The sequence below is a fragment of the Paenibacillus spongiae genome (assembly GCF_024734895.1).
Lineage (GTDB): Bacteria > Bacillota > Bacilli > Paenibacillales > Paenibacillaceae > Paenibacillus_Z > Paenibacillus_Z spongiae.
This window is the reverse complement of record NZ_CP091430.1, coordinates 2,980,393-3,038,063: the sequence shown is the minus strand read 5'-3', so window position 1 is coordinate 3,038,063 and position 57,671 is coordinate 2,980,393. Positions and strand designations below refer to the sequence as shown.

The 57,671-nt window shown below is 47.5% G+C and carries 52 protein-coding genes and 1 pseudogene (1 of these 53 running past the window's edge); 12 read left to right on the top strand and 41 right to left on the bottom strand.

Translation table 11 applies throughout. The features are described 5' to 3' along the window. From L1F29_RS14060 to L1F29_RS14010, 11 genes are all read right to left on the bottom strand, one after another. Positions 1 to 529, bottom strand: partial view of an ABC transporter ATP-binding protein gene (locus L1F29_RS14060; RefSeq protein ID WP_258388925.1) — the 5' end (the start) only. 1,769 nt of this gene lie to the left of the window's left edge; the window shows 529 of its 2,298 coding nt (coding positions 1-529); it begins with the start codon at positions 527 to 529; its stop codon lies beyond the left edge, outside the window. 305 nt (positions 530 to 834) lie between these two features. Further along, a complete protein-coding gene (locus L1F29_RS14055; protein ID WP_258388924.1) occupies positions 835 to 1,431 on the bottom strand; it encodes an AAA family ATPase in 597 nt (198 codons plus the stop codon). 231 nt (positions 1,432 to 1,662) lie between these two features. Beyond that, a complete protein-coding gene (locus L1F29_RS14050; protein WP_258388923.1) occupies positions 1,663 to 1,851 on the bottom strand; it encodes a hypothetical protein in 189 nt (62 codons plus the stop codon). A gap of 179 nt (positions 1,852 to 2,030) precedes the next feature. Then, positions 2,031 to 2,168: a hypothetical protein gene (locus L1F29_RS14045; protein ID WP_258388922.1), complete on the bottom strand. Its 138-nt coding sequence runs from the start codon at positions 2,166 to 2,168 to the stop codon at positions 2,031 to 2,033. A gap of 8 nt (positions 2,169 to 2,176) precedes the next feature. Continuing rightward, positions 2,177 to 3,145 (bottom strand): 2-hydroxyacid dehydrogenase, encoded by a 969-nt coding sequence (locus L1F29_RS14040; protein WP_258388921.1) that lies wholly within the window; start codon positions 3,143 to 3,145, stop codon positions 2,177 to 2,179. Positions 3,146 to 3,234: 89 nt separating this feature from the next. Further along, positions 3,235 to 3,939 carry a hypothetical protein gene (locus tag L1F29_RS14035; RefSeq protein WP_258388920.1) on the bottom strand — a complete coding sequence of 235 codons (705 nt, stop codon included), beginning with the start codon at positions 3,937 to 3,939 and terminating at the stop codon, positions 3,235 to 3,237. A 299-nt stretch (positions 3,940 to 4,238) separates the two neighbouring features. Continuing rightward, on the bottom strand, positions 4,239 to 5,033 hold the full coding sequence (locus L1F29_RS14030) for an SDR family oxidoreductase (RefSeq protein WP_258388919.1): 795 nt from the start codon (positions 5,031 to 5,033) through the stop codon (positions 4,239 to 4,241). A 307-nt stretch (positions 5,034 to 5,340) separates the two neighbouring features. After that, positions 5,341 to 6,171: a sugar phosphate isomerase/epimerase family protein gene (locus tag L1F29_RS14025; protein WP_258388918.1), complete on the bottom strand. Its 831-nt coding sequence runs from the start codon at positions 6,169 to 6,171 to the stop codon at positions 5,341 to 5,343. A 97-nt stretch (positions 6,172 to 6,268) separates the two neighbouring features. After that, positions 6,269 to 7,255: a zinc-dependent alcohol dehydrogenase family protein gene (locus L1F29_RS14020; RefSeq protein WP_258388917.1), complete on the bottom strand. Its 987-nt coding sequence runs from the start codon at positions 7,253 to 7,255 to the stop codon at positions 6,269 to 6,271. A 22-nt stretch (positions 7,256 to 7,277) separates the two neighbouring features. Next, positions 7,278 to 7,730 (bottom strand): GNAT family N-acetyltransferase, encoded by a 453-nt coding sequence (locus tag L1F29_RS14015; RefSeq protein WP_258388916.1) that lies wholly within the window; start codon positions 7,728 to 7,730, stop codon positions 7,278 to 7,280. 248 nt (positions 7,731 to 7,978) lie between these two features. After that, positions 7,979 to 8,758 (bottom strand): squalene/phytoene synthase family protein, encoded by a 780-nt coding sequence (locus tag L1F29_RS14010; RefSeq protein WP_258388915.1) that lies wholly within the window; start codon positions 8,756 to 8,758, stop codon positions 7,979 to 7,981. A 243-nt stretch (positions 8,759 to 9,001) separates the two neighbouring features. Between L1F29_RS14010 and L1F29_RS14005 the strand changes: the two genes are divergently transcribed. After that, positions 9,002 to 10,075: a M42 family metallopeptidase gene (locus L1F29_RS14005; protein ID WP_258388914.1), complete on the top strand. Its 1,074-nt coding sequence runs from the start codon at positions 9,002 to 9,004 to the stop codon at positions 10,073 to 10,075. Between the two features lie 91 nt (positions 10,076 to 10,166). Here L1F29_RS14005 and L1F29_RS14000 read toward each other — a convergent pair whose 3' ends face one another. Beyond that, positions 10,167 to 11,537: a UDP-N-acetylmuramoyl-tripeptide--D-alanyl-D-alanine ligase gene (locus L1F29_RS14000; protein ID WP_258388913.1), complete on the bottom strand. Its 1,371-nt coding sequence runs from the start codon at positions 11,535 to 11,537 to the stop codon at positions 10,167 to 10,169. A 253-nt stretch (positions 11,538 to 11,790) separates the two neighbouring features. Between L1F29_RS14000 and wecB the strand changes: the two genes are divergently transcribed. Beyond that, positions 11,791 to 12,927 (top strand): non-hydrolyzing UDP-N-acetylglucosamine 2-epimerase, encoded by a 1,137-nt coding sequence (gene wecB, locus L1F29_RS13995; protein ID WP_258389687.1) that lies wholly within the window; start codon positions 11,791 to 11,793, stop codon positions 12,925 to 12,927. A gap of 96 nt (positions 12,928 to 13,023) precedes the next feature. Here wecB and L1F29_RS13990 read toward each other — a convergent pair whose 3' ends face one another. From L1F29_RS13990 to L1F29_RS13955, 8 genes are all read right to left on the bottom strand, one after another. Then, positions 13,024 to 14,088, bottom strand: a complete 1,065-nt coding sequence (locus L1F29_RS13990) for a Gfo/Idh/MocA family protein (RefSeq protein WP_258388912.1) — start codon at positions 14,086 to 14,088, stop codon at positions 13,024 to 13,026. A gap of 280 nt (positions 14,089 to 14,368) precedes the next feature. Continuing rightward, positions 14,369 to 16,696, bottom strand: a complete 2,328-nt coding sequence (locus tag L1F29_RS13985) for an ABC transporter permease (protein ID WP_258388911.1) — start codon at positions 16,694 to 16,696, stop codon at positions 14,369 to 14,371. Next, the gene (locus L1F29_RS13980) at positions 16,696 to 17,400 is read right to left on the bottom strand and encodes an ABC transporter ATP-binding protein (RefSeq protein ID WP_258388910.1); all 705 of its coding nucleotides are present in this window, start codon (positions 17,398 to 17,400) and stop codon (positions 16,696 to 16,698) included. Before L1F29_RS13980 ends, L1F29_RS13985 begins: the two co-directional genes overlap by 1 nt. Before the next feature lie 56 nt (positions 17,401 to 17,456). Then, on the bottom strand, positions 17,457 to 17,591 hold the full coding sequence (locus L1F29_RS13975; protein ID WP_258388909.1) for a hypothetical protein: 135 nt from the start codon (positions 17,589 to 17,591) through the stop codon (positions 17,457 to 17,459). A 322-nt stretch (positions 17,592 to 17,913) separates the two neighbouring features. Further along, complete coding sequence (locus L1F29_RS13970; RefSeq protein ID WP_258388908.1) at positions 17,914 to 19,344, bottom strand: ABC transporter substrate-binding protein; 1,431 nt, start codon at positions 19,342 to 19,344, stop codon at positions 17,914 to 17,916. A gap of 33 nt (positions 19,345 to 19,377) precedes the next feature. Next, positions 19,378 to 20,499, bottom strand: a complete 1,122-nt coding sequence (locus L1F29_RS13965; RefSeq protein WP_258388907.1) for an efflux RND transporter periplasmic adaptor subunit — start codon at positions 20,497 to 20,499, stop codon at positions 19,378 to 19,380. Positions 20,500 to 20,515: 16 nt separating this feature from the next. Continuing rightward, complete coding sequence (locus L1F29_RS13960; protein WP_258388906.1) at positions 20,516 to 21,364, bottom strand: carbohydrate ABC transporter permease; 849 nt, start codon at positions 21,362 to 21,364, stop codon at positions 20,516 to 20,518. 11 nt (positions 21,365 to 21,375) lie between these two features. Beyond that, the gene (locus L1F29_RS13955) at positions 21,376 to 22,254 is read right to left on the bottom strand and encodes a carbohydrate ABC transporter permease (protein WP_258388905.1); all 879 of its coding nucleotides are present in this window, start codon (positions 22,252 to 22,254) and stop codon (positions 21,376 to 21,378) included. Positions 22,255 to 22,417: 163 nt separating this feature from the next. On the opposite strand from L1F29_RS13955, the gene L1F29_RS13950 reads away from it, so the two are divergent. Together L1F29_RS13950 and L1F29_RS13945 are read left to right on the top strand one after the other, a co-directional pair. Next, on the top strand, positions 22,418 to 23,089 hold the full coding sequence (locus tag L1F29_RS13950; RefSeq protein WP_258388904.1) for a response regulator transcription factor: 672 nt from the start codon (positions 22,418 to 22,420) through the stop codon (positions 23,087 to 23,089). Then, positions 23,086 to 24,543 (top strand): sensor histidine kinase, encoded by a 1,458-nt coding sequence (locus L1F29_RS13945; RefSeq protein ID WP_258388903.1) that lies wholly within the window; start codon positions 23,086 to 23,088, stop codon positions 24,541 to 24,543. Before L1F29_RS13950 ends, L1F29_RS13945 begins: the two co-directional genes overlap by 4 nt. 130 nt (positions 24,544 to 24,673) lie before the next feature. Here L1F29_RS13945 and pdxR read toward each other — a convergent pair whose 3' ends face one another. Continuing rightward, entirely contained in the window at positions 24,674 to 26,104 is a 1,431-nt protein-coding gene (gene pdxR, locus L1F29_RS13940) for a MocR-like pyridoxine biosynthesis transcription factor PdxR (RefSeq protein WP_258388902.1), read from the bottom strand. A 222-nt stretch (positions 26,105 to 26,326) separates the two neighbouring features. On the opposite strand from pdxR, the gene L1F29_RS13935 reads away from it, so the two are divergent. Continuing rightward, positions 26,327 to 26,875 carry a pyridoxamine 5'-phosphate oxidase family protein gene (locus L1F29_RS13935; protein ID WP_258388901.1) on the top strand — a complete coding sequence of 183 codons (549 nt, stop codon included), beginning with the start codon at positions 26,327 to 26,329 and terminating at the stop codon, positions 26,873 to 26,875. A gap of 299 nt (positions 26,876 to 27,174) precedes the next feature. Here L1F29_RS13935 and L1F29_RS13930 read toward each other — a convergent pair whose 3' ends face one another. Next, entirely contained in the window at positions 27,175 to 28,221 is a 1,047-nt protein-coding gene (locus L1F29_RS13930; protein WP_258388900.1) for a LacI family DNA-binding transcriptional regulator, read from the bottom strand. Positions 28,222 to 28,574: 353 nt separating this feature from the next. Here L1F29_RS13930 and L1F29_RS13925 point away from each other — a divergent pair, with 353 nt between their 5' ends. The 3 genes from L1F29_RS13925 to L1F29_RS13915 all read left to right on the top strand — a co-directional run bounded on the left by L1F29_RS13925 (position 28,575) and on the right by L1F29_RS13915 (position 32,143). Further along, on the top strand, positions 28,575 to 30,194 hold the full coding sequence (locus L1F29_RS13925) for a type 2 periplasmic-binding domain-containing protein (protein ID WP_258388899.1): 1,620 nt from the start codon (positions 28,575 to 28,577) through the stop codon (positions 30,192 to 30,194). An 86-nt stretch (positions 30,195 to 30,280) separates the two neighbouring features. Beyond that, complete coding sequence (locus L1F29_RS13920; RefSeq protein ID WP_258388898.1) at positions 30,281 to 31,252, top strand: ABC transporter permease; 972 nt, start codon at positions 30,281 to 30,283, stop codon at positions 31,250 to 31,252. Between the two features lie 12 nt (positions 31,253 to 31,264). Continuing rightward, positions 31,265 to 32,143, top strand: coding sequence for a carbohydrate ABC transporter permease (locus L1F29_RS13915; protein ID WP_258388897.1), 879 nt, complete (start codon positions 31,265 to 31,267; stop codon positions 32,141 to 32,143). 171 nt (positions 32,144 to 32,314) lie between these two features. Here L1F29_RS13915 and L1F29_RS13910 read toward each other — a convergent pair whose 3' ends face one another. From L1F29_RS13910 to L1F29_RS13895, 4 genes are all read right to left on the bottom strand, one after another. Beyond that, a complete protein-coding gene (locus tag L1F29_RS13910) occupies positions 32,315 to 33,022 on the bottom strand; it encodes a DNA alkylation repair protein (RefSeq protein ID WP_258388896.1) in 708 nt (235 codons plus the stop codon). 394 nt (positions 33,023 to 33,416) lie between these two features. Next, the gene (locus L1F29_RS13905) at positions 33,417 to 34,955 is read right to left on the bottom strand and encodes an extracellular solute-binding protein (RefSeq protein WP_258388895.1); all 1,539 of its coding nucleotides are present in this window, start codon (positions 34,953 to 34,955) and stop codon (positions 33,417 to 33,419) included. A 55-nt stretch (positions 34,956 to 35,010) separates the two neighbouring features. Further along, complete coding sequence (locus L1F29_RS13900; protein WP_258388894.1) at positions 35,011 to 35,877, bottom strand: carbohydrate ABC transporter permease; 867 nt, start codon at positions 35,875 to 35,877, stop codon at positions 35,011 to 35,013. Between the two features lie 16 nt (positions 35,878 to 35,893). Then, complete coding sequence (locus L1F29_RS13895; RefSeq protein ID WP_258388893.1) at positions 35,894 to 36,868, bottom strand: ABC transporter permease; 975 nt, start codon at positions 36,866 to 36,868, stop codon at positions 35,894 to 35,896. Positions 36,869 to 37,254: 386 nt separating this feature from the next. On the opposite strand from L1F29_RS13895, the gene L1F29_RS13890 reads away from it, so the two are divergent. After that, positions 37,255 to 38,166 carry a TauD/TfdA dioxygenase family protein gene (locus L1F29_RS13890; protein ID WP_258389686.1) on the top strand — a complete coding sequence of 304 codons (912 nt, stop codon included), beginning with the start codon at positions 37,255 to 37,257 and terminating at the stop codon, positions 38,164 to 38,166. 69 nt (positions 38,167 to 38,235) lie between these two features. Beyond that, positions 38,236 to 39,171: a TauD/TfdA dioxygenase family protein gene (locus L1F29_RS13885; protein ID WP_258388892.1), complete on the top strand. Its 936-nt coding sequence runs from the start codon at positions 38,236 to 38,238 to the stop codon at positions 39,169 to 39,171. Positions 39,172 to 39,344: 173 nt separating this feature from the next. Here L1F29_RS13885 and L1F29_RS13880 read toward each other — a convergent pair whose 3' ends face one another. The 12 genes from L1F29_RS13880 to glxB form a co-directional block, all read right to left on the bottom strand. After that, positions 39,345 to 39,914, bottom strand: a complete 570-nt coding sequence (locus L1F29_RS13880; RefSeq protein ID WP_258388891.1) for an SF0329 family protein — start codon at positions 39,912 to 39,914, stop codon at positions 39,345 to 39,347. 90 nt (positions 39,915 to 40,004) lie between these two features. Next, the gene (locus tag L1F29_RS13875) at positions 40,005 to 40,331 is read right to left on the bottom strand and encodes a PadR family transcriptional regulator (protein ID WP_258388890.1); all 327 of its coding nucleotides are present in this window, start codon (positions 40,329 to 40,331) and stop codon (positions 40,005 to 40,007) included. Between the two features lie 233 nt (positions 40,332 to 40,564). Next, positions 40,565 to 41,365, bottom strand: a complete 801-nt coding sequence (locus L1F29_RS13870; protein WP_258388889.1) for a phosphotransferase family protein — start codon at positions 41,363 to 41,365, stop codon at positions 40,565 to 40,567. 192 nt (positions 41,366 to 41,557) lie between these two features. Beyond that, positions 41,558 to 42,793 (bottom strand): copper amine oxidase N-terminal domain-containing protein, encoded by a 1,236-nt coding sequence (locus tag L1F29_RS13865; RefSeq protein WP_258388888.1) that lies wholly within the window; start codon positions 42,791 to 42,793, stop codon positions 41,558 to 41,560. A 90-nt stretch (positions 42,794 to 42,883) separates the two neighbouring features. Then, positions 42,884 to 44,242, bottom strand: a complete 1,359-nt coding sequence (glmM, locus tag L1F29_RS13860) for a phosphoglucosamine mutase (RefSeq protein WP_258388887.1) — start codon at positions 44,240 to 44,242, stop codon at positions 42,884 to 42,886. A 67-nt stretch (positions 44,243 to 44,309) separates the two neighbouring features. Then, positions 44,310 to 45,224: a hypothetical protein gene (locus L1F29_RS13855; protein WP_258388886.1), complete on the bottom strand. Its 915-nt coding sequence runs from the start codon at positions 45,222 to 45,224 to the stop codon at positions 44,310 to 44,312. After that, entirely contained in the window at positions 45,211 to 46,563 is a 1,353-nt protein-coding gene (locus tag L1F29_RS13850) for a nucleotide sugar dehydrogenase (RefSeq protein ID WP_258388885.1), read from the bottom strand. Before L1F29_RS13850 ends, L1F29_RS13855 begins: the two co-directional genes overlap by 14 nt. A gap of 28 nt (positions 46,564 to 46,591) precedes the next feature. After that, positions 46,592 to 47,395 (bottom strand): response regulator transcription factor, encoded by an 804-nt coding sequence (locus L1F29_RS13845; protein WP_258388884.1) that lies wholly within the window; start codon positions 47,393 to 47,395, stop codon positions 46,592 to 46,594. Between the two features lie 34 nt (positions 47,396 to 47,429). Continuing rightward, entirely contained in the window at positions 47,430 to 48,872 is a 1,443-nt protein-coding gene (locus L1F29_RS13840) for a glycosyltransferase family 2 protein (protein WP_258388883.1), read from the bottom strand. 26 nt (positions 48,873 to 48,898) lie between these two features. After that, positions 48,899 to 50,068, bottom strand: a complete 1,170-nt coding sequence (locus tag L1F29_RS13835; RefSeq protein ID WP_258388882.1) for a HEAT repeat domain-containing protein — start codon at positions 50,066 to 50,068, stop codon at positions 48,899 to 48,901. A 25-nt stretch (positions 50,069 to 50,093) separates the two neighbouring features. Beyond that, on the bottom strand, positions 50,094 to 52,325 hold the full coding sequence (locus L1F29_RS13830) for a phospholipase B family protein (protein WP_258388881.1): 2,232 nt from the start codon (positions 52,323 to 52,325) through the stop codon (positions 50,094 to 50,096). Positions 52,326 to 53,185: 860 nt separating this feature from the next. Further along, positions 53,186 to 53,569: a methylglyoxalase gene (gene glxB, locus L1F29_RS13825; RefSeq protein ID WP_258388880.1), complete on the bottom strand. Its 384-nt coding sequence runs from the start codon at positions 53,567 to 53,569 to the stop codon at positions 53,186 to 53,188. Positions 53,570 to 53,767: 198 nt separating this feature from the next. Here glxB and L1F29_RS13820 point away from each other — a divergent pair, with 198 nt between their 5' ends. Then, positions 53,768 to 54,700 (top strand): DMT family transporter, encoded by a 933-nt coding sequence (locus L1F29_RS13820; protein WP_258388879.1) that lies wholly within the window; start codon positions 53,768 to 53,770, stop codon positions 54,698 to 54,700. 21 nt (positions 54,701 to 54,721) lie between these two features. Next, positions 54,722 to 55,618 carry a DMT family transporter gene (locus L1F29_RS13815; protein ID WP_258388878.1) on the top strand — a complete coding sequence of 299 codons (897 nt, stop codon included), beginning with the start codon at positions 54,722 to 54,724 and terminating at the stop codon, positions 55,616 to 55,618. 103 nt (positions 55,619 to 55,721) lie between these two features. Here L1F29_RS13815 and L1F29_RS34390 read toward each other — a convergent pair. From L1F29_RS34390 to L1F29_RS13800, 3 genes and pseudogenes are all read right to left on the bottom strand, one after another. Then, positions 55,722 to 55,878: pseudogene (locus tag L1F29_RS34390) on the bottom strand (23S rRNA (uracil(1939)-C(5))-methyltransferase RlmD); the annotation flags it as partial. A gap of 307 nt (positions 55,879 to 56,185) precedes the next feature. After that, positions 56,186 to 57,052 (bottom strand): SDR family oxidoreductase, encoded by an 867-nt coding sequence (locus tag L1F29_RS13805; RefSeq protein WP_258388877.1) that lies wholly within the window; start codon positions 57,050 to 57,052, stop codon positions 56,186 to 56,188. 94 nt (positions 57,053 to 57,146) lie between these two features. Continuing rightward, on the bottom strand, positions 57,147 to 57,563 hold the full coding sequence (locus L1F29_RS13800; RefSeq protein WP_258388876.1) for an Rrf2 family transcriptional regulator: 417 nt from the start codon (positions 57,561 to 57,563) through the stop codon (positions 57,147 to 57,149). Positions 57,564 to 57,671 lie beyond the last annotated feature (108 nt).

Genomic DNA, 57,671 nt, shown 5'->3' with positions numbered 1-57,671 from the left:
ACTTCGGGCAAATCTGCCTGCCTTCCTCGGGATAGATCATCCCGCACTTCGGACAGGAAGTATGCTCCTGCTCATCGTCCAGATCCTCGTTGTTCAATTCTTCATTCTTCTTCAGCTTCGAGAAAAGCGATACCAGCTTGGCTGCCCTTCCCATATGTCCGTTGGTGAAAGCAGCTGCAATTCGTTCCTCCGTCTCCTTGATGACGATAATCCCCGAAGCGACGAGATTAACAATGGAAACGGATTCAATCTGTTCAAGCGGGACGGACTCGAGCGTCCATTCCCCTGACTGGACAGGCTCCAATCGCTTCTTCATCTTCTGCGACATCGCATACCCTTTGTACACCTTTTCCGTGTGAGGCTTCATGCCGCTGCGGACTATGAGCAGCTTGTCGCGGCACAGGATCAGGTAGGTATCGACAAATCCGCCGTCCGGAGTCCGGTCGCAGACCATCCAGAACACAATGTCCTTCTCGGATACCTGTTCTTTCTGCAATAGGGTGGAAATTTCATTTGGAAGTATCTTCATCATCTCTCCAACCGTCAAATTGGTTTTTTTAAAAATCCGGCACAACCAATCATACACCTTCTGCGAGTACCATAAAAGAGAAATTTTGATAATTTTATCATCTTTTTTCCTCTTCGTTCGTTTCCTCGTTTGAAGCGAAGACCACCGTCCAGCTCGTTGACTTGTCCTCACAAATGGGCCTGCTCCAGATACGGTCCCCCTATCTCTTTTGGAAGCGCTATAATTTCGCCCATATTGTACAATACATTTTATTTAATAACAATCATTATAATTGTATTCTTTTGGAGAGCATTGTCAGTCAACGGTTAGTTGAAAAATCGGATGTGCCGAGCTTGCGTAGTCAACCGGTCCAGCGCCTTCTTGATAGGTCCTCTCTGATCCGGCTGTAATTCTATCCCGAGCATTCCGGCAATCTTCTCTGCCGTTTCGATCGTCGTCAAGCGGTCGGTGGGTATATGCTCCTTGAAGACATCTCCGGATAACCCTTCCATACAACGGTCGATCTGCTGCGATGCCCATGAGCGTTTGCCTTCTCCCCTGCTCCGCAGCCTTTGCTGTAGAATCTCCTTGGAAGCCCACAATGTATAATGATGAACGGTCACGCCGTCATTCCTAAGCTTGCCAATGAGCTCTTCGAAGATGTGCGGGCTGACAACCGTCATCGGTACGATGATCGTTCCTTCATATTCGCGATTCAAATAGGTCAGCATCGAATGATTGATCTCACGCCACATCGTATAGTTCTGAAAGTCGTCTTCTGCGATTGCTTTCGGTATGTTCTTTCGGATATAGTAGCCAGCATTCTCAGGATCGAATACGATCGATCCCGGGATGCGCCGATGCAGCTCGTAGGACGTTTGCGTCTTGCCCGATCCGAATGCCCCATTAATCCAAATAATCACCAACATTACCCCCCATGCGAATATATCATCATGACGAGCGTGGTTGGACGAAAGTTGCTTTCAGCCTTCATTGCTCCTCCCGGATGAGGCTTCTGCCCGTCCAGAGTTGTAGCATACACAACTCGTTGGAGGACCTGGGCGACATCTTCGACAAGCTCGGCTGTCCGAATGCATAAAGATAAATAGACACTCCCCCTGTGCAGGCGAGTGTCCTTCGTGCACCGATCTCACTTATCCCGATATGGCGTCTACTTTGAACTGCGTCGCATTTATACACCTCTTGCACACTTTGAGCTGTGTTCCGTCTGTCTTAGCACGCGGGTACAGCAGTTTGATGCGGGTTGCGCTGCAAATCGGACAAGTGCCCCGTCCGCGCGATGGGAGATTCCATAGTGCACGGCCTCGCTTTGTTTTTGCCATCAAAATTTCCTCTTTTCCGCTTTAGGTTTGCTGCTTGAACCTACGGCTTAAGTGTAATTCCTAATGCATGATGGCGGATAGGGAAAGAACTCTTGTAATCAAATTATCCTCGGACAGAAGAATAGAACCGGCCACTAAGACCGGTTCTGTTAAGTGCTGCTGTCAATGCCCTTAGTACGTTAGCTTGTATAGATTTGCGAAACCTTGCCGTTCGTGAAGGTTACATAGTTGAAGCTGCTGTAGCCCCAAGTTTCAATTGCGTATCCGTATCCGGATATCGAGCTTGTATTATCGCGCAGGGCGCGGTTATCAGTCAATTCCGTCTCTATTGAAATTCTTCTACCAAATTGGGCGGTGTTAAGCCGTTTAAGGCGGCAACCAGGTTCTGGGCTGCGAGCATCCCCATATCGAATCTCGTCTTAGCGGTAGCAGAGCCGATATGCGGCAGCGTGAGCACATTCGGCATGCTCAGGAAGGGATGGGCAGGATCGAGCGGTTCTTTCTCATAGACATCCAGTCCCGCCGCGGAGATCCAGCCTTCTTGCAGCGCCTCGATCAGCGCCTCCTCGTCGACGGTTTGGCCGCGGGAAGCATTGATGAAGATTGCGGACGGCTTCATGAGCTGAAATTGGGTGCGTCCGATCATTCGCTGCGTCGCCTCATTAAGAGGTGCCATCAATACGATGAAATCGGATTCTGCCAGCAGCTCGTTCAGCGGTGAATAACGGACTCCCAGCTGCTCTTCGACATTCGGCTTCCGGCTGCGATTGTAGTAGCTTACATCCATATCGAACCCGAACCTCGCCCGCTTGGCGATGCTCTCGCCAATCCGGCCCATTCCGATGATCCCCAGAGACGCGTGATGTACATCCGTACCAAACAACGTCGCGCCGTCTCCAGGCTTCCATCGTCCTTCTTTCACGTAACAGTCCAATTCGGCGACTCTTCTGGCGGTGCCCAGCATAAGGGCAAGTACCAGATCTGCCACGGTATCGTTTAACACATGAGGCGTATTCGTGCCTATTACGCCCCTCCGCTGCATAGCTGCGATATCAAAGTGGTTATATCCGACGCTGATGCTGCTCACGGCTTGGAGTTGAGGCGAATGCTCCAGCAGCTCGGCATCGATTCTGGCGTTTGAGGTAAGCAGCCCGTTTGCCTTCTCGAGTTTATTCAGCAGAACGTCACGGGGAATCGGGGCTTCGGAGGTCCATTTGTCGATCTCGCAATATTCGGCAATGTAGGCTTCAACCTCAGCAGGAACGATTTTATCAATAAAAACAACTGGCTTCACTACAATACTCCTCCTCACGTGTCATTGCCGCAGCTTATAAAGCGCAGTATAACCATTGATCGATAACATAGCAATCAAAAATAATGACATTATTCCAGGAATGTACGTATGGCTTGGTCGAAAAGTCTGGTTTGATCGTGTTCCAAGTAGACATGTGTCCCGTCATCAAAAAGATAGAACGCATAGCCCAAAGGTCCTTCCGTGTAGAAAACCATCGTATACGTTATGGGGTAACCTTCATTAAGCTCGGGCGTATACCTTGCTTGATCGGTTCCGCTCCCGAGCAGCTGTATGAATCGATCCATCTCGCTGCCGGTTAACGTCTTATTGGGCTTCAGACTATTCTGCCGATATAGCTCGACTTGATCAACCTTCTTCATATCCAACTCTCCGTAATGCAATCCCAAATTGGTTTCATAACTCTCGCCCGCATATAAACGGTATCCGCCGATGGACTTGTCATCCTCGGCAGCGATTAAGTGCTTTTCCTTAAATCCCTTCACACGATACAGCTTGTCGCCCTTCGTTAAGTAACTTGCATCGCCGTTCTTGGTTCGATAATTCTTATTCGAAACTTTCACTACATTAAACTTGACTTCTCCGATAATTGCTTCCACCATAACGTCATCCGGATTCCTCAGAACATTCTCGCGAAACCCGGTATACATCTTTCCATTGAGCTTAACGAAGTCGATCCAATCAATGGTCGTTTGCCCGGCAAACGGATTTTGTGCACAGCCGCTAAGCAGAACAATTGCAAGGGTCACCAGAAACAACCGCCTTATTCTCATCATAAGACCCCCCTCCCCCTTTAAACCTCAGACGTGATCTTAGAACTGAATGTTCCTCCTTCTCCCAATATTGTATTGACCGTCCTATAAAATCTGACATCATCGCCAACTAACGATATGAAGCCATGTATAACGAGTAATACAGGAAGGAAGTGTCCCAATAAGGCGTTCAAGTTAACCTAGAATGTCCCGCCTCCAGAACACGAAAGCTGCCGGGGCATTGCCGCGGCAGCTAAGGAAAGGCACATCGAATCAACTCGCATCGTCATGAATGGTCATGTGATCCTGCAGCTTATGTGCGACTACCCTCGTAACAACGATTCCGCGCCATCGATGTAGATTTCAGTGCCGCTTATGTGAGAAGAGGCATCGGAAGCGAGGAACAGTACAAGATCGCCGCACTGTTCGATACTGCCGGGATGTCCCGACAGCGGCTGATCGCCTTCCGGGAATTCGACCGGAATCTTCACCTCGTCGAGATTGGGTGAAATTTCCGTGTTCTCGCCAATGTTCGTCTCGATTGCGCCCGGACAAATGGCGTTAACGCGGATTTTATAAGGCGCCAGCTCCAAGGCCGTCATCTTCATCAAGGCGACTTGGCCTGCCTTGCTTGCACTGTATGCACTCGCGCCAGTATTCGAGAAGATGCGGTTACCGTTGACGGAGCTGGTAATAATGATGCTGCCGCCGTTCTTCTTCAGATACGGGGCTGCATATTTCAACGTCAGGAAAGTTCCCCTCAGATTGATCGTTAATGTCGTGTCCCAATCGTCAACGGTAAGCTCTTCCAATGGCGCCCATACGCCGTTAATGCCTGCGTTGGCGAATACAATATCCAGCCGGCCGAATTTCTCCACCGCCTGCTTGATCCCATTCTCGACCATTTCCGGTACGGAAACATCGGTCTTGAACACCCCGGCGCGCCCCCCGGAACGTTCAATCTGCTTCTTGACTTCTAACGCATTGTCGGGCGTACGGTCCAGAAAACAAATCGCGGCCCCCTGCTGCGCAAGACGGAGGGCAGCTCCCTTCCCGATACCGGAGCCGCCGCCGGTTACAACCGCCACCTTGCCATTCAAGCTTTGTTCATTTCCCATAACGAACTGTCACTCCTTCGTATATCGAATGATGATTATTGTTAACGCCAAAGTGAGCCGGTTGAACCAACCCGTCTATACTGGCCGTCTAATCATTCATTCCCCGGGAATGTCGGCTTGATTCAATGCAATCGAATGACATTCAAATGATCCAGCAATCCTTTCCACCCCGGCATTCGTAGTTGTACGATGCGATCGGCGACGAGGATTTGATGCGAATGATCCGACAGCGGTTCATCTTACCGCATAAACGAGCCAAAGGCGGGATCACAAGATCCCGCCTTCTTTCTCAGCATATGCGCTTTCCTCAAGCATACTTCTTAATGAGCTCTATCGCCTTGCGAGCGCCTTCAATCTCATCTCCATCAGCAGGTACGCTCTCCACGCCCCATATACCTTGGAAGCCATTCGCTTTCAGAAGCTTAATGAATGCGGGAATATTCTGCGTCAGCTCTTGACCTTCTTCGGTATAATGGAAGGTCTTGATATGCGTGGCTTCCGCATATTTCGCGCATTTGAGCCAGCCTTCAGCCTGCTTCCCCGGAGCCCAGTTCCATGAATCGAGAAGAAGCCCGAGCTTCGGCACGGCTTCCAGCAGCTTCACGACCTGATCCGGAAACCTCGTCGGTCCCCAATGATTCTCGACGATGATTTTGACTCCGGAATCATGAGCGCGCCGAATGACGTCCTCATATCCTTCGACAATGATCTCGAAAGCAGCGTCATCAGGCGCATCCGGACCGCCCGAATCGATACGGATATGCGATGCGCCCAGCCGCTCGGCAATCGAAATCCAGCGGTAAGCCTTCGCCCGGTTCGTTCTCCTCGCTTCTTCATCCTGCTCATAGATATGGGCACCGTCTACGGCTATGCATCCGAACGGCAATCCCGCCTCATCCGCAGCCGCCTTCACTTCATCCAGATATCCGTCGTCCATCGCTGTCAGATGGTGGGACTTGTCCGGATTCGATCCGGCATGGAGAACGTCTTGCCCCTGGTCGATCTTGGCCAGATGCGCGTTCCACGGCTCCAGATGGGTGCATCCCAGATTCTTGCTATCGATAATGTATTGAAAAATATCCTGCTTGCCTGCCGCCAATAACCGGTGAAAACTGAAGGAACAAACACTAATCTCCATGAAACTTGACCTCCTCCGATAGTAGAAGCTTATTATTGTACAATGGGGTCGTTCCGTCTGGCCGTCAGCCTGCATGATACGTTGACAACGCATTCAATCAGCTGGTCAAAACAATTTTACCGCCTGAACTTGATGATACAGCAGCATGCATGGCTTTAACCACATCATGAAGCGGATAACGTCCCCTAATATTCATAAGACGAAGCTGCTCGCGTTCGGTCAATTGAATGATGGCTCGAAATGCGCCCTGCCACTCTTCTGCCGATACGGTCTGCAGCCAATTTCTGAGATGAAACAGCTTGATATTCACTCCTGTACCAAGTGCCTGCCGGGCTAAATTCACCGGCTTACCCGATAAGAGGCCTATGCTGACCAGCATCCCTCCGGGCCGCACGCTTCGTAGCAATGCCACGCCTTCATCGCCGCCGATACAATCGACAGCAGCGCTTGCACCCCGTCCTCCCGTTAGCTCCATAATGGCTTGGTAAACTTTCGTATCGGAAGTATTCACCACCGAGAAAGCACCCAGCGATAATAAATCCTTCGTATGAACATCGCTTCGTGTCAATGCGATCAGCTTGAAACCAAAGTTGGAGGAAAGCTGCGCGAATATGCGTCCGAAGGAAGATCCGCCTGCATTGACGATTACAACATCCTTCGCCTGCAAGGCCATAACTTCTGCACATAATACCCAAGCGGTCAAAGGGTTTATGTACAATTGACACGCTGCGTCATCTTCAATCGAAGAAGGAACGGCAACCGCCCATTGTGCCGGAGCTGCAACCAACTCCTGCCACGTTCCCTCGCCGCGCAGCGGGAGGACGCGTTGTCCAAGCAGCGCGTGCGGAACAGCCGGTCCGATCTCTTCAACAACACCCACGCCCTCATAGCCCGGTATAGAAGGCAGAGGTGTCCGGTGCGGATATGCCCCTCGGATAGGGATCCAATCCGACGGATTAATCGAACGCGCATTCATGCGGACACGTATTTGGCCAGTAAGAAGCTTGGCGGGCTCTCTGTGCTCAATCTGCAGCACCTCGGCCGGTTCGCCGAACCGATCATACGTTACGACTCTCGGATGCAATACGGATGATCCCCTTCCTGCCTTACAAGTCTTGTGAAAGGCGCACCATATCGATCACCTGGATGCCGTTCTCGTAAATCTCCTCGTCATAGTGCCGGATGAAGAAATCCCGGTCGATACCGGTTATTCGAAACCCGCATTTCTGATACAGGGCAAGCTGTACGACGCCGGAATTTCCCGTTCCGATTTCAATGGTCTTATACCCCAGCGACCTGGCCTGCTGAACGGCATGGTTGACCAGCCGCTTGCCGAACCCTTGACCATGGCAGCTCTCATCGACGGCAACATTCACGATCTCGACGGTATCCGGCCTTGTAGGCAGCAGCACATATACCCCGATCAACGCATCTTCCTTCTCGGCGACGAAACATTGTCCTCGTTCAAGATAAGCCGTAACCAGCCGCTCCGATGGGTCGGCTAATAATAGTAGATCCATCGGAGGCTTCTCGCTTGCTTCCAATTGTCTGATTATCATGCTGTTCTCCTTTCCAACCGCCTGTCGAGCCGCTCGGGATTGTCTGTCTTATCTGCTCATGATAGCGTTCACAGCTCCGCTTTATCATAGCATAAATCCCCAGTGAACTTGAACTATCTAAACACAGCCCGCTGCGCAGGCAGTTTGCTGTAGTTGATTTCTGAATTCCGGAACCCTCTACAGCAGCCTGCATACAAAAAAAGACCTAAACTCCGGGAAGAGTCTCGGCCTTTTGCCTGCAGATCGGCTTAATTCAATTTGCTGACGATTTTCAACACTGCGTCTCTTGTCAATTTGTTGCCTCCTGCAGCGATCAGTTTCACTGTCGCATGTGCGAGCGCCAATGGGATTTTGCAGAAATCCATTGCCGGACCCTTCGGCAGCTCTTTCGTATACTCGTCAGCCAGCTTCAAATTACGGCGCGTATAAGCCAGCATGTCTTTAAATTCCCATCCGTCAGGGAAGAAATCCACGCCGCGCTTCAAATCTTCCGCCCGGTTACGAACAATATTGACCGCCTGCAGCCCTCTGCCGAATGCAACGGCCTTCACCATATCCGATTTGGTGCCGTCGAACCAATGCCACAGCTCGGATAACATCTCGCCTACCATCCCGGCAACGCTGTACGTATATTTGTCCAGATCCTCTTCGGTCTTGATGCTGAAGCCTTTGCTGACCCAATCGGCCATCTGTTCAGACATCTTCGCCGTGTAACGGATAACGGTTGGCCTAATCGAAGGCGGACAGAGAAGCACCCATTCCGGGAGCTGCACCGTAACGGCCGGCAAAACCGCCGCATGCGGCGACAGCAGCTTGTGTATCCCATTAACGGGATCCGGGGAATGAAGCTCATCGCGGATTCCCTTCAGCAGCTCCACCTTTAACGTATCGGGCAGCTCCTCATGATCCTCAATTTCATCTATAGCCCGCATGGCCAAATATGCGGCAGTTACCGCCTCCTTCAGACCTTCCGTCATGCGGCTGATCGGAATATAGAACGTTCGGCTCGTTTTCTGTAACATGGTCATTGCATCATTCAGGACGACGTTAGTAATGAGAATTCCCTCCAAAAAAGTATCTTGACGTTCATTATTTTTGCTTATTCATTTATGATAACATACGTGGACATGTTCAATCTACATTGCTCCTGCCGTAACATGGAAAGTTCTTTTTTAAAGATCGGGACAACGCGCTGCTTCATCGCATTGACAGGCGGATTAGGAATGATTAAGGTAGGAGCATATACAGTACCTATTTAAAGGAGGATACGAATGAGACAGGAAACGATGGAGATGTTTCGCATTCTGACCGAGCTGCCCGGGGCACCGGGCTACGAGGACGAGGTCAGACGTTACGTACGCGCGCAGCTGGAGCAGCACACGGAAGAAATCGTAACGGACCGGCTCGGTAGTATCTTCGGCGTCTTACGCGGCGATAATGCGGGTCCGAAGGTCATGGTCAACGGACATATGGATGAAGTCGGGTTTATGGTAAATAAGATTACCGACAATGGTATGCTTAAGTTTCAAGCGCTCGGAGGCTGGTGGAGCCAGGTTCTCCTCGCGCAGCGGGTCGATATCATCACCAAGAACGGGAAAATTCCGGGCGTAATCGGGTCAACGCCGCCTCATCTTCTCGATGAAGCTCAGCGCAGCAAGCCTGTCGATATCACCGCCATGTTCATCGATATCGGCGCCGACAGCCGCGAGCATGCTGTCCAGATGGGCGTTATGCCCGGCAACGCCGTAGTACCTGTCTGCCCCTTCACGCCGCTGGCTGAAGGCAAGAAGATTATGGCCAAGGCTTGGGACAACCGTTTCGGTGTTGGACTGGCTCTTGAGCTGATCAAGGAGCTGAAGAGAGAAGCTCTGCCTAATGTGCTCTATGCCGGCGCAACCGTTCAAGAGGAGGTCGGGCTTCGCGGAGCGCAGACAGCCGCCGCGCTTATCCAACCGGACATCTGCTATACGCTCGATGCAGGTCCTGCCAACGATGCGAGCGGCGACAAGAATGCATTCGGCCAGATCGGAAGCGGTACGCTCATTCGGATTCTGGACAGTTCGATTGTGCCGAACCGCAAGCTCACCGAGTTTATTCTGGATACCGCCGAGACGAACCGGATACCCTATCAGTTCTTCATCTCGCCGGGAGCGACCGACGCCGGTCGGGTACATCTCTCCGGACAAGGTGTACCGACAGCCGCGCTTGGCATCTGTGCCCGCTATATCCATACCTCTGCTTCCATTATGCATACCGATGATTATGATGCCGCCAAGGAGCTGTTGGTCCAGCTGGTCAAACGGACGGACAATTCGCTGTTGAAGGCCGTAACTTCGTTCGATTAATATAACAAATAGGCGCATGCAGGAGAATGGCTCCGCATGCGCCTATTTGCCATGTTCCGGGTCGTACACACATTCATCGCTGCACAACCGATCAGGCGAGCGCAGTTACGATGTTCTCCAACGCCATCCCTCTCGAACCTTTAATCAGAATCGCACCGGTCGGGGTCGGCTGGATCGTATTCCTGATCTCCTGGATAAGCTCCTGCATGTCAGTAAACGCCCTCACCCGACCTTTCGGAAAACTGCTCGCTGCTTCCTCCGCAATTTCCCGTGCAAGCACTCCCAGCGTAAACAGATAATCGATTCTCCCCGGATTGACTATCCTTCCGATTTCCCGATGAAAGATTCGTTCATTCACGCCGAGCTCCAGCATGTCTCCGAGCACGATTATTTTGCATGGATATTCAGTAAGTACCTCGAAGGTCTCTATGGCTGCCTTCACGGATACCGGACTTGCGTTCCAGGCATCGTTAATAATGGTGAACCCTGCCGCCGTTCTGATCACTTCCATGCGCATGCCGGATACAGATAGCTGCTGCAGCCCTCTACGTATATCCGACTCACCGACGGATAGAAGTTCAGCGACGGCAATAGCCGCTATAGCATTAAGTGCATTATGTTTCCCGGGTAAAGGGATCTGGTACGAAGCTGCGCCATGAGAAAATCTTGTTCCCGCAGCACCTGTAGTTATGGCATCTGCCCTGTACGCATTGGACTCCTGCTCCCCGAAGCATAGGCATTGTAATGGCTGCGGCAGAGCCTTTATACCATTCAAAAGCAAGGGTTCATCTCCATTAAGAAGGAGTACGCCTTCGGGAGGCATTCCCACCGCAATCTCCAGCTTAGCGGCAGCGATCTCCTCGCGTGATCCGAGTGTTGCAAGATGCGAGACGCCAATCATCGTAATCACAGCCAGGTCAGGCTTCGCGATTCGGGATAAACGCTCGATTTGCCCGCGTTCGCTCATCCCCATTTCGATCACGGCGATTTCCGTATCCGGAGCTATCCGCAGCAATGTCAGCGGAACGCCCACTTGACTGTTCAAATTGCCCTTCGTCTTATGAACCTTATAGGTTGTTCCAAGAATTGAATCAATCATGTCCTTCGTCGTCGTCTTTCCGTTGCTTCCGGTAATGCCGATCACTTTCACGGGCTGCTGGGCACGATAGGCGCCCGCCAGCAATTGCAAAGCTTCCATGCCGCTGTCGACGAAGATGATCGGAATATGCAGTGGAGGGTTCGGATGGTCGGTCTGCCAGAGAGCCGCCGCGGCACCGCTTGCGATCGCTTCCGGAACATAGTCGTGGCCATCCTTCACTCTGACGATCGGGATAAAGAGATTTCCGGGTTCTACGCTCTTCGAATCAATGGAGACGCCTCGAATCTCGATCCCATCCCATTTGGACTGCAGACCGCCGCCTCCCGTCATCCGCTCGATTTCCTTCAATGTCCGCGTAATCAAGCCTTCACCCTCCTAGATGAAACATTATATGGCCAACGTCCTTGGCTGTCCCGCGAAAGAAGCCCTTCATTCACTTGGTATCTAGACCCATATTAGCTAAATGATGTCGGCATGTAAATGATTTCAACGGCGCCATTCTATGATTTGGGTTCATGTATCTATTACCCTATCATTATGGTAATATTAGGTAGGTTTTTTACAGAAACTGATACTAAGGGGGTCTTCGAAGTTGAACGCAATTAAGAAGAAGATTATGGTTGTCTTCGGTACAAGGCCGGAAGCGACCAAGATGTGCCCGGTGGTGCAGGAGCTTCATCGTCATTCGGAATGGTTTGAAACCAAAGTCGTCGTTACAGGCCAGCATCGGGAACAGCTGCATCAAGCGCTTCGTCACTTTTCGATTGAGCCTGATGTCGACTTATCACTTATGAAGGAAAACCAAACCCTTGCTTATCTTACCTCTTCCGCCATTACGGGGCTCGATCGGATCATGACGGAGGACAAGCCCGATCTCATATTGGTACACGGCGATACTCAAACCGCCATGTGCGGAGGATTGGCTGCCTTTTTCCACAAAATCCCCGTTGGACATATTGAAGCCGGCTTGCGTTCCCATAACAAATACTCGCCTTGGCCTGAGGAAGTCAATCGGAGAATTGTCGATGTCGTAGCGGATTTACTATTTGCGCCCACATCGGTGGGCAAAGATAACCTAACGCGGGAAGGCTATGGCGCTGAACAAATCTATATCACGGGACAAACGGCCGTCGACGCTGCTATTTTGACCAATAGAGAAGATTATGCCTTCCAAGAAGCAAGATTAAATGATCTCATTGGGCATCAAGGGAGAATCCTAACCGTAACGGCTCATCGCAGAGAAAACTATGGATTGCCGATGAAACAGATGTTTAGCGCCATCCGCCGGGTCGCCGATGAGCATCCCGATGTCTCTGTCATTTATCCCGTTCATCTAAGCCCCTCCGTTCGTGATGCAGCTAATACGATTCTTTCCGGACATGACCGAATCCATTTGCTGGAACCGATTGAATACCCGGACATGATCAATCTCATATCCCGTTCCTATCTCGTATTAAGCGATTCAGGCGGCCTACAAGAAGAAACGCCCGTATTCCAGAAACCGCTCGTACTGATGCGCGATACAACCGAACGTCCGGAAGCCGTTACGGCGAATGCCGTCTATCTTGCGGGAACGGAGGAAGACTCCATCTATGACATTACTACTAGGCTTCTCACCGATCCGAAGCTATATCATATCATGGCCAATGCCGGAAACCCCTTCGGGGATGGTCAAGCGTCCAGACGGATCGCGCAAATCATTGCGCATCACTTTGGGCTAACCGAACGTCTTCCTGACGAATTCGAGGGGTGAATTCCCCGTTTCTTCTCCATGATGAAGGGCTCCTGCAAACCCGCAAGAGCCCTCTTCGCCAATCGAAACCGGCATCACATTAACCGTAACGTAAATTTAGTCCCCATTCAGATGTTTCCTTAAATAGCTCTGAACGTCGACGACTTGACCGGTGTGAGCGCTTTCGATGGCAGCAAACAACAGCGCGGTGCACTGCAGATTGTCGTCCAGGTTGTTTGGCGGCGCTTCTCCTTCGTTTATCCAGTTGACGAACATTTCGGCCAACCAGGGATTCTTCCATGCTCTTTGCTTTTTCATTGAGATCGTCGCATTCTCCGCGTGGGGATAGCCGAGGTGGCTCCTGACGGTAATCTCCCGCCGGTTCAATTCAAGCGTTGCGTTCTCGCATTCCGCCCGGAAATATTCTTCTGTCCAGCCGTTCAATGTCGTCGCGTTCGCCTTTGCCCCTTCATAGAAAGCGTTTACCCCATTTTCCATTTCGATCGTAATGAAGCCGGTGCTGTCGCCGGAAAAATCACTCCAGCCGGGATTCCACGTTTTGGCGTATACGGTCTTGGCATTGGAACCGCTTAATGAACGCAGAATGTCAAAATGATGAACCGTTCCTTCAATTAAGAGCGGATCCGCAATTCCGTACCGGAAAGCGCCCCATGCCGGATATTGCCTGCATTCGCATGTAAAACGGCTGACGATATAATTCAATTCCCCATATGTTTTGGATCGCAGCAGGCCCTCCAGCGTCTGTTTATCCTGGTCGAATCGATGACTCATCGTAACGGCCATCTTCTTGCCCGCTTGCTTCACCTTCTTATAAATCCGGCAGCTGCTCTCCATACTATCGGAGATCGGCTTCTCGGAAAGGATATGGCAATCATGCGCAAGGGCGATATCCACCATTTGTTCGTGGTAAGCCGGCGGTACGACGACGATAGCAAAGTCTGCCGCGTTCTCGGCAAACGCTCTGTGGACGTCGGTATAGCATTTGTCCGGCGGTAAACCCAAAGAGTCGATGATGCTGCGGTGAGCTTCCGGATTGACATCGACTGCGGCCACAGCCTCCGCTATACCCAGCTCCTTCACAATATAAGGCAGTACGGCGCTGCACCAGTAGGAACCGAATCCTCCGGTGCCGATTTGAATAAACCGCATTCTTTTTGTCATATTGATCACTCCCTTCGACATTTCTTTTCGTTCGTATTCAATAATGAAATCGCCGTTATTTGGCCGATGCGTCATTCTCTATCTATTAGTTATGCTAACTAATAGTGTGAAATTACTTTTTTCGATCATAAATACCCACCGATTATGGTCCGCTCTTAGAATTCCCGCATACAAGAGATCGGTCCAGCTTGTCTTTATTCAATAAGCAACATATCGTCCTTACAAGAGGCTATTAATAAGTTTCATAAACGAGATCGGGGCTTGTTAGGCTATTTCTCCATTATTCTATACTTTTTAATGATTCGATCATATTTATTTTGGTTACTTTTCTCCTAAGTAGTAAGTTAGACAGAATGGTAAGTAAGTATGCGAGAATAACAGATACCAATATGATAAAAATATTTAATTTATCTGGGATTTGCTGATGTGGACTAGACAGTGCCTTTACAATAATTGTATACATATAGCCACTTATCGGTAAAGCTACAATAACCGCAAATGTGGTTAGTATGATGTTTTCAAAAAAGATAAGTCTGTTTATTTTATTTTTTTGATAGCCTAATACCTTAAGTGTGGCAAGCTCACGATTCCTTTCATAAATGTTTATGGAAGATATCGTATATATGGCGCCAAAGGATAGTATGACGGCACAAATGATAAACATGATAAAAATAAAACTATTTTGTTTCAAAATATATTGAGCTGATTGCTTTAGATCATTCTTATCTGCAATTGTATCTACATGTTGATCTTGTTCAAAGAAGTTACGAACGCTTGTAAGATCTGTGGAGCTATTTGCTTCAACTAACAGTGAGGTCGGATTGTAGTCGATGTCAAAGCTCTTTAAATAGGCTGGTGTGATATAAAACGACGGATTCGAGTACTGGGTAGATAGTTGTAAAACCTTCATATCGGCCGTTTTATTAGCAAGCTCTGGTGCTGTGAACTTGATTTGGATGATGTCCCCTTCTGCAATATGATAGTTGTCCGCGTATGATTGGGGCACCAGCACACCATTGTCTTCCAAAGTGATCCGATTATCATTTTCGTCGAAGAAATGAATAAGATTGTTTTCTTTCTCCGTAACAACTAACGTAGCATTTTCGTTGTCATCACCTTTTATGAATTCCACGGGAAAGGTGGATAAATCATAACTATTTTTAATGCCGGCGGGTTGTTGTAACGTATCCGAAGCTGTTCCACTCGCATAATCTACTCTTAAATCATAGGTATTCACCTCTTCAATCTGGTCAGCTACTTTTTGCAAGGCCGTTTGAGTGCCGAAAGCTGTGATCAATAAAACCGTGCTTACCACAACACCAACGGAACTCGCTAACGCTTTTTGTTTATTTAAAAAAATATTTCTCAAAATAAGTTTGTAGCTATAGGAAATATGACTCCAGATCCCTGGAATTCTTTCTATGAGCAGCTTTTTCATCTTCTTTGGCGGTTTGGGACGCATAGCCTGAGCCGCCCGTTCTTGTAGTATGACTCTGCCACTCAAGTAACAGGACAGGATTCCGAAAGCACTAGAGAAAATGATGGGAGGAATAACAGAAAATAAGGATAGGGAGAAGGTAATGTCAGGCAGCGAGTAGGCCCTTGCATTCGACGCCGTTATTAATGGAATAAATACAATAGCGGCAATGGCACAACCTAGGATGGAGCCTATGATACCTACCAGCACAGGGTATCCCATGTAATGAAGCATGATGCTTCTGTTTTTTACCCCCAAAGCCTTCATAATACCTACTTGATTTCTTTGAGAATCAATGATCCGCGACATGGTGAGAAACAGGATAATCGCTTCAATCATATAGAGGACCAACGGGATAACCCTGCTCATCAATTTATTATTATGGATCGTTTGTTGCAGTTGAGAATAACTGAACGTCCGCTCTTTACTAATTTGGTTTACATAGGAGAGTGCTTTGGATTGTGCTTCAATGGATTGACCTAATTTGTCAATATCGTAACCGTCTTGAGCATCAATCATGATTTCGTTATAGAAAAGGCCGTCTGAGATTTCAGGTATTGTCTCTTCGGCAATATAAGCTACTCCGTAGGTTTTATGGTCTTGTATTTCGTTCTTTTTTGCATGTTCAACATTCTCACCCAAGCCGCTAATGGTAAACGTCAAAATCTTTTCATTCGCACTTATGCTGATTGGATCACCGACTAGATACTGATGTTCTTTTGCATAATGGGAATCTAGTAAAATTTCATCCTTTTTTTGAGGGAACCTGCCCTCAATCATCGTAGGCGAATTGATTTCATTGTTTACAGGAATCGAATGAACGGTTAATGAAGCTTTATTATCTTCAAAGGCTTGCATGGCATCAAAGGTATAACGTCCTTCTATTCTAGTTATACCTTCTATTTCGCTTAACCCAGCCGCATCATCTTTGGAAATTTGGCTGTAATATACATTCAAGTCGCTTAAATTATGTTCTTTAAAGTAAACCTTCGTATAAGCGCTAAGATTATCGCTTAACGTGACCAGCCCCGCATAGAAAAAAGCTCCTACTGCGATAACCAAAACAAAGGCTATAAATTGCCCTATAGATTGTCTAATATCCCTTAGTAATTTTAAAAATAATTTCTTCATTACCACTCGATCCCTTCAACACCCTGTTTTTCATGATTCATCGTAACACTTTCGATCATCCCGCTTTTAACCTTAATAATTTTATCAGCCATAGGAGCAATCGCGGAATTATGTGTGACCAAAACGACGCACTTTTTCGTATCCTTGTTCAAATCTTGAAGAAGTTTTAAAACGGACTTACCTGTAACATAATCCAAAGCTCCGGTTGGTTCATCACAGAGTAAAAGTAAAGGATTTTTGGCAACAGCTCTCGCTATAGCAACTCTTTGTTGTTCTCCTCCAGAGAGCTGGGAAGGGAAGTTTTTGATACGACTCTTTAATCCAACTTTATGTAAAATATCTTTTGCATCCAGATGGTTTTTACAGACTTCAGTGGCAAATTCAACATTTTCTAGAGCGTTTAAATTCGGAATTAAGTTATAGAATTGAAATACAAAGCCAATTTTCTCACCGCGATATTCTGTTAATTTTTTTTCGCCCATTCTTGTTATTTCTTGATCACCAACAAACACTTGACCTGAGGTAGCCGTATCCATACCGCCAAGTATATTCAAAATCGTACTTTTACCGGCACCACTTGCACCCAATATAACGACGAATTCTCCCTCTGATATGGAAAAATCAACACCATCAAGGGCCTTGATTAGTACTTCTCCTATTTTGTATTCTTTCGTTACTTTTTTGAATTCGATTAACTTTTTCACTTCTTACAACTCCTCGCATAGTATTTTTGAAGGCGGGCACCCAGGTCTGAGATCAGTTAGGAATCGCGCATTGCTTCCATCATATACCAAACGAAAGAAGTTGCTTCCTGCACCCGATGTATTTTGGCTTCGGTCTCCAGAATGAGTTTGATTTTGCCGCCGCTTCCGCTTTTTTCGTCTCCATGTACCATGACTCGGGAACGCCAAAAGGAGATATATGAGCTTCTTCAGTTTTGCTGATAAGGTTCGGTCATACGACTAGCGACTGACTTAGCGCATGATTGTCCGAACGGTCGACCCTGCAGCCGTTTCATCGCCAATTCAACGTGCACGCAAAAAAAACGGAGCAACCTCTAAAAGGCTGCTCCGATCGAATCATTACTAAATTTACAACTACGCGATTTATTACTGTGCTTAGCATTCCCGCTTTCGCATCCTCCTCCATAATCCAGAAACAAAGCCTGTTCCGCAGATAAACTCGCGAATAGGCTTTGTCTGATGATCCGGTTGCCCTTACTCGTTCAAATAGGTTTTGGCCCGATTCTGAATCAGCTTCGCGACGGTTTCCGCTGTTTTCTCTCCGGCAAAGAATGCGGCAGTCTCGGCTTCCACGATGTCCATCAATCGGGGATCGCTGCCATGGAAATACCCGGCTTGCCCGATGTAGGCCATCACTTGTTCCACCTCTTGTGCCGTGACTTCTGCCGGTTCCTGCGCTTTGTCACTCGAAGCACCCGTGGTTGTGGGCTCCATGGGCTCCATGGGCATGGACTCCATGGACTCCATCTCCGTTGGCTGCATCATTCCCGATCCGGCTCCCTGCAGCTTACCGGCGGTGGCAGCTTTATTCATCGGGAACCACATAAACATGCCCGGATTGGACTGCGCCTCTTCCGACAGCAAATAGCTCAGAAATTTCCACGCTTCATCGGTCACCCCGGATTTGGAGTTGATCGCCAGCATCAGGTTGGATGAGAAGCGCAATCCCGCCTGCTTGCCGCTCCCGGGCGGATTCCAGATTTGCCGCTTGGACTGCAGCGTTTCCAACGCAAACGCGGGATAGGCAAACATATCAATGCGAAAAACATCCCGGTTTTCGAAGAGCTTGACATAGTTGTCGGACAGCATTCCCGCTCCGTACAATTCCTTCAACTGATTCAGGAGCCCGGCAAACTCCCCGGTATCAAAGCTGACCGTTTTCTCCTCCTGGTTGATGTAACGATCGTAGTCGGACATCACGATCATACGCAGCAGCGCTGTGGGCGTAATTGCCCCCATAATTTCCAGATCGCCCGGCAGCTCCTTCGCGAGCTTCGCCCCCTGTTGCAGCAGATCGCTCCACGTCCAGTTCGCGTCATCCACCTTCAACTGCTCCGGCCCCAGCCCGCTGCTCACGGTGTGAATGCCAAACCAGATCGGTGCGACCACCTTCTTGCCCCCACCATTGGCCGCGTCCATGACATTGCCAAACAGGCTCGCGGGATCAAATCCCGGGTCCTTCTCCATCAGGGCTCCAAGGTCGGCAAGCACTCCCTTGTCCGCATATTTCTGATAATCCAATTCACTGACAGAGACAATGTCGGCTCCCTTGCCGGACATGAGATCGGTGTTTATCGCGTTCCGATATTTCTCCAGGTCAGCCGGCTTGAACCCTTCCAGTGGATTAAAAGTCGTGTTGGGGGATCGTTCAGGCAGCGCCACATACTCCTTAATGACGATATCCACATCCGGATTCTTGCTTTCGTAAGCCGCCTCGGCTTGCTCCAGCCACCCTCCCGGGTCTTTCTGCACAACGGCAATCGTCACGACCGTTTTCCCCCCGGTTGATCCGCTCGCCACGTTTTTCCCGCCGACCTCGACCTCATTCTTAACATTCGAGCTAGAGCAAGCCGTTGCGGTGACAGCGAGCACAATCAGCCCAATCACCCAAGTCCATCTTCTCATCTCGCAAACTCCTCTCCTCTCCTGTTCTTCAACCTACATTCTGACTAGATCGCCCTCATTCACAGGCTCGTTGCTTTCCGTCATAACCTTGTCATCTTCCATCAATCCGTCCAGTATCGCCTGGTTCTGCTCATCCGCTTCTCCAAGCGTGACATAACGTTTCCGGATCGTAAATTGATTGTCAAGCGGCCCCCTCCGTTCTTCCACAATGTATACAAAATGGCCTTGCGCATCGCTATCCACGATTTCCTTCGGCACCGTCGCCATCGCTAGTCCGGACTTTCGCTCCCAATGAATACCTACAGCTTCACCCCCTTTCAGCTTTGTAGCGGTAACATGAAAGGAAAGCTGTTTCCCGGCTGCGGTAGTCTCGGTTGCTTCCGCATCCTTGATGTCGGCCACGGTGGCTCGAATCAAGTGTTGCCGGTTCCCGTTCAGATAGAGCTCGACCTCCTCGCCAACCTTCAGTCCGCGAACCTGTTCATTCGCAACTGCCAGCGTCCAGCCAAAACCCTGGCTCAGATCCGCAATTTGGACGACAGGCTGCCTAGGATCAGTGGGAATTCCAAGATCGGCATTTACCTCGGTCACGATTCCGCCCTTCGGCGCAACCACAAATTGTTGCTTGCTTAAGGCTTCCCGCATAATCCTCAGTTTTCGCTCCTGAATTTGCATATCCAGCTTCAGATGTTCCATATTCACTCGCGCCTGAAGCAGATTCGCATCCGACGACTGATCGTGGACGGCCGCTTTATACGCGGTCTGATACGCGCTCTGCATCGTCTCCAGCTGCAGTTGGTTCTTCTTGTATTGCACCTCTGCATCAAGCAGCTCGTTGCGGGCCTCGGTTGTATCAAGCGTCAGCAGCCTTTGCCCTTTCTTCACCTCATCCCCCACCTCCGCTTCGATTAGCGCTACCTTCCAACCGGAGTTGTCGTATACCTTTTCGATCGCTCGCGGCGTCAGCGTGCCTTCACCTTTGATCACATGGTTCAACTGCTGAAACACCGGCTTCACGGTTTGCACTTTCGGATACGTCAACTGCTGTAAGGTGTTGGAGAAGAAGGTCACGAGCAGCATCAGCCCGAAGAACAGCGATGCGGCGATGCGGATGTTTCGTTTGCGCCTGTCACGAAGTACATTCCCGATTTCCATTATTCAACCTGCCTTTCTACCCTTTCACACCCGATAACTGAATGCCTTCAATCAAATCGTTCTCTGCATACAAGAAGACGAACACCATCGGGAGCATATACAACACAGCTGCGGCAAATGCCAGCCCGAGCTCCCCTTCATTAATTCGGGACAAATAGATGGACAACGGCTGCTTGAACGCGTCATGCAAGAAGATCAGCGGCTGCTCCACCATATTCCAATAATCAACGAACGCCAGAATGACCAGGGCGGCAATGCCGGGACGAGACATGGCGACAATGATCTGCACGAAGATGGTCACGTAACCGGCGCCGTCGATTTTCGCGGCCTCCACATAGGAGCGGGGAATTCCGATCATGAACTGCCGGATCAGGAAGACGCCGAAGGCCGAGAAGATGCCCGGAAGAATAATCGCCGCGCGGCTGTCCAGCAAGCCAAGCCAGTCCATGGCCAAATAATTCGGCACCAACGTCACTTGAAAAGGCATCAGCATCGTTATGATGTAAAGGAAAAACAACGTTTCTCTGCCGCGAAATTGAAATTGCGACAGCCCGAATGCCGCCATGGTCGCCACGACGGCTTGTCCCGCCACAATAGGCACCACCAGCAGCAAGGAATTCCAGAACATGATCAAAAACTGCATGCGTTCAAACAACAGCGACCTGTACTGCTCCAGACTGACCCGGTCGGGAATCCATTTCAGATTGACATAACCGGCATCTGTTTCTTCCATGCTGTAATTAAACCGGATTTCGGCTTCTGTCATAAAGGAATTGCTGACCGTAAGCACAAGCGGAAACAGCATGATCAATGCCAGGATGAGCAGAACGGAGAAGCGCGCGCCTGTTTTCAACGTTTCCTTCATGCGTCCCTCCATTACGACACGCTATCGTGAAATTTCCGTTCGAAACGGAACAGGATCATCACCACAAGGATAATCGCCGCAGCCATCAGGAAGGACGCGGAGGTAAGCTTCTGGTAATCCAAAGCCTGGAACATGTTATTCATGTAATGCTGGAGAAAATAGATGCTTTCATGCGGATAATCCCCCGCAATCAGATACGTCTCCCGAAACACCTTGAATGAACTGATGATCGACATGATCGCAACAAAAAACGTCGTTGGCGTCAGACAAACCAGTGTAATGGAGAACAATTGCCGGAGCGGCCCGGCGCCATCCAGACCGGCCGCCTCGTAGTAGTCCTTCGGAATGTTCTGCAATCCGGCCAGAAACAGGATCATGTTATAGCCAATCGTCTTCCACAGATAGACCAGCAGCACAACGACGCGGGCCCAAGGCGAGTTCATCCAGTCTGCGGCCGCGCTTCCCCATAGCGTCCAGAGCGCATTGACTGCACCGGAGCGATCGAACAACAGCTGCCATACCAGAACAATCGAAGCCACCGGCACGACAAGCGGCATGACATACGCGGCCCTGAGCCAATTGCGCAGCGGCAATGCGCGACCCAGCATCATCGCCAGCGCCAGTGAGATCGCCATTACGAGCGGTACGCCCATTAAGGTGAACAGACCGCTGTTCTGTGCGGCAAGGCGGAAGGAATCGCTCTGTAACAGCTCCCTGTAGTTGGCCAGGCCGACAAACGAACCTTGCGTGGGACTGTCCATCAGGGAATAATAAAACCCGGCGCCAAACGGCAGCAAATAGAACAGGGCAAATCCCGCCAGACTGGGTGCCAGAAATAACAGGGCGATGTTCGTCTCGCGATTTAATCTCGTTTTCACTATGTTCCTCATGGGCATCCCCCTTCGGAACCCATCATACGGCGGTCGTGTGAAATTCGTATGAAAACCGTTTGAAATTCACAAGAAGATGGTTGTCCGGCTCCATTTTCATATAGAATTCATATCGACGTGGTATGATCTGGTAAAGAAAATCGCCAATTAAAGAAGGTGCCTTATGTCTGAAGCCATATTGATCGTTGAAGACGACCGCTATATTCAGGAGTTGATCGCGGAATATCTGAAAGCGCAGGGGTACGATGTGGACGTCGCCAGCGACGGAGCCGAGGGATATCGGAAGTTTGCCGAGAGGACATTCGATCTTGTGCTGTTGGATGTTATGCTGCCGAATATGGATGGATACTCCATCTGCCGAATGATTCGCAACCAGTGTAAGACGCCGATTATTATGATGACCGCCTTAAGCGAGGAGAAGGATCAATTGCAGGCCTTCGAGCTTCTGGCCGATGATTATATTGCCAAGCCGTTCTCCTTCAATGTGCTTGTCAAGCGGGTCGAGGCGGTCTTGCGAAGATCGCGCCCGGAATCGAAACCGAGGGAATTGCTGTATGGCCGCATTCGTCTGGACTGCGACAGCTATAAGGCCTTTGTTGATGACGCGCCCGTTGAACTGACCGTTCGGGAGTTCTCTATTGTTGCCTATCTGATTGAAAATGCAGGGAGAACCATTACCCGCGAGATGATACTGGATCGCGTATGGGGATACGACTTTTTCGGCGATACGCGGCTGGTCGACGCCCATATCAAAAACATTCGCAAAAAAATGGGGATCTCATGCATTGAAACGATTAAAGGCATCGGCTATTTAATGGAAGGACGGCTGGCATGAGCAAGCATAGAAGCATAGCTTTTAAAATTTTTGTGCTGACCAGTCTCGTCCTGGTTGCTTTTGCGCTATTGTTGTATGTAACCTTGTATTTTATTTTGCCGTCCTTTTATTTGCAGAACAAATCCGCCGACTTGGATAAGGGCATCACTCGCTTGCTGGAGACCTTCCCGCAAGAAGACTGGACAGAAGCCGTTAAGCGGCTGGATGAATTCTCCTTGCGTTACAATGCCTCCCTGTCCGTGCAAGACAGCTCGGGCAAATGGGTGTACCCTGCCTTCCCCATATGGCCTTCCTTTCCGCGTGTGGAATTTGAAACGGCCACGGAAAAGGATGGCTTTGATTCCACCATCATCATTTCTACTCCGGAGTTGACTGAAGCGCCGAAGATGATTTCCCGTACGAATCTCCCCTTGCCCGGATACGAATCTAGCGGTTATACGTTGTCTGTGCTGGCTTCCCTGCAGCCGATTGATGAAGCGACGCGAATGCTCCTGCGGCTCCTCCCGCATATGGCGCTTATGATTCTGGTGATTGCCGTACTGGGGGCGCTTGTGTACACGCGCTTGATCGCCCGTCCGCTGATCGGCATCAGCCAAGTAGCCAAGCGACTGGCCCAACTGGATTTCTCGGAGCGCTCCCGACATGATTCCCGAGATGAGATCGGCGATATTTCCCGCTCTCTGAACGAGCTTTCCATGAATTTGCAGCATGCCATGCAGGAGCTTACCGAAGCCAATGCGCAGCTGAAAGATGATATTCAGCGGAAGGAGGAAGAGGAGGCGTTGCGGCGGGAATTTATGGCCATGATCTCCCATGAGTTGAAAACACCTATTACAGCCGTATCTGGACAGCTTGAGGCGATGCTGCACAATGTCGGGCCTTATCGGGATCGGGACAAATATCTGGCGCAATCCCATCACATTCTGAAAGAGATGGAGAAGCTGGTCTACGAAATTCTGGATATCTCGCGGCTGGAGAACCATCACTTTCAGCCGAGCATGGCCGCTGTGAATGTGTCCGCGCTCATTCGGGAAGCAGCCGAGCAGATTCAGTACGTATGCGAGCTGAACGGCATTAGGCTGGAGGCCGACCTCGCAGAGGGCCTATGGGTGACAGGAGACACACGTCTGCTGTCCAAGGCCGTCTCCAATGTGATGAGCAATGCGGTCTACTATACGCGGAGCGGCGAGCAAATCCGGATCGTCCTGCATGCCGATGCGGGACATGTGCGCTTAAGCGTGCTGAACACCGGGGCGTATATAGAGCCAAGCGAAATTCCCAAGCTGTTCAAGCCGTTCTACCGCATTGAGAGATCCCGGAGCCGCACGACCGGAGGCAGCGGCCTGGGGCTGTATATCGTCAATACCATACTGAATATCCATCAGTCGGAATACAGCCTGTCCAATACCGGGGAGGGTGTGCTTTTTTCGGTTCGATGGAAGAATGATAACTAGCCTAGAGGCCGATTTTGCAGCGAAGCCCCTCCCTCCCCGCAGCATTCGGCAGTAGGGAGGGGGCTTGCACGGTGCCGCGCCGTACCCGTTCCATAAATTATTTCATACTAATTTGCTTACAGAGATAACCCTATAAGATCAACTCCGCAAGACGATGAATCCCCTGCTCAATCGATGCTTCATCTACTTTTGCAAACCCCAACACCCATCCCTTTCGTTTGCTTTCCAAACAATAGGGTCCAAGAGGGTACACTCGAATTCCCTTTTGAAGGGCTAACTTTGTCACGGTTTCTTCGTCGTATGACTCTTCAGCTTCAAGGAACATATGCAATCCCGTTTCTACTCCACTTAGTGTGAAACGCTCCCCTATACCGCTAGCCATAATAGCCTTTGTCATGGCTTCGTGCCTTCGTCGGTACACATTTCTGACTCTTCTCATATGGCGCATAAAATGCCCATTCTTGATGAAGTGGGTTAATGTTAGCTGATCCATAATCGGAAGATGACGGTAAGTCAGCTCCTGTACCCTGGCTAGTTGAGCAATTGCCTCGACAGATCCAACGATAGCCGAAATACGAATGCCAGGAGCAATCATTTTAGAAAAACTCATGAGGTACAAGGTATTATTAGATGCCTGGCTAAACAGCGTTGGAAGCGGTTCCCCACGATATCGAAATTCACTATCATAATCGTCCTCAATGATCCAGAATTGTTCTTGAACGGCCTTATGCAGCAATTGTTGCCTACGCGGCTCCGACATAACGACCCCTGTCGCGCACTGGTGCGAAGGGGTCACAAAGATCAGTTTGGATTGTGGATGAATACGCTCAACCATAAGACCATACTCATCAACGGGAACGGGCACCACATTCATACGCCGATATTTCATCGCCATCCAGGCAGCTGGATAACCGGGATCTTCTACAGAGACAGTGTCCCCCTCAGATAAAAGCAACTGTGCGATTAAGTCAATGCTATGCTGAGATCCTGAAGTCAACAGAATCTGATCGGTTTGGATATGGATTCCTCGTTCTAGTGATAAATAACGCTGAATTTGCTCACGTAATGGTGTGAAACCATAGGGATTACCGTAAGCCCAGCTTGATAAATCCATTGCAGCGGATGCGTGTAGAAGCGATTGTCGCCAGTTTTTTTGAAATTGTCCATCCAAATAGGGTTCATGGGGACTATAATCAATATCCACTTCTCGATGTTCTTTGCCTCTGAACCAGTCATGTAATTGATCGATCGCCGAGTTCAACAAGGGAAGTGTTGGGGGGATGGGACCATCTGCTATTATTTCCTTCGTTGACCCAGTGACTTGCTTCCATTGACTAACTCGCGTTCCTCCTCGGCGAGATGTAACCGTATAGCCTCGACTTAGCAATTCCTCATAGACGATCTGTATCGTTGAGCGAGAGACACCTGCCAGGTGAGCGAGTTCGCGGGACGGAATCAGCAACTCTCCTGGGGGCCAGATTCCGCTTGTAATATTATGAATGGCTTGATCAAGCAATTGCTTCCAGATCGGTCTGTGATCATTCCGGTTTACTTTCAACATCGTGCACACCCCCAAATAGAAGCTCAAATCAAAAAATACTAATTATGGATTGCTTATAATCGTGAACTTTGGATGTTTATGAACACTCCATTCACTGCTATACTACCGTAATAACGTTGAGATTTGCAATATGGTCGTTACCGCACTCTAGTAGAATATCGGTATTATGACACTTCAAGTGGGATGGATTAATATCTTATTTGTGAAAGGAGAAATTTTAAAATGGATTCAGTTCGTTACAAAATCCGGGAATGCCAGGATCAAGAGAAAATCGAAAGTTTCCTTCACCAAGCGAGAATTGGATATCTTGGGTTGGTTGATGGGAATCTGCCCTATGTTGTACCTCTTAATTATGTATGGACGGAAGGGAAGCTCTATTTTCACGGAGCGGGAGATGGAAGACGTAATCAGGTCATGAGTGAAAATCCAGAAGTATGTTTTACGGTATGTGAGGAATACGGAACCATCACGGATCCGGTACCTGCCAAAACGGATACGGCTTATATGAGCGTAATGATATTTGGACAAGCTGAGCCGATCACAGAATTGGATGAAGCCACCCATGTACTTCAGGAAATGATCAATAAATATGTACCCGGCTATTATAACCGCCCCTTGTCAAAGCAGCATGTTGACAAGTATCGGTCGGCTGTATTTGGCGGTCCGGTTCAAGTGTGCCGGGTAATTCCGTACCATGTGACGGCAAAAGAAAGTCCTATTGAAGCAGAAAAAATGTATAGAACGGGCATGCATGTCGGACGAGAAATTTAACGACTACTCTGCTTACCTAGACATGCGAAAAAGAGCATCCGAAATGTGGCGACCGTGCTCGAAACGTATGATATGGCGGCTATGGGTGGGAAGTATTTGGTGCTTACTTGTATGTAAATTAATAAAAGAAAGTCATCAGCAGGTGCCTGATGACTTTCTTTTATTAAGAACAATTATAAACGAACTCCTATACTGCCTCCCCCAAAGATTATTCATTCTCTCAATAGTATCATCGGGTTACATAAATTCACAAAACGTCACTTCCTGTTACAAATGCGTTAGACAGCGGTTTTGTTTGGTTACAGTTTTGCAGGAGCAGGCCTTGTTGTACTCTCTCCAAACAACACTTTGGTGGGAAGACGGATGATTTCCGGAAGGCGATTCGGTTCGCGCATTCGTGTCAACAATTGTTCCGCAGCACGCAGTCCTAGCCGGAATTCATCATTGATCACCGTAGTCAGTGAAAAATCAAGAAACTCGATTTCTTTGATACTGTCAAAGCCGGATACGGCGATATCACTTGGAATGGACATGCCTGCATTTCTGAAATATCTGATAACGATAATTGCGGTGACGTCATTGGCGCAAACGAATGCAGATGGAAATTGCTTCAGCGCGCCGAGCCGCTCCGCCACATCTTCATAATATTGATAATTCCTTGGATCATTGGATGTGATGCAATAATCCGGATTAATCATCAAACCGGTTTCGTAATGAGCCCTAATAAAACCAAGCCACCGCTCCATATAGCTTCTTATGGATAGATCCCCGATAAAACCGATGTCTCGATGTCCCTCTTGAATCAAGCGACGTGTAATCTGATAGATACTACCTTCACTTTCCATCATGACAATATCAGAATTCAACTCGGAAAATGAAAAATCCGAATGAATGTCAATAAACACTTTAGGAAGTGATACGCTCATCAATTTTTCATTATACGTTTTGTTCACACTGCCCGCTACAATGAAACCGTCGATTCCGCTGGTTAAAATTTGTGGGATAAGCAATGAATCGATATCTTCATTCTTGATGAAGCTCAACTTCATCTCATAGCGGTTGCCGCTGATGAGCTCTTCCACTCCGCTCATCACATTCATCCAGAACGTTTCAATCCCAACATCCCTTTTTGTAATAAAGGCGATGCTCTTCGTTCTGCTGGTATCCGTCTCCGGGAGAACTGCAGGAGGAAGCTTGATGTTCTTATAGCCCATTTTTATAGCCTGATCGATTATTTTTTGCTTGGTCTCATCCGAAATATCAGGATGATTGTTAAGCGCTTTCGAAACCGTATTTCGCGAAATACCCAAATAGTTCGAAATATCGGAAGTGGTTATTTTCTTCACAAGCACATTCATCCTTTACCATAATAGCCATTTCTTATAATACTATGAAAACCGTCAGTTTTGTCAACGGGAAAGGTAAATATGATCCCGGAATAAGTAGAATTTGAAGATATCCGCAGTCCTATCCTCTCCTAAATGGGGGGATAACCCATAAAAAGCACTATTTACATTTTACATTGACATAGTATATAATCGCCTTATTGTAAACGTATTCATTACAAAAGTATCACAAATGTAAGTTTTGCACCTGGTATTTTGCACCAATTGTAAAATATCTTTATGCTCGCACCCATTGAAAGCGCTTCATCCTATTGGAGCAGGTTATTTGTCAATACATAAGGAGGCATAACAAAATGAAGAAACAGGTACTGACTACTTTAACTCTGGCGGCCATGCTGACGGTTGCTGCATGCTCCGGAGGAAATACCGGAAACAATGGCAATGCTGGCGAAAGCGGAACGAACAAAGACCAACCTGCTGCGGCCGATACGTCCCCACTCAAAGTTACAATGACACTGATGGCTGGGCCGAAAACTCCTAAGGCATGGGTTGAAAGCGCTTTAGAAGAGGATTTGTCATCCAAACTAAACAGAAATGTAGATATTGATAGCCTTATGCTTCCAGGCTGGGATCAGGCAAAGACAAAAATCAATCTGATTATGAGCGATAAGAAAACAATGCCGAATATCCTATGGTATTGGGATATGAACAAAGAATACAAGACTTGGTCTGAATCCGGGATTATTGCGGATCTGGTTCCTCTTCTGCAAAAGAACGGTAAAAACATTCTCGACTACTATTCGAAAGAGAACTTATTCTATTCGTGGGATAAGAGCGGTAAAATGTACCGCGTTCCGGCCGATATCGCTGAAGCAGGAACAATGACGACCATTCTCCGCAAGGATTGGATTGATAAGCTTAATTTGCAAACGCCTACTACCCTGCAGGAGTATACCGATGTTCTTCGCGCGTTCACTAAGAATGATCCGGACGACAACGGCGAAGACGATACGTATGGATTGTCCGGCCCAGCCGAATTACGCAGCTTTGGCCCTATCCTGTACGCTTATAAAACGAATCCGGACAGCTTCATGATAACGGAAGACGGAACAGTCAAATATGGCTCCGTACTGCCGCAAACGAAGGAAGCTCTTAAAGTTCTGCAGGATATGTTCAAAGAAGGCCTGATCGATCCTCGCATGATATTGGTTGGTCAAACGGACGGAAGCAAATTCGAGGAAATTTTGCAGCAAGGGAAAGTCGGTTCCATTTATCGGTGGGTTGACTACTTCAATCCAGGCAATAACATCGTCCGCGGGTTGCAAGCAAACACACCTGGCGCAGAACTGATGTACATCGAACCGATTAAAGGACCGGATGGCTTCTCATCCGATAGTCCTTCTGATGTCGGCGGATGGTCTTACCTTTCCATCACCAACAAAGAGAAAGACTCTGCGGGCGTTATGTCCGTGCTAAACCAAATGGCGGATCCTGAAACATACAAACTGGTGAACTTCGGCAAAGAAGGCGAGCATTATAAAATTGAGAACGGTGAGTTCAAGTCGCTCGTGACGCCTGATGAATCGGATAAACTCGGCCTCGGTAACTTCGGCTGGTACATTTCCCGCAAAGACGAAGCGAACATCAAGAACACCCCTGAAGTTAACGAGTTGTTCAAAAAGCGCGCAATAACTTCACAACCGCTAAGAGATCTGACTGTAGAGTTTAAATCGCTTGATAGACCAGCTTTTATCGAATATAACGCCGATCTTACCAAATTGAGAGACCAAACGTTCTACGGCATCATCTCCGGCAAACTGAGCATCGACGAATTCGACAAATTTGTCGAGCAGTACTACAAACTCGGCGGCAAACAAGTTGAAGAAGAAGCCAACAAGCTGTACAAAGAGCAGAAAGAAGAGTTCGCCGCATACGAAGAGTGGTATACAAAAGAAATCGAGCCTTTCAAATAAATGGTGGAGAGCTGGTTCCCATCTCAGATGGGAACCAGCTCTTTTGGAAGAACACTATATATCTTGCGAACGAGAGGAGAGCGGTTATGAAACAACAAGGATTGAATTTGGACACGGGATCCCACGCTTCTGCACCTAAAGCATTAGTCCATCGGCAACGTTTCATAAAAGATTTGATCCGCGATAAATATTTATACTTATTGCTGCTTCCTGGGATCGTTTTTCTCCTAATCTTTAAATATTATCCGATGTATGGTTTGATTATCGCCTTTAAGGAATTCAACATTTTCACCGGAATTTCCGCCAGTCCCTGGGTAGGCTTGCAACAATTCGAACGCTTATTCCGCACTCCCGATTTCGGGCAAATTTTCGCGAATACATTCATTATCAGCGCGATGAAGCTGCTGCTAGGTTTTCCGGCGGCCATTATTCTGTCATTGCTGCTTAATGAATTGAAAAATAGGATGTTCAAAAAGTTTACGCAAACGGTTATCTATTTGCCTCACTTTATTTCATGGGTTATTTTTGCAGGCATTATTACGATCTTCTTGAATCCGGTTGACGGGATCGTCAATTATGTCCTGGGTATGTTCGGCGCCAAACCGGTCAGTTTCCTGACCGAATCCAGTTATTTCCGCTGGATCCTTGTCTTTTCTGATATTTACAAAGAAATCGGATGGGGCACGATCATATACTTGGCCGCAATGGCAGGCGTTGATCCGAATCTATATGAGGCTGCCAGAATGGACGGCGCCAACCGCTTGAAACAAATGTGGCATGTCACGCTCCCTTCCATTCGTCCGGTCATCATTATTTTATTCATCCTGAGCTTAGGCAACATTCTAGAGGCTGGATTCATGCAGATCTTCCTGCTCTATAATCCGCTTGTTTACGACGTAGCCGATGTCATTGACACCTACGTATATAGGAAAGGTATTCTAGAGTCCAATTACAGTTTGGGTGCTGCGGCGGGTATATTCAAATCCGTTATCGCCCTTGTCCTAATCGTTCTTGCAAACCAGTTCGTCAAAAAAACCGGCAATGAAGGCCTGTGGTAAGGAGGAGCTGTTATGATCAAAACCTCGCTCGGCGAAAAAGTGTTTCATTCTCTAAATGTCACGTTCATGATCCTCCTAACCATTGCCATGCTCTACCCGTTCTGGTACCTGACCATGTACTCTCTCAGTGACGCGACACTGGCTGCAAGCGGCGGCATGTTTTTCGTACCGCGAGGATTTTCCCTGGCTGCGTATAAAGTAGTCATCGGCAACGTTTCTTTCTTAAGTGGCTTTAGAGTTTCCATGATCGTCACGGTAATCGGAACGATACTTTCCGTCTTTTTTACAGCCACAACTGCTTACGCCATCTCTAAGAAAAGGCTGAGAGGCAAAACGTTCTTCTCCTTTATCATTCTGTTTACGATGCTTTTTAACGGCGGCATGGTGCCAAGCTATCTACTTATCAAGGATCTAGGCATGCTTGACACCTATGCGTCCTTAATTCTCCCGAGTCTCATTGGCGCCTGGAATATTCTCGTTATGAAGAGCTTTTTTCTGGGCATTCCGGATGAACTGGAAGAAGCAGCTAAGATTGACGGCGCAAACGATCTGACGATTTTCTTCCGGATTATTTTGCCATTGTCGAAAGCGGTGCTCGCTACGATAGGCTTGTTCACGGCTGTTTACTACTGGAATGATTTTTTCTCCACGATCCTGTATATCACCGACAAGAACAAATGGGCCCTGCAAGCTGTTCTAAAAGATATTGTAAGCAACGCATCCACTGCTCTTCAAAGCCAGGGCATATCGATTGGCTACCAACGGAACGTTTCCGAGAATACGGTAAAGATGGCATCGATCGTCGTTGCGACACTTCCAATTTTGATCGTTTATCCTTTTATCCAAAAATATTTTGCGAAAGGCGCAATGATCGGTTCGGTAAAAGGTTAATCAACATCGGATCCTACTTTTATCGGGATATAAGATAATACTCACATGACAAAAAGGCTGCCTGGCAGCCTTTTTTGTCATTGCATTCGAATGCTTAGGTGATCATCCCTTTGCTTGCTCTTCACTGATTCAACATCTATATAGGGCTAAATCGCGAGGCGAGGCTGTTGTTTAACACCTTACATATTTGCGTTTGAAACCAATTTGCCCCTTATCTACTGCCTTTTGAATATTTTCGGAAGCGCTCAGGAACTTGCTTTTTTTCTTGTCCCGATTGACTTCTACTGGGCCTACTGCCTTTGCGGTCTCGATCGCCTTCTCATGGAGCGGCAAATAGGATACCGCTGCTGTGTAAATAAAATTATTCATGGCGTATTTCGTTCGTTCAGGCGAATCGTGAATCGTATTGACGACAAGTTCAAGCATATTGGCAAGCTTGGTTTGCGAAAATTCAGTGTCCGGTCGATTACCCAAAAGCCAGCAGTAACAACTCCAGCCCGCAGACATTCGCAGCTCTTCGCCGCTTGCGATCCATTTATCGGCAACTTCTTGCGCAATATCTGTTTCTGCCAAGGTTACGGCAACCACATAATCGGACAGCATATAAAAGTAAGCCGTATCCATCCAACGATCAAAATCCGCTTCCGTCATTGCTTTTGGGTCTGCTATGACGCCGGCAAAGTACATGGCGTCGTAGTTCCCTGTGTTGTAAAGCTGCTCAGCCAAAGGTTGATTTTTTTTAATTTTCTTGGCGATGGGCTTCATATGGCCTGTAGCCACGCCAAAAAGCGGTTCGTGCGCGCCATTGGATCCGTACATTTTCTTGGTTCGTTCTTTGCCTAGAGCTTCAAGCTCCTGCATAACCATTTCGACATTCATTATGTAACACTTCCTTCTTTGGGAGGTTTTGTACTAAAAGTCCAGGCCTTCAAACACGAGCCCAATATTCCCGCAGCTCTTGGTTTCTATTAATGCGTATAGCAATTTTACTTCCTGCGGTTAGATCGGGGATGGATGCGATGTAAGCATATCGACAACTGCACTAGCTCTTCTTGTATATCATAATTTAATGAGCTATAAAAAATATAGCATTGTCCCGATTTTACTGCAAATAAGGGCAGCCCGCTCAGGATCTGCTGCTGCTCCTCCTTCATCGCTATCGTCGCAAGGCAAAGAGACATTCCCATTCCAGCTCACGGAAAGGAAATGTCTCTTCTGGATAAGACGGCTGCCTATTGATTCGCAACTCAAGCCCTTGCGACCTCCTCTTTCATTATTTCTTGCTGTTCTTGTAAGCTTCATTAACGGCCTTCAGTATTTTGTCTCCGCCTTGCTGCCTCCACTTCCCGCTCAGTTCAGCGATCCCTTTATCGATATCCAGCTTGCCGTTGACAAGATTCAGAAAGTACTGATTATAAATGTCGTTGACGGTCGATCCGAGTTCGATTTCTTCCGCCGTTCTTCTTTCCACTAGATTGGGCACAAAATACTGCGAGGCTTCTTCAACCGATTGCACCGCACGTTCTCTTTGCGGTTCGGTTTGCGGCAGATAGTCATCGTCGATCGGCCAGGTTACGTTACCCCACGCCAGCGGATGGGCCCAGCCGTTCTCGGCAAATCCGTCTTTGGCACGTTCGTCTTCCTTGTAATGGATGGTATCGCCGTCTTTCGTATAGTGAAGCCCTTCAATCCCAAGCTCAAGCAGGTCCTTGCCTTCGCGCGAAAGTAGGAATTCGATGAACTCGGCTGCCTTCTGCGGATTTTTGGCTGCCGTTGTGACGGACGTCAAAATTCCGCCCTTCGGTTTTTGCGGCATGCCGCGTTTGCCGTCCGGTCCAGCAGGAGGCGCGATCCAAGCCAGCTTGGCAGCCGGGTCTACCTTCTGAACGCCGGTTTCGATCCGGTTCAAGTGTCTGAATAAAGGGCCGTCCATAAATGCGGCTTTGCCTTGAAAGAACTTTTGCTCTTTAGTCGGGCGGTCAATGGCCATAAATTCCGGATCGATCAGTTTTTCATCCCACAGCTTCCGCAAATATTCAATGCCCTGTTTGAATGCAGGGTGTTCGAAAATAGGAATGACATTATCATTGCCGTCAAGGGCATAGTCGCCGTATGGCAGGCCATATGCGAAGAACACGAAGTTAAATGCGCCAAATTGATCGCCGGCATTCGGTTTATTCGTCGTGAAGCCATACGTATCTTTGTTGGCTACGGCTTTAAGCGCATGGTAGAAATCGTCCAATGTTTCTGGCGGGCTAATCCCCAGCTTCTCAAGCCAGTCTCCGCGATATTGCACCGCATAGTTCGATTTGTTTATCCCGCTTACAAAGGGATAGCCGTTATATTTGCCGTCAACTGCCGTCCACTGCAAACCAAGCTCTTCGATATCCTTCTTGAATGTAGGCATATCGTCGAGGTAATCGTTCAGAGGGATAATAATCCCTTCATCAATCCATTGAGATACGGCGTTCTTTGGGAAATAGGTCGATACGACATCCGGAAGATCCCCTGAGGCGAAAGCAGCGTTAATTTTATCTATGGAGCCTTCGGGAACGATTTTCACGGTCAATTTGATGTTAAGCCGCTTGTTAATTTCTGCGATGATCCGGTCATTCGGCTGCAGCGGTTTCGCGGCCTGATCGCCGGTGGTCAAATAGGTCAATTCATAGGGCTCTTCTTTATTTGCGGCTTGCTTTTCCCCATTCTGTGCCGCCTGATTCTCCTTGTCTTTGTCGCTTCCGCAAGCGGCCAGCAACAGCGTTAGGATCGAAATGAATACCACCGTGGAAATAATCTGTTTTCTTTTTCTCATCTGACATACTCCTCCATGTTACGATATCGTCTAAAATGATTTATCCCCTCGAGCCTCATTCCTTCACAGCGCCCAGCATCGCCCCCTTAGCGAAATGTTTTTGGAAGAACGGATAGATGAGCAGGATCGGAATTGTCGCGACCATCAGCGCAGCCATCTTGATCGCAGGCCCTAACAGGTATGGGCTGTCTCCGCCGCCCGAGTAAGTAGATTCATTCTCGAACAGCATGCCTCGCAAAAACAGCTGAAGCGGGTAACGGCTTTTATCCGAAATATAAAAGATGGCGTTAAAAAACTCATTCCAATGGGCAACCGCGTAAAACAACGTAATCGTCGCTATGCCAGGAAGAGACAACGGAATTACGATCCGGAACAAGACGCCCATCTCGCTGCAGCCGTCTATTTTGGCGGACTGCTCCAGCTCACTCGGAATCGATTGAAAGAAGCTTCGCAATACGATCAGATTGTACGTGTTGATCGCACTGGGAATCATGAGCGCCCACAGCGAGTTCATCATGCCCAAATCTTTAATGATGATGTAAGTAGGAATCACGCCTCCGCTGAACAGCATCGTAAATACGATAAAGAACATCATGATCCTGCGGCCTTTTAATTCCTCCACGGAGAGCGCATAGGCCGCCATAATCGTCAGCAGCATATTGATCAATGTGCCTGCGACTGTAATGATCAGAGTGACGCCGTACGAATTCCACAGCTCCTTCATGGACAATAAATAAGTGTAAGCTTCGAACGTCACGCTTTTGGGATAAAGATGTAAACTCGAACTTAGATATTCCCCCATCGGGATAATGGAAACAATAAACGAATCCCAAAATGGATACAACGTAATAAAAGCCAGAAAAGCGAGAAACGAATAGTTGATCACATCGAATGTAAGTCCTTGCCGTCTTAGTAGTCTCACCACGCTATTCTCCTCTCTAATAAACGCCCTGTTCACCCATCATTCTCGTAATTCGATTGGCGATCACGAGCAATATAAAATTGATCAATGATTTAAACAGCCCGATCGCGGCAGCAAGACTAAAACGGCCTTCCGCCAAACCGATTCGGTACACATACGTGTCGATGATGTCGGCTACCGAATAAACGCCCGGATGGTACAAGACGAATATTTGTTCAAACCCGGCTTCCATAATGTTTCCGAGCCTTAGAATCAGCAGGATGGCGATCGTATTGCGGATGCACGGGAGCGTGATCGACACTATTTTTTGCCAGCGGTTAGCCCCGTCCAGCGTAGCGGCTTCGTACAATTGCGGATTCACGCCGGCCAATGCAGCCATGAAGATGATGGAATTCCACCCGAACTCCTTCCATACCATCGAAAACACCATCGTGGAGCGAAAGTACTTCTCATCGGTCATGAATCCAATGGGGTTGCCGCCAAGCGATTTGATCAAGTTGTTGATCACGCCGTCATCTAGCGACAGAACATTGTACATGAGCCCACCCAATATGACCCACGAGATGAAATGCGGAAGATAGATAATGGTCTGCACGCTCTTCTTGAATACCGCAAGTCTCACCTCGTTTAAGAGCAGCGCGACAATCAAGGGAAACGGGAAACCAACGAGAAGTCTGGAAAAGCTGATGATGAGCGTGTTTCCGATTACCTCCCAAAATTTATCCAAGGCGAATAAGTACTCGAAGTGCTTGAAACCTGCCCATGGACTGCCTAGTATCCCTTTCATAATATTGAAATCCTTAAATGCGATCGTGGCGCCGTACAGGGGCAAATAGTGGAATAAGACATAATAAACAATCGCCGGAAGCAGCATGACATATAAGTAGCGTTGACGCCAAATCGATATCCACGCCGACTTTTTCTCGCTTCTTATTGGTGCTTGAGATTCCGCATGTGGCAAGGCAAGCAGCTGTTCTTTGGTCACCGACATCTTTCGATTTCACTCCTGTCTAAAAAAATTAAATAAAAAAAGGAGACACAGGCAACTTTATCGTTGCATCTGCGTCTCCAGTTATCCGGTAGACAGCCCTATCAGTCAATCCTGAGCTTTAATTCATATTAATCGCATGGGATTAATGATAATGATCATAACAACAAGTGAAACGCCATGTCAATCCTAAAAATAAATATTAGGCACACGAATTTCGGCTCTTGACAAATCACTTTGTTCATCCATATGATTACCTTACCACATTATTCCCAAGTATTCTAATTGGAATAATGAATTTACAAGTGTTGACTAGTTCTCTAGAAACACCAATACCTGTTGAAATTAAAATTCTGGGTATGAAAGGAGCTTGTCAATTGACCAACACAATACCAGCAACAGACAGACCGCTTCAAACGCCTGAACGAGGCATCCATCGCACCTATCAATTGCGTCGTCTGCCGGACAATCAAGAAGAACAGCCTTACATGCTGTTTAATGTTAAACCGCTCGGTCCAATCATCGGGGCAGAAATTGCAGGCGTCGACTTGAGTCAGCCTGTCTCACCAGAGCTTCATAACGAACTGAACAGGGCTCTTCTGGAATGGAAAGTGATTTTTTTCCGCGATCAAGCGATCACCAGTCAGCAGCAGCAGGACTTCGCCCGGCTTTGGGGAGAGCTTGAGACTCACCCGTTTCTCCCTCCAGGCGATACACAGGATGTCGTCCGGTTCATCTCCGACAAGCAAAGGAGGGGCGGGGCAAACAACTGGCATTCCGACGTGTCTTGGCGGCTCGAGCCTGCGTTCGGAGCCGTACTGCGATTGATCGAAGTTCCACCGCTTGGCGGCGATACGCTCTGGGTCGATGCGGCGGCCGCTTACGACAACTTGCCGGATGAAATCAAGGAGCGTATCGATGGTCTCCAAGCCGTTCATGATTTCACCCATAATTTCGGCCGGCGTCTGTCGCCGGAGCAATTGGCCGTTAAACAGCAGGAATTTCCGGCAGCCATACATCCGGTCGTTCGAACTCATCCCGAGACAGGCCGTAAAACGCTATATGTCAATTCTGATTTCACCTCATACATCATCGGCCTTGAGCCGGAGGAAAGCGAGCAGCTGCTGCAGGTTTTGTTTCAACAGTTTCTCACTCCCGAATATCAGGTGCGCTTCCATTGGGAGCCGAACTCCATCGCCTTCTGGGATAATCGTGCCACTCAGCACTATGCCACATCGGACTATTACCCTCACCGGCGCGTCGCTGAACGAGTCGCCATTCACGGAGACCGGCCGTATTAAGACGGAATCTGCAGGAATATGTTCCACACTATCACACGGGTCGTAGTGATCCTACAAGGAGGAAGCAATATGAGCGAGAAGAACGTGTATAACGATACGGACAAGGGCATTGAAATTCATCCCATAGCCGGCAGAATCGGTGCGGAAATAAGCGGGGTACGCCTTTCGGCGGATCTGGAGGAATCGGAGCTTGCTATCATTCGCGAAGCTATATTGAAATACAAAGTTGTTTTTTTCCGTGCTCAATCCCATCTGGACGACGCTGGACAAGAGGCGTTTGCCAGCCTTCTGGGAGAGCCGGTACCTCATCCGACGGTCTATTCCAAAAAGGGTTCGCAATACTTGCTGGAGCTTGATTCCTCCAGAGGCGGCGGCACAAACTCCTGGCATACCGACGTCACATTCGACGTGGCCTATCCGAAATATTCGATCCTGCGCGGCGTTGTCATTCCGGCGGCAGGCGGAGATACCGTGTGGGCGAACACGGCGGCCGCCTATCAGAATCTCCCTGCGGAATTGCGCAGCCTAGTCGATCGTCTCTGGGCGCTCCATACCAATGATTTTGACTATGCAGCCCGGCATAATCTGGAGGAGACCGACAAGGACCCTGCCCGTTACCAGGATGGCGGCTTTGTATCGTCTGTGATCGAAGCCGAGCATCCGCTCGTCCGGGTACATCCCGAAACTGGCGAGCGTACGTTAGTGCTTGGCCATTTCGTCAAAAAGATTATCGGTCTCTCTTCAGTCGACTCTGCTCAATTGTTCTCGCTCTTGCAAAACCATATCACGCAAATTGAAAATACCGTGCGATGGAGATGGTCCGTCGGCGACGTCGCCATCTGGGATAACCGCGCCACGCAACATTACGGCGTCCTCGATTACGGTGATCAGCATCGCGTCGTGCGCAGGGTTACCATAAACGGCGAAGTGCCGGTAAGCGTGGACGGCCGCCAAAGCGTTCATGTAAGGAAAGTGAAGCCGGATCACGTAACCAACGCTTCCTAATAAGCACGAGACGCGAACGGACAGATCTCATTGCAATCGTGCATCTATAACAAATAGGACAACCAGCATGTTCTGGTTGTCCTATTTATACATAGGCCTCCAAGCTTCTTCGTTCATCGATTCTTGACACCTGCTGAGACGCTAATATATTTCAATGAGTGAGTTATTTATTTTTATAACGTACTAAGCCGTAGTTCATAAAAATACTGCACAATTGGATGCTTTAACTTCATCTTCTCGGTCATGTTTAAAATTCGCTTTTTACCAACCCGCCTGTCCACCAAAGCTAGAATATTCAATAAGATATCCTTGCTCTCTATGCTTTCCTCTATAGAACTGGATAAAAACTTATTAGCTACAACGATGAAATTTGATTTACTTAATGATGACTGTGCTGACAAAAGCTCCTTTGCATATTCTGATATTTTTCTACTTCTTGCCATTACTTTTAGACGATCCTCCGGAACCTTCCCCTTGGTATCTTTTCTGACCGCTTCAATTTCTTCATTGTGAATAGGAATTTGGATAGTTGAATCATTCTTAATTTCCAGCTCCGTCTGATACCATCTGATTAAGGTCGTTGCATCACTCATATTGAGCACATTCTTTTTATCTACCGCAATATAACAAAGTCCTGCTTTATCAGGTAAATAACGGTAGCCGGTTGCACGGTATTCGACCCTTCCATATAACGCTGGACTGAGAAAGCTCTCCAGCTGCTGCTTCAATTTGCTCCAGGACATATATTCCTCCTACGCTCTCTATTCTACAAGTAAACTTGCGTTTCTCACAATCAGGAGACATAGATATACGATGATCGTCTCCCTGCTCTGTCACCACTCCCTGATAAATTGATTTACAACCTCTTGCGTAACCTTCCATTCCTCGCATTTCTCCCTGTAATAGGCGAGACCCAGCGGGGTAATCCGGTAATACGTGCGCCGCTTGCCGAGGCTCTCATCCTGGTAAAAGGATTCAATGTACCCGTTCTTCTCCAGCCGGGAGAAGGCGGAATACAGCGTTGTCTCCTTCATGACGTACTTCTCCCGCGTCAGCTGCCTAATATTTTTGGAAATCTCGTACCCGTAGGACTCCCCGTCCAGCAGCATATAGAGGATCATCGTATCATTGTAGCCACGTATAACATCACTGCTGATCAAGAATGGTACCCCCTCGGCTACTTCATCTGTCGTAGTAGTTGCAGTATAACATAATTACTACGACAGATGTAGTAGTTAACGGGAAAATAGGCAAATAAATTCCGAACCGGGTCAAGGTGCAGATAAGCTTGCTTTTTGTGACCAACAGGCGATTTCACAAAAAAAAGAACATCCGACTAAGGACGCCCTCTTGAACATACTGTTTTACAGTTCGTAGCCTCCCCGAGCTTACATTAGAAGAAAGCGTTGAGACCCTCTACATAATAGTCGTACTCTTCACTGGAAATGACCTTTGCGCCATATCCCTCATGGAAAGCGCTGCGGTCTTTAACGGATTGAAAAATATTAGGCTTCGGCCGAATGGCTAAGGATACATCATAACGAGGGTCTCCGTAGGCTCCGCCGCTCCAGTCAATAACTCCTGATATCCGGCCCTCATGCACTAAGACATTATCAATGGTAAAATCGCCATGAATGAGGGTTTGCCCGATATCTTTGGGCTTCTGAGTATTTATTTTTTCAAGTAATGCCGGATTTCCATCAACCTCATAATGCTCCAAATTATACTCCGCTTGTTTGAGCATATAATCCAGCCAAAGTCCGCTTTGCTTAAGACCTTCCGGACATGGCGTTGAATGGAGTTCCCTTAAACATCTTCCGAAATCGTAAATAATCTTGTACCTCGCCGCCGAATCATTTTCATAGGTCAGGACGCTGCGCAAGGTTTCCCCTCTCAAACATTCCATTAGCAGCCAAGACTGTATATCATCATTATCATCTTCATGCTGCATAAATTGATAGACTTGAGGTACGCGAAGATGGGTTTGGGCCAAACATTCTAAAATGTACGATTCTCTTCTCAACCATTCGCTATATGGTTTCCCCTTCGTTCTTTTTAATACAACAGTTCCTTTCGCAGAATCAATTATTCCGACATCAGAGGTATACCCCTGCCGAGGGAATGCGATTTTATTTATAACACCTAATTTATTTAGCAGCACATGTGGGATTTCATGTTGGGAAATGGGGATCAACTTCTTCTTACCTCCTTTGAAGCTGTGAAGCGAGACTATCGTGCCTCACTCCTCAAGTGCGTTACTCATTTATATAACATTTTTTCAGCACATTGGATAGGTATATGTCATTCGATACGGAATCCGCTGTATAAAAAAAGACTTCTCCATGACTGGAGAAGCCGTATATCCATTCACGTTCATCATACCCGGTCACTTGGCTTTTCCGCCCATTGCGACCCAACTTTTGTAGTCGTGAATAGCCATTCCAGCATAACTGGCATATCGAGAAAGTTTTTGATGGGCGGTTCGCAGCTCTTGTTCCATGAAATCTACACTTTTGGAATAAAACGAAGTTCGATCGCTTTCTGTGTTTTTAGCGGTTTCCACTGCAACGATCACTTGCTTGTTAAGAATGGATGCTTCTCTCAACATGGCAATGGCATTTTCGACGATCCCGTTCTTCCCTAATGCATGATTGCGATAATCCATGATCACCAGGCAGTCGAACTTCTCCAATAACCATGCGCTAAAGCTATAATCGGTATTGGGTACCTTAACGCTATTAAGCCAATAAGGGACATCTAACGTGACCTTCAAGCCGCTTCCTTTGGTTTTATCATCTATAAATCTCAAATTATGTATCCAATTTTCAAGAACCATCTTCTTATTTGTTTTCCATTCGTCTAAGAGATAAGGTTCAATATCAAAATGCAGGCCATCAAAGCGTTCTTTCGATCCAACGGACGCATTGTATTGCAGGGTCCATTCAATAAATTTCTTAATTTGGTCCTGGTTCGTCTTAAAACCCCATTCGGGACGGCCCGCCAGAGCCTCCACTTTGATCTGCTTTTCGTTGGCGCTTCGAACAAAATCTTTATACACCTTAGGCGCAATATCCCTATTAATCTGAAGGTAAATGGCCGTCACATCATGATCGCTCGCAAAGCTTAATATTTTATCTTGATCCTTTTCGATGATGCTGCTATCCCAAATCCACGTACCTTTGGGAATTTTCGATGTTTTCACGACGGCCTGATTGCGTTTCGCATTCCACTCCACTTGAGCTTGAAAGATTTCGCTGATAAAACGAAGCGGAATCATCGTACGGTTATTTTTGATCACCGCCGGCGTATCGAAAGTTACCGCCTTACCATTCACTTGCGCATGGTTTTGACCTATCGTTAAGACGATCGTTTTGTCTTTATACGAGAAAGTCACTTGGTTTGATTTTCCATCCCACTTCATCTTTGCACCCAGTTTTTCGGATACGAATCTAGCCGGTACCATCGTACGGTTGGATTTGCGATCGACATACGGAGGTTCATCCGGGAAAGCCACAAGCTGCCCATCCACGATGACTTGGACTTGGGAAGCAGCAAGAACAGCGGGTACAATGACAGCTGCGCTTAGGGCTATAATCAACATACAGATTAGCCATTTTTTCATATTCTACCACCTCACGGTTAAGTAAAAAGCCACCGTCATTGGCGGTTCCGATTTCTCCGTCAATTCAAGTGGCTGATCACTATAGTTCGATTAAACCAGACTGAATACCAATTCATCCTTAACGACATCGACAATAAGATCTACAAAGCTTGCAAGCTCTTGCTCATTCGGACCCTCTGCCATGACTCGCACAATCGATTCCGTGCCTGAAGGGCGAACCAGCACTCTTCCGCTCCCGCCCATCTTCTTCTCTACGGATCGGATGGCTTCTTCGATTTTTTGATTCCCTTCCAGCTTCGATTTGTCCTCGACTTGAACATTCACCAGCAACTGCGGGTACTTGGTCATGCACCCGGCAAGCCTGCTTAGAGGCTCGGATACGGACTTCATCACATCCATCAACTGGATCGCGCACAGCATGCCGTCACCAGTTGTATTATAGTCCAGCATCACGATATGACCTGACTGTTCCCCGCCCAGGTTATATCCGCCTTGTACCATTTCCTCCAATACATAGCGATCCCCGACTTTGGTTTGTTTGGCCTTCACTCCGTTTTTCTCCAGCGCCTTATAGAAGCCCAGGTTGCTCATCACCGTGGAGACCACCGTATTATTATTCAGTCGACGATTATTCTTCATGAATCCGGCCAGGATAAAGAGGATGTGGTCCCCATCAACGATGGTTCCCTTCTCATCGACGGCAATGAGCCGATCCGCATCCCCGTCAAAGGATAGGCCCAAATGGGCCCGATGTTCCAAAACAGCCTGTTGAACCGCTTCAGGATGCGTAGAGCCGCAGTCTTTGTTAATATTCAACCCGTCCGGTTGATGGGCCAGTACAACCGTGTCCGCACCCAATTCGCGGAAAAGCTGGGGTGCGAGCATCGAAGCCGCCCCATTGGCACAATCCACGACCACTTTGAGCCCTTCGAAGCGATGATGAACCGTGGACTTTAAATAAGCGATATAGGCTTGCCCGCCTTCGGGATCATCCTGTACCGCACCCACATCGGCACCAATCGGGCGAGGAATCCGATCCTCATCCGTATCAAGGAGCGATTCAATCTCCGCTTCCATTTCATCCGACAGCTTAAATCCGTCGCCTCCAAAAAATTTAATCCCGTTATCCTCCACAGGATTATGAGAAGCGGAAATCATCACCCCTGCGTCCGCTCCCCTTAATTTCGTCAAGTACGCCACGCCTGGCGTAGAGATGACTCCTACACGTATAACATCGGCACCGATCGATAATAAACCTGCAACAAGTGCCGCTTCAAGCATTTCACCCGAAATGCGGGTATCCCGTCCGATTACGATTTTAGGGCGGGTCCCTTGATTATTCCGAGTCAACACATATCCACCGAATCGGCCTAATCGAAATACCAATTCAGGGCTTAACTTCCCGTTTGCTACGCCTCGTACCCCATCCGTACCAAAATAGTTTCCCATACGTATCGTACCTTCCTTTCGTGATTGCAGGCTGGATCGATTTCTCTCTCGTTCATTTTCTTCTCTCTTACGATTCCGAGGCTTCTTTCCAGCTTTTGTAGTCATGGATGGAAAAGCCTTGATATCCGGAATACCACCGCATGAAAATATGGGTCAACCGCATTTGCCGATGCAAGCTAGAGGTGCCCTGTCCAAAAAAAGTGGTGTGCTCCCCTTCATTCGTAGGGGCCGTTTCCAGACCTATGATTACAGGCTTCCCTGCTTTAGTTCCTTCTCTAATCATCGGCAGAGCATTGTCAATAATTCCGTTCTTTCCGATGGCGAAATTCCGGTAATCCATGATCACAACGCGGTCGAGCTGCTCGATCATCCAAGCACCTACGCTCCCGCTTTGGCGGGCAGGAATCTTATGAATCCAGAAAGGAAGATCGGCCGATACCCGCAAGGATACGTCCCGCTTCACCTTTTTGACCAAATATTCCACATTCCCCGTCCATTGGCGTACGACATCGTCTTGATCCTGTTCCCATTCCTTCAGCAGATAGGGTTCAATGTCCACGTGTATGCCGTCAAATGCAGCTCGTCCGCCTACAGCACTTTGATAATCTTCAATCCATTCGATAAAGGAAGCAATTTCCTCTCGATAACCGGTTAATCCCCAGGTCGGATCTCCTCCCAACGCCTCGACTTCAATACCTAATCCGTGAGCTTCCTCGACGAAGGCTCGATACGGTTCAAAGTCTTTTGATTTGCGGTCGATGTGCAGGAAGATCACGTTCACTCCTTGCTCTTCGGCAAAAGCGAGTATTTTGCTTTTGTCTTTCATCAAAGTTTTTGTATCCCATACCCAGGTTGCTTTGACAGCCGGATCTTCGTATCCCCATTTCAGCATAAGAACCGTTGCGATCACCATGCAGGACAGCAAGGCGATCATGATGATTTTAAGAAACGGCACCTTTCTTGGAGATTTAAGCACCAACAAGAACTTTCACAACTTTTTGATTGATTCCGGTTCCCAGCTTGTGAATGTTATCCGACTTAATATCTGCAAAAGCATTGCGCGTATCAATGATCGGAACGCCCATCTCCGCTAACTCATGATAGCTGAAGCTTCGGTGATTGGTGATCAACACCATGCAATCATACTCCGAAAATGCTTCTGGATCGTATTTTACCGTATGAACGATATGACCATGCTCGTCTTTGAACGAAGTCGCATACGGATCGTAATATTCGACTTTCGCACCGCTTTTTTTGAATAATTCATAGATTTCCAAGCCGGGAGATTCTCGCAGATCGTCGATATCCGGCTTATAGGACATGCCTAATAGCAATACTTTCGAGTTGCGGATCGATTTTGCATATACATTTAAGACTTGAGCCGTTTTGTTCAACACATATTCCGGCATATTATCGTTAATGGATTGGGCCAATTCGATAAACTTGCTATAGAAACGGAATTCTTTGGCTTTCCAAGACAAATACATCGGATCCAGCGGAATGCAGTGACCGCCGATTCCCGGCCCCGGATAAAAGGGCATGAATCCGAACGGTTTCGTAGAAGCAGCTCGAATGACCTCCCACACGTCGATGGCCATTCGATCGCACATCATGGCCAATTCGTTGACGAAAGCGATATTGACGCTTCGAAACGTATTTTCAAGCAGCTTTGACATCTCCGCTACTTTAGGAGAAGAAACCGGAACGACGGTTTTGACCACGTTATTGTAAAGCGTTACCCCTAGCTCTTTGCATTTCTCGGTAGTCCCGCCAATGACCTTGGGCGTATTGTACGTATTGTAGTTGGGATTACCCGGGTCCACGCGTTCCGGCGAGAAGCATAGGAAGAAATCCCGGCCTGCCGTTAATCCCAGAGCCTCAAGCTCAAATTGAATTAATTCTTCCGTCGTTCCAGGATACGTCGTGCTCTCAAGGACGATCAAGGTTCCTTTCTTGATATATTTCTTGATCTCATCAACAACGCTCACGATAAAGGAAGTGTCCGGATCTTGGTTTTCGCTGAGTGGAGTCGGTACGCAAATGCTGATCGTATCCAATTCCCGAATGGTTTCGTATCGGCTGGTTGGCACAAATTTCCCGTTGCCCACGGAATCGGCCACCACAGAACCTGTTACGTCTTGAATATAGGACTCTCCATCAAGAAGGGACTCTACTTTACGGTTATCCGAATCAATGCCATAAACGGTAAAACCGCCTTTCACCATTTCCATCGCTAACGGCAATCCTACATACCCCAGACCGACGACGCCCACCTTCGCCGTTTTATTCTGCAGATTTTCTTTTAAAATGTTGTAGTGCATGCTAGATCCGCTCCTCGAAATCACAATTTTAATTGTTGGTAGTCAATCTCTTAATTTTCCATTCCAATTCAGAGATCGAAAGCGGCTTGGTCACGTAGTCGGCAGCCCCTGACTCATAAGCGCGACTCATGTTTCCCGAGAGCTGCTTATCCGTCAAAACGATCACCTTGCCTTCATTCGCATCATTACGCCCAATCTGTCGGATGAGTTGGTATCCATCCATGATAGGCAAATTCAATTCGGTAATGACCAGATCCGGCAATATTCGAACGAATATATTGTAAGCCTCTTGTCCATCTTTGGCCTCATACACGCGATACCCCTTTAACTCCAGTCGGATCTTGATGAATTCGCGAACGACATCGTCGGTATCGACAATAAGTACGGACGTCGCAGCATTGGCCTCCGAAAAGAAGTGAATGTCTCCTTCGTTCCCTTTGCTCTGGATCGCCTGTTGAATGAATTTCGCGATCGCAGACTCGGTCGGGTTTCCGCTCTCCGGAAAGCTGGATACAATCAATTGCCCTTGCAGCAGATGCTGATTGTGGAGAAAATCTTTTAATACCAGAGACGCATAATGGGTACTGCCCATGGTCCCGCCGTCCAAAACAGCGCACAGAACCTGATTCGGAACGTCATAGAAAAGTTGGACCGAATGAGAGGCATCGTTTTGGCTCATAAGCATTTTCGCCTGCTCGAGCGTTTTTTGGTTCATATTCGCGCAAGGAGCCACAATGACTCCGCACGAAGCGCTCTTCTTGGTCGCCGAATGTATGAATTGTAAAAGCTGCAGCGTGATTTCCTGAATGCTGTTGCGAATCACAACGGCCATATTCTCCACTCCTTTAGTCTATATATATATGAAATTATTTATTGAAATTGGTCCTAACCATCGTTCCCCACGAATTATTGTTGCGGAAGAAGTCGATGTGTCCCAAGAATCTCCACAGTACGCCAACTTGACGATAACCGAGAAACATGAGGAAAGAGTAGAGCATCATTTTATGGAGATCACTCAGTTTAGGATAACGGCTAAAAGCTTTTTCCTCGATAAATAAAGCGCCAAGACTAAGAATGAAGCAGGAGAAGAAGTTCACCAGCATAAAGACAACGACTGTCTTCCAATCCGCCATATTGAGCAGCCAATAACCGATCATGGCGATTAAACCGCTCAAGCGGAAGTACGGATTTAAGGTCTCAAACAGGATGTTATACGGCAGCGTTAAAAATCCGAACACTTTGTAACGGGGGCGGAATATCATATGGCGTCCTTCTTCGATCATGTTTTTCAAGTTACCGCGGCCCCAACGCATCCGCTGGCTGCTTAGAATCCGGTACGTATCCGGCGCTTGTGTCCAACAAACGGCATCCGGGCAAAAAGCGACATGATAAGGGATTTTGTTCTCCAGGCAATAACGATGCAGCTTGATGACGATATTCATGTCTTCCCCGGGGTATCCGCCACGATAACCGCCTATGGCAATCACTTTATCCTTTTGAAAAACGCCGAAGGCGCCGGATACAATGATCAATCCATTAATGGAGCTCCAGCCGATCCGACCGCCTAAGAAAGCTTTGATATACTCCACGTTCTGGAGAGCAGGCCACATTTTTTTGGGGAATCGGATGTTTTTGACCATTCCGTCTTCTACCGTACAACTGTTAACGATCCGGACATTTCCGCCGACCGCCACGGTATCTTCAGGGTTTTCCATATACACTCTGGCGATTCTTGTCAGAGCATCCTTTTCCAAAAGCGAATCCGCATCAATCGTAGAAATCAAAGGATAGCGGGAAAGGTTAATCCCTGCATTCAAGGAGTCCGCTTTCCCACCATTTTCTTTATCGATGAAATACAAGTTCGGATATTCAGGATTGTGATAATAGCCTCTGACCTTTTCGGTTTTAATATGATTGGCAACAAAAGGCTTGATTTCTTTAAGCTGAAACTCCTCGATCATGATTTTGGCCGTATCGTCTTTTGAGCCGTCATTAACGACGATGACCTCATATTCCGGATAGTTCAAGGCCAATAAGGATCGTACATTTTCTTTAATCATTAATTCTTCGTTATACGCCGGGACTAATAATGACACTGGCGGTACGTGTTCGGAACCGGATAACTTCTGTACGCGATTATATTTGATCCCTCTTTGGAGAGGGTACGTATGACGAATCGATAGACCGAAGATCAGGAAATAAATGAACGTAATAATCAATGAATAATACATGGCGAAGTAGCCGTATCCCAATAAAAATTCTCGTAAGAAGTCCGTTGCTTGCTGCAAATAATAATCCAGCATCCTCATTCTTTGTTTCCTCCTAAACCGATAAGCTACACAACACGATAGATTCGTTTGTTCTTGCCGAGTGTTTTTTCGTAATGGTAAGCGAGCGAATTGTATCGTGTTAGTTGATCAAGGTCATGGAGCTGCATCGAAAGAGATTTGATTTCTTCCTCAATAAGCATTTGGAGGTATCCCCCTTGCTCAGACCCTCTTACTTCTGCGGTGACTCCGCACAATTCGGCAATTCCTTCTTCTCCAAGAAGCAATAATCCTTTCGCACTGGCATCGGATACTCGCTTGCTTTCATCCAATAATGCGTCTCTCATGACATCGATATACGTAACCAGTTTCAGTTCGGCAATCGCTCGGACCGTGAGGACACGCACTTCATCCATCGGATGCTGAAGCAGCTTTTGAACGACGTTTCTGGGTATAAAGTGCACCGATTTCAAATAGATTTCCACGGCTTTATATTGAATGGCTCTGTCCGGTGAATCGATGAGACGATAGACGGCTGATGCCACCGTCGGCTCGGTATAGTCTTTCAATCCGGACAACCCGATTTGTATGAAAGGATTGCTTTCCCGTTGAATGAATTCGGCAAACAGAGCTCCATGGTCGATATCCGCTTCTTTAACCATGTCGACAAGCAAATCATAAAACCCTTTGTTATGTCTCAGAAGAATCTGAACCATTTCCTTGACATCCTGTTCATCGCGAGCGCATTTCGCAATCGAACGGGCGATGACAAAGAGGGTAGAATTCCGTTTATGCGTTTGGAGAAGCTTGAGCAAATCCGGAACGGCTTCCTGAACTCTCATGCAGCCTAAGTGATAGGCCGCATCGATTTTCACAGCATAAGAACCTTTGTTCAAACGGTCCAGATGAACTTGTACCAGTCCCAAGCGTTTGCAGAGCTCCATGCATTTTTCGCGAGGCGTTCCGGTAAAGTTTTCGATCATATCGTTCAAGCGTTCTTGCATCACTTCTTGTTCGACTTTGTTCAATGGAAACGGCGGAACGTTCAAAGGTTCTTCTCCTTCGATATTGACCAGGACATAGGTGAAGTAATCTTTGATTTTGACCTCAAACCTGCGTTCCTTTCCGGTTCGTATCATACTATTGATTTTCATGGCATAAACCACGACGGCGAATATAATGTTCAAAATAATGAGTACGTATAGAAATTTGATCGCCACTTCGATGTTGATATACACAATTAGAATCCTTCCTTCATTCATTTTACTCGGATGCCGGTTGATTCACTTCGCGCATCGCTTTTTGCATAATCGAATAACTTTGTTTTGGGCGTTCCACATAGTTGACGTCGATATCTTCCCACCTTTTCCACGTGTAAAGCGGAAGCTTCGATACCGGATAGGGGTTGCTGCCTTCGAGTCCGATGACTTCCTTCGAATCCTTGGTGACGATCCATGGAACAATGCGAACGCCCTCGACTTTCACGGATTCAAATTCTTTCGTTCCCGTATCTTTGTAACTAATGGCACTGAGCGAACTTGGATCACTGAACCCGAGCAGCATCCACGGAATACGAATTTCCAGTACATTCCCTTTTGCCTGCCACATCGCCTTTGAATTATAGTTCGGATCTTGCGGATCGCTGGTTCCTCTCAGCAAGTCTCCTACTTCAATATCGCCGAAGGGATGATCGACGCGGGAATCCGGATATTCGAGCAAATAATTGACGACCAATTTCCATGGATTAAAGAGTCCGCTATCGTCCTGCAATTCTTTTGGATCATAGGCCAATATGTTCGATAGCTTGCCATAGAATCGGGTATGGAAGTCATAATTGGAGGCAATCATCATCTGCCCTTTATCCTTGTTATCGAGTTCGATTAAAGTTTCCAATCCTTCATCCAGCGTCTTTCCTTGGAGCTGAGGCGCATGGCGATTGCCGCCCTTTAAAGTATCGAATCCGAAATAGATGGAATTTTTTGATAAATCTAAAGGTTCTGATAACTTGGCCGAGAGGTATAAATATCCTTCATCATGCGTGGCCCATATTTCATTAAAACCTTCGATTTGCATATCAAGCTTGGCTTTATCCCCATTATCGAGCTTGTCCCAGTCCGAAGCATCCCCGTCAATGTGAATCACATCATCTTTACTTGGATACATGCCGAGTACCCCAAAATGGGATTCATTCGTGAGCGCGTTATACCAATAAGCCCGCCGGTCAGGAATATCGTAGTGCATCGTGTTCCAGGTTTTCTTGAACCACTCGTCCTGCCATGTAAACAAGATCGCGCCGGAGTATCCCTCCTGATGGATTTGACGGAACATATCCGCATCTATTTCCCCTTGCGTCTTGTCGTCGTGCCCTCCCTGATTGCGTCCCAGCATGCCTGTATGGGCAACGCCTTGCGAGGCGGGAACGCCAAACTCGGTAATCATAACCGGCATATCGTTATGGTATTTCTTCAGCTTGTGAAGATAGGTTTTGTAGCTATCCACTTCACCTTGATCGTTCTTCATCGTTTGAAACGATTTGTCGAAGGTAAAGAAATCAGGGTAATACGGGTAAACGTGATAGGAAGCAAAATAACCGGCATCCCAATCTACGGCTTCGATATGCGTCGGATCGACACTGACCATATCTTCAGCAACCAATGGCTCGCCTGGATGCTCAAGCGGGTCGGTGGTCACCCAATTCGAGAATGCAATCGGATGCTGCCATCCGTGCTTAGCTTCTGTTCGGGCTGTTATGTCGACCATCTCGGCCAGCCATTTTTCAAAAGGATTCGCCCCGGGTTTGCTTTGAAAATGTTCTCCTTTATAATCCGCTACACCCGGATTGCTCTTATTCGTCTTATCCACCATAACCGGATCCCATTCTGTGCCGACGATCCATCCCATGAGATAGGGCCCTGCATTAAATACATAATTACCGCTGGCTTTTCCGGAATGCGCCTCAGCTTCAAGATCGATATTTCCGTATACCGCTTCTACAGCCTCTCGAACCTCTTTTTCAAACTTCTGTTTGACTTTCGGATCGAAGGCGTTTTGACCTGCAATCAATTGTTCTTCCGGACTCCATACCCCTTGAATGAAAAAGAGCGGATTATCCGGGTGCTTAGCGTTATATCGGACCAAAGATTCGTAAAACTCCGGTTTTAGAATAGTGTACACGCGAATGACGTTGGCACCCATATCTTGAATCATTTCAAACCATCTCATATAGTCATCTTTCGAAATCTCAAGTTCGCCGGGGAAATGTCCTGGAACGGCAGCTCCCATGTTGACCCCTTTGGCAAAATAAGGTTTCCATGATTGGTTTTGAAATTGTTCGATTTGAGTCCCGTTCGTTTTAAATTTCACATTAAAGCCTTCACCTAGTTCGGCGCTTTCTACCTTGGCAACAGGCGGCATCAACCAATAAGCGGCTGCTCCACCCGCAATTACAACAATAAGTCCTAATTTGACAAAACCGCTTTTGAATAACTTTTTCATTGCAATCTTCCTCATGTCTGTAATCTTGTTGTATGACTAGCAATGTTATATATAAGCATTCGGAGTGAAGTTTTATTTCAGGGGGTTAACCCGAAATCGTCGTCAACTCGTGCATTTTTTTTGATTAGGAGCGCACTACGGAGAAGAATAAAGGAGAACATGAAGATGAAGCGAAGGAACTGACGTCTTCTCATCTTTTCCCTTCTGGCTACAAACCAAATTATAAATAAAATGCGGCCATGCATTCCGAACCGATTCGATACAGATCGGCTATAGGCCGCTACAATCCGTATGCTGCGCCCCAATACTGTAGCATAATGCTGCAAACCCATTCAATTAAAAGCGAGCTTTGCCGACATTAAGAATTTTTCAGAACTTTAATAATTGCAAATTGCGCGACATTCTTATGCAGCCTCAATCGCAATGTTAAAGCAGGTGGTTCCTTAAAACAATATTTCCAATGAATGAGCTTTCAATTCTCCCCCTTTTTCTGCGGTTGTTCTCTATGAATCTTATACCGATCATACTGCCGCGGCATCAAAACTGAGGTTCGAATGTCCACTTCACATTTCGGTTTAATATTTCCTACTTTTTGGAGGTTTACCCTTAATTAAACCATACAATCCATAACGGAAGTGCCAAAACTCAATTTCTCATTTTACCGATTCCCGGCATCAATATATCTCGTATCCTTTTAGAGATTCCATTAGAAAAAGAACAGCCCGCACTGCAAACTGCTCTTACCATGATTCACTGTTAATGTCGATTTTCTCCAAAGAATGAGCCACCTCATTCTAGACCTTATATAGGTATAACCCCATCCAGGGGTTAACATCAAGTTGTTTCATTTCGTCATGAAGTTACTTCTGCGCAATCTGAATAAGGTTGCCGCATGTATCGTCGAAGACAGCTATTGTGAGTTCGCCCATTTTTGTCGGCTCCATAGTAAACTTCACGCCGTTTTCCAATAACCGTTTATACTCGTTATTAACATCCGCAACGCCAAACATTGTTGCCGGGATGCCATCGGCAAATATCTTCTTTTGATACTCTTTGGCGGCAGGATGGTTATTCGGTTCGAGTAAAAGCTCGATACCGTCCTGCTCATCGGGGGAAACAAGCGTTATCCATCTAAATTCTCCGACGGGAACGTCATGCTTTTTTACAAAGCCCAGCGTTTCTGTATAAAACTCCAATGCCTTGTCTTGATCTTGAACGAATATACTGGTAACAATGATTTTCATAATGTTTTTGCCTCCTTTGATATTTGGGACGTTCTGCTAACAATCTAATTCCTTAACGATAAGAAAAAATTTATGCACTTCATTCGCTCCCACGTGCATCTGTATCGGTACAGATGCACTTTTTATTTATTGTAGCATCAGGTTCCTCATGTTTAAATTGGATAGCGGAAAGTCATTCTATACGTGAGGAGGCAGACCATGAAAAACGTAAAACGAACAAACCTTGCCGCTTACATGGCGGCGATTGCCTATGCGGTCATTATCGGATTTTCATTTTTGTTTGTTAAACTAACCGTTACGGAAGCTCATCCTTTGGATGTGCTGGCTCATCGTTTTTTTATCGGATTGATTGCTGTGAGCATTCCTTTTTTGTTCGGTTGGGTTCATCTTCGGTTTTCATTAAGCGACATATGGAGAATCATTCCTTTAGGCCTGTTTTCACCTGTGTTGTTCTTCGCCTTTCAGACATATGGATTAATCAACACTTCTTCATCGGAGGCAGGTATAATTCAGGCAACCGTTCCTATTTTTACCTTGATCCTCGCTTCTTATTTCTTAAAAGAACGAACAAGCCTAATACAGAAGCTGTCTTTGTTCCTGTCTGTGGCGGGCGTCGTATTGATTTTCGTCATGAAAGGTGGGAGTGGTCTGAGTACAACGAATCTGGGCGGCATCTCCTTACTGGTCTTATCTGCGCTTTCATTTGCAGGTTATAGCGTCTTGGCCCGTCCTCTTGCCAAAAAATACGCGCCGATGGAGATCACCTTCATAACAATGGGGATGGGCTTTATTGTATTCATGGCCGCTTCGCTCGTTCGGCATACAGCGGCAGGAACAATGTATACATTTTTTCAGCCGTTTACTCAACCCGCTTATGTGATCGCACTCCTATACTTAGGTGTAATATCCTCTGTAGGAACCACACTTTTATCAAGCTTTGCATTATCACGGCTCGAAGCTTCTAAAGTTAGCGTGTTCAGTAATTTATCGACGCTAATTTCCATCATGGCTGGTGCTTTAATTTTAAAGGAGCATATTACGATTTACCATTTGATCGGTACCCTAATGATCATCGCAGGAGTGTTGGGTACGAATAAAAAACAATTGCATTCTAAAACGAGTCGAATGTAAATAGTCGAGGAGATCGTTCGTATGAAAATAAAAGGAGTTATATTTCTAATAGGAATTAGCTTCATCTGGGGTTCACAATTTTTCTTTACGGATATCATTATTTCCAGTGTGTCACCTGTTACACTTGCTGCAGCAAAAGCATTTGTTGGCGCAATAACACTAACGTTAATCTATATTTTATTTTCCAAGAAAGAGCAAAGTCCGATTTTTCTAAGATATCCCAGGAAAAGATTAATGCTGCTTTATGCCGCCATAGCATTTTTTGAAGCGATTATTCCCTTTTTCTTAATTGGGTGGGGACAGCAAAGAGTATCCAGCAGCATGGCTTCTATTATTATGGGAACAATCCCTATTTTCACGCTGCTTATCTTATTTTTCTTTAAAGTCAGCCGATTGCGTTTGATGCACTTTATTAGTATTGGCGTTGGTTTTGTTGGTATTCTCCTTATCATTCTTCCCTCTTTAACGATCGATATTACGAATCAAAGTTTATGGGGAATGGCCGCTTTGATTTTTGCTTCATTAAGCTTTGCGATTTCTTTGGTCCTGATTGAAAAACTGCCGCCCATGTCTTCGGTGCTGGCAATGAGAAATATACTTTTTATCGCATCTGTTGTCTTGATTCCAGCTAGCTTTATATTGGAGAGCCCGCTAAGCATCAGGCTTACTTCCACAGAAATGCTGTGCCTTCTAATTCTTGGAATTTTCCATGCAGGAATCGTATATATGATGTTTAATTTGCTCATTCAACAATCCGGAGCGGCCTTTGCATCCTTGACCAATTATTTTGTTCCCGTGATTGGCGTTATTCTCGGTACAGTTTTATTAGGAGATCAGATCGATTCAAAGACGTGGTTGGCATTATTGGTCATATTAATTTCCTTGTTGCTAGGGAGTATAGCATCTAAAAGTAAATAACTCAGGCGATAATGCGATTGATTTAGGCCTTTCACCGGATGCGGCAAAGGGTACAGCAACCTAAAACTTCATCAACATTACATTTGAGCGATACTGTCACATCTCATTTTCGAACCATCAATATGAACGACTCCACATGGCTCGTCTTCGGAAACATATCCACGGGCTGCACCCATTTGACTTCATAGCCGCCTTCGATCAGCATTTTTGCAATCCTTCGCCAATGTCGACGGGTTGAAGGAGACGTAGATGAAGCGTCGACTTGCGACACTTCGGCTTTCACCACTTCCCCAATGATGGCGCCATCGATGAAAACCGTCTTTCGGAGGTAATAGCCGACCCCATCGCCGTTAATGCCCACTCGTTTAATGGTGACGACGATCCGGTCGCCTGGCTGCAGCTCCTCGGCTCTTATTCAAATATTTATCGAATACAAGCCAAACAGTTGCCTGCCATTTCTGGAAAAAATGAATCGGATGAATCATGCCGCTTACTCGTAAAAAAGCTGTCCCTCAGGTCATATACAGACCTTCCGGGACAGCCTCTATAACTGCATCGCGCACTCCATCATGACTGAATTTCGCTGACGATTCCACGAAGACCCTCTTCAATAGGCGCAGCCGGACGTCCAAGCAGCTTCTCAAAATCGCGGCTCTCGACTTCCAATGCGCCCTCCCGGATCGCGCTCTGAATCCCGACGAGAAACGGCACGACCGGTTCAGGCACGCCAGCGCTGCTCATGATGCCGGCATAAGCGGCGTCATCCACTTGTTGAACGGGAACTTCCCGGCCCAAGACCCCCGCTAGAGCCGCTGCCAATTCTTCTTGTGTCGTAAGCTTGCCGGACAGTTCATAAACGGTATTCTCGTGGCCTTCGCCAACCAGTACCGCAGCTGCCGCATGGGCATAATCTTGGCGGGTCGCCCAGCCTACTTTGCCGGAGCCCGCGGAAGTCAGCCAAGGCGCTCCTCCAAGGACCGCTTGAATGCTGCCGGTCTCGTTCTCCAAGTACCAGTTGTTGCGAAGAAAGGAATACGGAATCCCTGTTTTCACAATGGCCTCCTCCGTGGCACGATGCACCGGCGCTAGGAAAATCGTGTTCTCGCTTGCATTCGCAAGGCTTGTATACGCAATGAATTCGACATTAGCGCGCTGAGCTGCCGCAACGGAAGCGGCATGCTGGCGAATCCGCGTTTCGTTGTCGCCGTCCGTGGAGACGATCAAGAGGCGATCGATACCCGCGAACGCTTTATCCAGCGTATCCGGTCGGTCGAAATCCCCAAGCCGAACGTCGACCCCGCGAATGCGAAGACTTTCCGCTTTCTCCGAGTTGCGGACGCTGACGGCCAGATCCTTGGCCGGCACGGTTTCCAATAACGTTTCCATGACCATCGATCCCAATTTCCCCGTTCCGCCTGTCACCATGATTTTCATCGTAATTCCTCCCAATTGTCGAATTTATTCCAACCCTGTCGTTATAACGACTTTGGTTATAACAAAGGCGTAAAAAAAGCTCTAAGAGCTTTTTTTATTCAAACTGAGCGATTAGCCGGCTTAAACTGACTTGAGCCAACCGTTGTTCCATCGCGGATTGTGCTGCATCCAACTCTGAACGAAGCGCGGCTTCGATGTTTCTGCCCACCGGGCAGTCGGGATTCGGTTCATCGTGAAAATTAAACAGCTGCCCCTCCTCGATGACTTCCACGGCGCGGTAAACGTCCAGCAGCGTAATCTCATCGAGTTCCTTAAGCAAGGTAGCGCCGCCCACCCCGGGACGTACGTCCACCAAACCCGCCTTCTTGAGCATTCCCATAATTCTGCGGATGATAACAGGATTCGTATTCACGCTGCCCGCAATGAAATCGCCGGTGCAATCTTTGGAGCTAACGGCAATTAGAGAAAGGATGTGGACAGCAATGGAGAATCTGCTACTAATCTGTTTCACTAGCATCACCACCGTTGTAACCATTGTAGTTACTTCATAACGGATTGTCAACCCGCAACCCGGCGAAAGTAATTTGCACGATTCCGCATTCAGAATGTCATTGCGACG

Coding starts and splice junctions, on each gene's coding strand:
- L1F29_RS14050 (WP_258388923.1), bottom strand. CDS start 1,851: ATGGCAAAAACAAAGCGAGGCCGTGCACTATGGAATCTCCCATCGCGC.
- L1F29_RS14035 (WP_258388920.1), bottom strand. CDS start 3,939: ATGATGAGAATAAGGCGGTTGTTTCTGGTGACCCTTGCAATTGTTCTG.
- L1F29_RS14030 (WP_258388919.1), bottom strand. CDS start 5,033: ATGGGAAATGAACAAAGCTTGAATGGCAAGGTGGCGGTTGTAACCGGC.
- L1F29_RS14025 (WP_258388918.1), bottom strand. CDS start 6,171: ATGGAGATTAGTGTTTGTTCCTTCAGTTTTCACCGGTTATTGGCGGCA.
- L1F29_RS14015 (WP_258388916.1), bottom strand. CDS start 7,730: ATGATAATCAGACAATTGGAAGCAAGCGAGAAGCCTCCGATGGATCTA.
- L1F29_RS14010 (WP_258388915.1), bottom strand. CDS start 8,758: ATGACCATGTTACAGAAAACGAGCCGAACGTTCTATATTCCGATCAGC.
- L1F29_RS14005 (WP_258388914.1), top strand. CDS start 9,002: ATGAGACAGGAAACGATGGAGATGTTTCGCATTCTGACCGAGCTGCCC.
- wecB (WP_258389687.1), top strand. CDS start 11,791: ATGGTTGTCTTCGGTACAAGGCCGGAAGCGACCAAGATGTGCCCGGTG.
- L1F29_RS13990 (WP_258388912.1), bottom strand. CDS start 14,088: ATGACAAAAAGAATGCGGTTTATTCAAATCGGCACCGGAGGATTCGGT.
- L1F29_RS13985 (WP_258388911.1), bottom strand. CDS start 16,696: ATGAAGAAATTATTTTTAAAATTACTAAGGGATATTAGACAATCTATA.
- L1F29_RS13975 (WP_258388909.1), bottom strand. CDS start 17,591: ATGGTACATGGAGACGAAAAAAGCGGAAGCGGCGGCAAAATCAAACTC.
- L1F29_RS13970 (WP_258388908.1), bottom strand. CDS start 19,344: ATGAGAAGATGGACTTGGGTGATTGGGCTGATTGTGCTCGCTGTCACC.
- L1F29_RS13965 (WP_258388907.1), bottom strand. CDS start 20,499: ATGGAAATCGGGAATGTACTTCGTGACAGGCGCAAACGAAACATCCGC.
- L1F29_RS13960 (WP_258388906.1), bottom strand. CDS start 21,364: ATGAAGGAAACGTTGAAAACAGGCGCGCGCTTCTCCGTTCTGCTCATC.
- L1F29_RS13955 (WP_258388905.1), bottom strand. CDS start 22,254: ATGAGGAACATAGTGAAAACGAGATTAAATCGCGAGACGAACATCGCC.
- L1F29_RS13950 (WP_258388904.1), top strand. CDS start 22,418: ATGTCTGAAGCCATATTGATCGTTGAAGACGACCGCTATATTCAGGAG.
- L1F29_RS13945 (WP_258388903.1), top strand. CDS start 23,086: ATGAGCAAGCATAGAAGCATAGCTTTTAAAATTTTTGTGCTGACCAGT.
- pdxR (WP_258388902.1), bottom strand. CDS start 26,104: ATGTTGAAAGTAAACCGGAATGATCACAGACCGATCTGGAAGCAATTG.
- L1F29_RS13935 (WP_258388901.1), top strand. CDS start 26,327: ATGGATTCAGTTCGTTACAAAATCCGGGAATGCCAGGATCAAGAGAAA.
- L1F29_RS13925 (WP_258388899.1), top strand. CDS start 28,575: ATGAAGAAACAGGTACTGACTACTTTAACTCTGGCGGCCATGCTGACG.
- L1F29_RS13920 (WP_258388898.1), top strand. CDS start 30,281: ATGAAACAACAAGGATTGAATTTGGACACGGGATCCCACGCTTCTGCA.
- L1F29_RS13915 (WP_258388897.1), top strand. CDS start 31,265: ATGATCAAAACCTCGCTCGGCGAAAAAGTGTTTCATTCTCTAAATGTC.
- L1F29_RS13910 (WP_258388896.1), bottom strand. CDS start 33,022: ATGAATGTCGAAATGGTTATGCAGGAGCTTGAAGCTCTAGGCAAAGAA.
- L1F29_RS13905 (WP_258388895.1), bottom strand. CDS start 34,955: ATGAGAAAAAGAAAACAGATTATTTCCACGGTGGTATTCATTTCGATC.
- L1F29_RS13895 (WP_258388893.1), bottom strand. CDS start 36,868: ATGTCGGTGACCAAAGAACAGCTGCTTGCCTTGCCACATGCGGAATCT.
- L1F29_RS13885 (WP_258388892.1), top strand. CDS start 38,236: ATGAGCGAGAAGAACGTGTATAACGATACGGACAAGGGCATTGAAATT.
- L1F29_RS13880 (WP_258388891.1), bottom strand. CDS start 39,914: ATGTCCTGGAGCAAATTGAAGCAGCAGCTGGAGAGCTTTCTCAGTCCA.
- L1F29_RS13865 (WP_258388888.1), bottom strand. CDS start 42,793: ATGAAAAAATGGCTAATCTGTATGTTGATTATAGCCCTAAGCGCAGCT.
- glmM (WP_258388887.1), bottom strand. CDS start 44,242: ATGGGAAACTATTTTGGTACGGATGGGGTACGAGGCGTAGCAAACGGG.
- L1F29_RS13850 (WP_258388885.1), bottom strand. CDS start 46,563: ATGCACTACAACATTTTAAAAGAAAATCTGCAGAATAAAACGGCGAAG.
- L1F29_RS13845 (WP_258388884.1), bottom strand. CDS start 47,395: ATGGCCGTTGTGATTCGCAACAGCATTCAGGAAATCACGCTGCAGCTT.
- L1F29_RS13840 (WP_258388883.1), bottom strand. CDS start 48,872: ATGAGGATGCTGGATTATTATTTGCAGCAAGCAACGGACTTCTTACGA.
- L1F29_RS13830 (WP_258388881.1), bottom strand. CDS start 52,325: ATGAAAAAGTTATTCAAAAGCGGTTTTGTCAAATTAGGACTTATTGTT.
- glxB (WP_258388880.1), bottom strand. CDS start 53,569: ATGAAAATCATTGTTACCAGTATATTCGTTCAAGATCAAGACAAGGCA.
- L1F29_RS13820 (WP_258388879.1), top strand. CDS start 53,768: ATGAAAAACGTAAAACGAACAAACCTTGCCGCTTACATGGCGGCGATT.
- L1F29_RS13815 (WP_258388878.1), top strand. CDS start 54,722: ATGAAAATAAAAGGAGTTATATTTCTAATAGGAATTAGCTTCATCTGG.
- L1F29_RS13805 (WP_258388877.1), bottom strand. CDS start 57,052: ATGAAAATCATGGTGACAGGCGGAACGGGGAAATTGGGATCGATGGTC.